Here is a 54,428-nt window from a genome sequence, read left to right on the forward strand (position 1 = left end):
TCTTACGCTTGCGACAGTTCCGAATCGCCTCCCGCCTTCTCACGCTCAGGAGACTTCCGCATGTCGTCATCGTCGCTGTTTCGCGCCGCCTTGCTCGCGCTGGCTGTCTGCTTCGGCCTATCCTCTTCTGCCAGCGCTGACAGCGGCACCGTGACGCTGACCATCTACAAGGGTGGCTGGATCATCGGCGCGTCCGCTGGCGGCGGTACGCTCACCTTCCACGGACGGCGATATCCGCTTTCGGTTGGCGGATTGGATTATGGCTTGGTGTTCGGCGGATCGAAGACCGTGCTGCGCGGCCAGGTCAGCCGCATCAGCCGGCCGTCCGATGTCGCCGGCGTTTACGGCGCGGCGGGCGCGGGGTTGGCGATCGGCGGCGGCGCCCGCGCCATCGTGTTGAGCAACCAGAAGGGCGCGGTGCTGGAGCTTTCCGGCCGTCAGGTTGGCCTGATGGCCAACGCCGATCTCTCCGGCCTTGCCATTACGATGAAGTAGCGGTCGCAGAGCGGCGAACCCGCTCTTCACCGTTTCCGAGAAGCGGTGAGAGACTGTTAGATGTGAGCGCCGCGGTTATAACCCTCGATCAACTGGTTGTAATCGCGGAGCACCCGCGGCGGCGAGCCCTCGACCATCCAGCCGCCACCACCGCCGAGCATCATGCGGTCGCCCTGACTGTAGGGTATCTTGTCACGGATGCGGCGCATCAGTTGCTTCGCCGAGGTCAGATATGATTTGGCGCTGCTGACGAAGAACGAGCCGAGTTTCGCATCGCCGTCCTTGCCCGATGCCTCTTCGGCTGCTTTCACCGTGGTCTCATACTCGGTCAGCGCCTGCGTGATCGCCGCGATGTCGGGCTTGTCGGTGTTTTCCGCGCGTAACAGGCGCTTGGCCTGAATCATCAGCGCCTCGACGTAATAGTGCACCTTGCGGCCTTCCTTCGCCTCGATCGCGGCGAGTTGTTCCGCCGCCTGCTTGTCCTTGATGGCCTCGACACCGGCGCGGAGTTTCTTGTCGGCATTTGCGAAGGCGTCCCACGCCGCGACGAGGCGCGGATGCATCTCCTTGCCCTTGGCCATCTTGTCGTCCTTGTAGTTCTCCTGCTCGTAATACTCGTCGGCCTCCTTCAGGAGCGGCTCGAGCTTGCCGACGGCGTCGGCGTAAGCGGAAGCAGCAGATTCGAGTTCGGCGTCGTGCGGCTCCGCCGCGTTGGCCTTCTCGACGTTCTTCTTGCAGTCGGTCGTGTCGTAGATGGTGTAGGTGCCGTAGATGATGCGCTCCTTGCCAGTCGGGCCGGTCTTCTTCGCCCATGAGAAGTAACGGTTGCGCGACTCATACGACCGCTCCGAGAGGCGGTTGATGCAGCCGACATAGGCGTTGAGCTTTTCGATGAGCTGCGAAGGCGGCGGGGAGGGGGACGTCTTGTCTTGAGCGGCAGCGGACGCAAGGGACATGCCGAAGGCTGCGGCAGACAACAGGGCAATCGCCCGAAACGGCGTCATGGGTTCTGTTCCTCGAAGATGCTGACAGTCCCGGTATTTGTCGTACGAATCGTGACGAGGTTCATGTGGTGCTTGCTCATGCGATCGGAAAACCGGCGGATTACGCTTCGCGGATCCGTCGTACTGGCTGCGTCTATCAGGCCATGATAATCCAGAGGATAGCGTGATCTATCTGGGGATAAACGTTGGTGACGCAGCGGCAGCAGGTCCTCGAGTTCATTAGCAAGTTTCCGGATCGGGACGACGATGAAATTGCCGCAGCTTTGAAGCTTCCACAGCGACAGGTAGTCAACCTCATATGCCGTAAGCTGGTGGTCGAAGGGCTTTTTGATCGTGTGGTAGGCATTCGAGGAAAGCTTGTAAACAGGTTGAGAGCAGAGATATCCGTACCATCTAGTACGACGGTGGATACGGAAACTGAAATTTCTCTCAAGCCGAAGCGGCCACCGCTGAGTGTCGAGGCATTATTGAAGGCAGGCTTCCAGCAGAGTGGGACATGGGTGCTGGGTAGTGATGGTCGCCCATGCGTTGAGGGGGAGATTCCGAGCGGTAAGGGTGTGTATGCTTTTGCCTCGAGGGAGACGGTGTTCTACGTCGGCGTAGCCGGTATGGGCTTGAGGAAGCGTCTGTACTTTTATGGAAAACCGGGTTCTCAACAGGCGACCAACATCCGCGTCAATGAGCTAATCCGACTCTCGCTCGTGGAGGATGGGACGGTGACAATCTTGACCGCAACTCCTCCAGACTTCGAATGGGGTGGATTGGTTGTAAATGGTCGAGCTGGCTTGGAAGTTGGCCTAATCGAATCGTTCTACCTGCCTTGGAATGTACGCGGAGCAAGGTGAATTGACCCGCAGGGCGCAATAACGCAGGCGTATTGTGCCAATGGTTGCTGAAAGGAATTGACGGATTACGGATTCGTTAATCCGTCCTACATATTCACAACACCTTGTTACTCTCCTTCACCTTCTCCGCGTCGAGATACACGTTTCCGCCCATCTCCTTGAACTTCGCGCTCATCTCCTTCATGCCCGCCTGTGCTGCGTCCGGATAGAGCGCGGCCTTTTCGTTATCTCCGAGCGTCGCGGCGTAGTCGCGCACGTCCTGCGTGATCTTCATCGAGCAGAACTTCGGTCCGCACATCGAGCAGAAATGCGCGACCTTGTGCGCGTCCTTCGGTAGCGTCTCGTCGTGGAACGCCACTGCCGTCTCGGGATCGAGACCGAGGTTGAACTGATCCTGCCAGCGGAAGTCGAACCGCGCGCGGCTCAATGCGTCATCGCGCAGTTGTGCGGCCGGGTGGCCTTTGGCGAGGTCGGCGGCGTGCGCCGCGATCTTGTATGTAATCACGCCGACCTTCACGTCGTCGCGGTTCGGCAGCCCCAAGTGCTCCTTCGGCGTGACGTAGCACAGCATCGCGCAGCCGAACCAGCCGATCATGGCGGCGCCGATGCCCGAGGTGATGTGGTCGTAGCCCGGCGCGATGTCGGTGGTCAAAGGCCCGAGCGTGTAGAACGGCGCTTCGCCGCATTCTTTCAGCTGCTTGTCCATGTTGATCTTGATCTTGTGCATCGGCACGTGGCCGGGGCCTTCGATCATCACCTGGCAGCCTTTCTTCCATGCGATCTGCGTGAGTTCGCCTAGGGTTTCCAGTTCGGCGAACTGCGCGCGATCGTTGGCGTCGGCGATCGAGCCGGGGCGCAGGCCGTCGCCCAGCGAGAACGAGACATCATACTTGCGCATGAGGTCGCAGATTTCCTCGAAATGCGTGTAAAGGAAGCTCTCCTTGTGGTGGGCGAGGCACCACTTCGCCATGATCGAGCCGCCTCGCGAGACGATGCCGGTGACTCGGTTGGCGGTGAGGTGGATGTAGGGCAGGCGCACGCCAGCGTGGATGGTGAAATAATCGACGCCCTGTTCGCACTGCTCCACCAGCGTGTCGCGATAAAGCTCCCATGTCAGCTTGACCGGATCGCCGTCGCATTTCTCCAGCGCCTGATAGATCGGCACCGTTCCGATGGGGACGGGCGAGTTGCGCAAGATCCATTCGCGCGTGGTGTGGATGTTTCGGCCCGTCGAGAGATCCATCACGGTATCGGCGCCCCAGCGGATCGCCCACACCATCTTGTCGACTTCCTCTTCAACCGAGGAGGTCACCGCGCTGTTGCCGATGTTGGCGTTGATCTTCACCAGAAAGTTGCGGCCGATGATCATCGGCTCGAGTTCGGCGTGGTTGATGTTCGACGGAATGATGGCGCGGCCGCGCGCGATCTCCTCGCGCACGAATTCCGGCGTAATGAAAGCGGGAACGGAGGCGCCGAAGGACTCGCCGTCGGCCAGCGCGGTTTCGGCGCGTTCGAGTTGTTGTTTGCGCCCGAGGTTCTCGCGCTCGGCGACGTAAATCATCTCCTTGGTGATGATGCCTGCGCGGGCGAATTCGAACTGGGTGATCGGCGCATCGCCAACACCCCGCAGCGGCTTGTGGTGTGCTGTGAACGCGGCTGCGGCGTGCTTTGCTCCGACATTGCCGTTGTCTTCGGGCTTGATGACGCGGCCGTCATATTCCTCGACGCCGCCGCGTTCCTTCACCCAAGTAAGGCGCGTGCGCGGCAGGCCGGCGTTGACGTCGATAACGACGCTCGGATCGGTATAGGGACCGGAGGTGTCGTAGACCGGCAGGTTCGGCTCGCCTGCGCCTTCAGAGAGAATGATCTCGCGCAGCGGCACCCGCAGGTCCGGCGCAGCATCGGGCGCGGAGAAAATCTTGCGGGACGAGGGCAGGGCGCCGGTCGTGACGGCGGGGCGAGTGGTGTCCGGATTGGGGCGAATGTTCATGGCGTTTCTCCGGTTCGAGACGGGTCGTTAGGGTTCAATGCGAATAGCCGAGAAGGCAGAAGATGGCGCCTCATGCGGTTTCAATCACCTGTTCGAGCCAGGCTTTCACCCGCGCATCGGGATCTGGGTTCTGCGTGATGTCGCTGACCACCGCGATCGAGTCCGCGCCGGCGGCATAAATCTCTGGCGCCTGCTCCAGCTTGATACCGCCGATCGCCACCAGCGGGACGTCGCCGACGCGCTTCTTCCATTCGGCGATTTTCGGAATTCCTTGCGGCGCAAAGCGCATCGCCTTCAACGTGGTCGGAAAGATCGGACCAAGCGCGATGTAATCCGGCTCGGCTGCGAGCGCGGTTTCGAGCTCAGCCTCGTCGTGGGTGGAGAGGCCGAGCGTAAGCCCGGCTTTGCGGATCTCGTGAACGTCGGCCTCCGCCAGATCCTCCTGGCCGAGATGAAGGTGCTTCGCTCCGGCGACGATGGCGGCGCGCCAGTAGTCGTTGACCACGAGTCGCATCGGCGTGCCCTTGACGATCTCCAGCGCATCGCTGACGAGCTGCAGTGCTTCGCCATCGTTGAGGTCTTTTGCGCGCAACTGCACCGTGCCGACGCCGAGCCCGATCAGGCGGCGCAGCCAGTCCAGCGTGTCGACGACAGGATAAAAGCGATCAGGATACGCGCGGCGATCAGGATACGGCATGCCAGAACGGTGTCCCTACGACGGGGGTTGATGGCGAGGCGAAGTCGCGGGCCTCCATCAGGCCCGCCTCATAAGCGCTGCGGCCGGCTTCCGCCGCCAGCTTGAAAGCGCCAGCCATGACAACTGGATCGGCGGCCTTGGCGATGGCTGTGTTGAGGAGCACGGCGTCGTAGCCCAGTTCGAGGGCTTGCGCCGCGTGCGAAGGCGCGCCGAGTCCGGCATCGACGACGAGCGTGATATCGGGCAAGCGTTCGCGCAAAAGCTTCAAGGCGTTGGTGTTGATGATGCCTTTCGCGCTGCCGATCGGTGCGGCCCACGGCATCACCACCTTGCAGCCCGCCTCAACAAGCCGCATCGCGACGCCGAGATCTTCGGTGCAATAGGGAAACACGTCAAAACCATCCTTGATGAGGACGGCGGCAGCTTCGACGAGTCCAACCACATCAGGCTGCAGCGTGTCGTCGTCGGCGATGACTTCAAGCTTGATCCAGGACGTATCGAATAGTTCGCGAGCAAGTTTCGCCGTCGTGACGGCTTCGCGCACACTTTTGCACCCGGCGGTGTTCGGTAGCACCGTGACATCGAGTTCGCGGATCAGCGACCAGAAGGCGTCGCCGGTTTTGCCGCCTGCGGTCTCCCGCCGCAGCGACACAGTGACGATCTGGCTGCCCGCGGCGCGGATGGCGCTCTGCATAATCCTGGGCGATGGATACAGCGCCGTTCCGATCAGCAGCCGGGAGGAGAATTCGCGATCGTAAAATTTCAGCATGGCTCGGCTCGTACCGGTAAAGGTAGGGCAGTAAAATTCGCGTTGTTCATTGCGATCTCACCCTCCTTGCCGCGGCGTGATGATCTCGATCTCATCGCCGCTCTTTAGCGTCGTATCCGCCCATCGGCTTTTCGGCAGCACGTCAAGATTCAGAGCGATTGCGACGTGCGTGCCTTCATAGTCGAGCTCGCGCAGCAGGGCGTCCACGGTCTGCGCTGCGATCTCGCGCCGTTCGCCGTTGACGGTCACTTGCATTGCATCACCTCGTTGTCGATCTCCCCGCGCGCGACATAGCCGAGCGTCAGTTCCGCGAGCGCCGGAGCCAGCAGGAAGCCGTGACGGTAAAGCCCGTTGACCGCGATCCGATTCTTGTCGATCGCGATGCGCGGCAGGTTGTCGGGAAAGGCGGGCCGCAGGCCTGCACCGATCTCCACGATCCGCGCCTCGCCGAACGCCGGATGCACCGCGTAAGCGGCGCTCAGAAGTTCCAGCGCGGAACGGACGCTGACGCCGTCGTCCTCGCATTCGATCGAGGTGGCGCCGATCATGAAGCGGTGGTGTTCACGTGGAATGATGTAGAGCGGCCATCGCGGATGCAGGAGGCGTACCGGGCGCGACAGCACGATCTCGTCAGTTTCGACGATAATCTCCTCGCCCTTGACGCCCCGCAGGTCCGGAAACGTGTCGCGCGCGGCGAGGCCGCGGCAATCGATCGCCAGACCCTCAATGTCGGTTGGCTTTGGCGCGCTGCCAAATTCGATTTGGCCGCCGGCTGCGCGGATGTGCGCATGCAGTTCAGGTAACACGCGGCGCGGTTCGACATGGCCTTCGTCCGGAAAGAACAATGCTTCACGAAATTGTCCATCGAGCGATGGTTCGAGTTTGCTCACGTCGTCGCGCTGAAGGTGCCGGTGTCCCGATGTCATTCGCGCGAAACGCTCGAAATCGGAGCGGTCGCGTGGATGCGCCACCACAAGAGAGCCGTTGAAAGACGTATCGGGAGCATGTTCGCGCCATAGCGCGAGCGAGCGAAGGCCGAGACGCGAGACGAGAGGTTCGGACACCTCGGATTCGCACCATGGCGCGAGCATGCCGCCGGCCCAGTGGCTGGTCGCATGCGCCATCGCGTTGTCGCCGCGTTCGTGGAGCGTGACCGCGTGTCCAGCCTTCGCGAACAGCAACGCCTGCCACGCGCCGGCAATACCTGCACCCCTCACCGCGATCGGGGGCGCCCCCCGCTTCTCCCGCGTCTTCTGAAGCATCCCTGTCCCTTCGCCGGCATGACCCGGATCAGGTTCAAAGGGTCACCGCGGTCCCTGCAATCCATCTTCGGATTACGAGCTTGCGGTATCTCAGCTCCCTGACGGAGCACCCCTCGGAACATCCCTAATCTAGACCGAAAGGCAGGAGTGTCAACGCGCGGCAGACGCAAATAATGGAAGCGGTTCCATGATTGGCGTTTTGCGGGACGTTTTCGCGGTCGCCGCGCTCGGCGCGGTTCGCAGCGCTCCGCAACGGAGCAATCGCGCATCTGCCTCAGCCAACCGAGGGCAAGTTTCCATCGCTGCTCGACAGCTACCGTATCGACGCGACGCTACTCTATCCCGCAGCGCTGGCAGTTCAGTGCGGCACGATCGATAGCGGCGCGCCGGGGATTCGCGCATCGGCGCTCATGGTCTCGTGCGTGGCGCGCTGGAGCCGTTGCCGCTTCGCCGCGTAGTAGTAACCGCCTGCGTAATAAGCCACCGCGCGGTCATGGTTGCCGTGAGCTGCCTGGTATGCGCCCGCGAGATATTTGACAGCATAGGTGAGGTTGGTTTCAGGATCGAGCAGGCCTTCAGCGGTGCCGGTGTAGCCGAGGCCGCGAGCGGTTTCGAGCTTGATCTGCATCATGCCATAGTTCCCGCGATGAACCACGCGTGGATTGTAGCGACTTTCACGCATGATGACGCGGTGAACCAGCTCGACAGGAACGCCGTTGGCTTGCGCATGTGCCGTCACCATCGGTGCGTAGTCCGCGTGTTGCGCGGTCGATGGCTGCGGCCATGCCATCGCGACAAAAACAAGAAGCGGACCGAATTTGCGTAAATTTGTCACGGGCACCCCTTCATGATCCGCTTTTTTACCGCCTCAATCTTGCCTTTCCTATGGCAAAATGGACGAAATAGGAAGCTCATGAATTCAGCCTGCCGAGGGCGTATTGCCAAAGGAATTCTTTGAGATCGTGTGGCGTCGTGTTGCGGCGTTTAGCTACACGAGGGGCGTTTGCGGAATGTCGCAAATTTGTCGCGAGAGGGAGTCAGGATCGAGCAATGCGAACTCTCGGCGAGTTGTGCTCGCTACAATTCGCAGACAAAAAAAGCAGATGGGAGAAGCGTCATGGTCGCTGCCGTATCTGATGATTTACCCCACCAAAATCCTTGTGCGCAGTGCGGTCGTCTGATTGCCGCGCCAGTATGGTTTGAAAACGGACCGCGCCGAACAGCGTATCTCTGGCAATGCGTTCACTGTGGCTATCAGTTCGAAACCGTCGCGTTCTTTCGCGAGGCGAACGACGAGCCGCATGCACACGCTGCTTAGCGGCGTCGTTTCGACCGGCTGCGCTGTAAATCTTGAGAAACGCAGATCTTGAGAAACGACGGTGTCGCTGTTTGCGATGGCACATCGCTCTCGGTCATTGGTCGCGCTGCGCGGCGGCGTAGCTTGCGTGCGTCGTTCGAAATCCACGCACATCTTTGTGTTGTTTTGTCCGATTGGAACGGGATTTATCGAAGGTGTTCCGTGGAACCACTCTTGGCATCATGGGTTCTCGCTACTCCATTTAAACTGAAGGAGAGCACACTGATGATCTCGAAACATATGACGGTCGCGTTGATTGGCTCCGCGCTGTTGGCGACGACGGCGGTTGCTCAGACGCCAAACACCATGACGATGAATGCTCCAGCCGCTACCACATCAGTGTCAGGCTATCATGGCACTTGGCGTTCGTCGAAGTTGGTCGGTCTTAACGTTTATAACGATACCAACGACAAGCTCGGCTCGATCAGCGATCTTCTGTTGGACAAGAATGGAACGATCAAAGCTGCGGTGATCGGCGTGGGCGGCTTCCTAGGCGTTGGTGAGCGCCTGGTTGCGATACCGTTCGACAAGCTAAAGTTTGTCGATACACCTGCGCAGGCATCGGCCTCGGGAAGCGGCGCAGGTACGGGGACGACCACGGGCTCCGCGACATCCGCGCCGGCTACGGTCAATACGACGAAAGCGGACAAGAGTTCATGGTACCCGGATCACGCAGTCTTCAGCGCGACCAAGCAACAGCTGGAGGCGATGCCTGAATTCAAGTACTCGACCTGAGCCGCCAGATAGACGGCAGAATAATCAACGCGCCCGGTTTTTACCGGGCGTGTTTATTCGTGCCTAGCTTCGTTTGGATGGAGGAGGGACGCGATGAATGCCGGGGAGCATCAGGAACTTGTCCCTCACAACGCCGGCAATGTCTTGAGCTCGACGTTCACGGTGCCTACCGCTTCGGCGATCACGCGCAGCGTCTTTGAATCGAAGGCGATGCCCGCAAGCTTCAGGCTGCTGATCTCTGCCGTGACCTTGGCGCCGTTCTCGCTTCTCTGAAGATCCGCGATCATCGCGGCGATCTTCTCTCGCGCATTCGATGCGAACGGTTTGAGGTCGAGCACTGTCTTCTCGGCCAAGGCATGTTGCAGATAGGGCAATGCCGTTTGCGCGGCGGCGCCGAGCAGGCCGAACGCGGCTTCGGACTCAACCGCAAGCTGGATGTCTGTCAGACGTACGATCTGCTGGGCCTGGTCGAGAACGGGTCTACCCCTGATGTGGATTGTGGCCTCGCCGCCGAAACCGAACCAGCTCTTCTTCTCTTTCGCATGAACAAGAAGCGAGATCAGAAGGCGGTCGCCCGCGGCCGCGACGCTGACTTGTTTGACAGTGACCTCAGCCGCGCCGCTATCATCTTCGGGGAATGTCTTGCCGGCGAGTTGTGCTCTGAGGATCTTGGTAATGTCGGTGAAGGACATGTCGATCGGAACGCCGATATTCAGTTTTCCCGTCGTGGCCGGAACGATGGCGAGCGTCTGGGGAAACGGACAGTCGGGTTTGGTCGCCGCGGTCGTGATCCGCGTCTCGGCTTCGACGCCAAGTGTCAACGTGACGTTGCTGGTGTCAATGCGCGGTTGAGCCGCGATGGCGCGCACCGGCTTCAGCTCGAGGTAAAGATCCTGAAACCCGGCTGCCCCCTGTAATGGGATCGAGCGGCACATCTGCGTCCACTGCCGCCGCGCGTTGCGTTCCAGAGCGGGATCGTTGCGGATGCGCTGCTGCAGGCTTGCGATCTGTTCGTTGACTGCCCTGTCGATGACGGGCTTGACCTGTGACGGCACATTGAGGCGCGCGCCCGCGACCGAGAGGTTGGTGTCCCCAAGATTGACCTGCGCGGTTATACCGGGATCGATACGCCAGTTTTCGGCCAGCGCCGGCCGTGCCGTCATCACGACGTTGCCCTTGATCTCGGCATTGGCGTTCAGATTCTTGATGTTCACGCGGCCGACACGTTTGGCGATGTCGCCGCCGAGTACGCCCGCGAGCGCGTTACCGACCGCATCCTGAGCGTTGGCGGATAGCGATCCAGTAACCTTGACAGCGCCGGTCAACGGCGTCGACAGCGACAGCACGCCGTTGACGCCCGTGGCGCTGATCGCGCCGCGGGATGCGGTCCAACCGATGTCCGCGTTCTGGAGAATCTGCGCCGCCGGATTGTCGGCCTTGCCAGCGAAGTTATGCGGAGCCGCGCGCTCGGCGGCGTCGCGAATGAGCGTCAGGGGTATCTTGATCGGCGCGACGATGCTCGAATTGCGGTTGACGGGGGGGAGCGGCGGCAATGTCGCTAGGGCAGGCTTGTCAATGGCGCGCGGCGACAACCAGTCCACGGCCTTGAGACCGACAAGAAACGAGACCGCAAGGATCACGATGCCGAGCAGGATGGTCTTGAGGTTAAACCCAGGCCGCATTGGCTCCCCGACTTAATCACCCACCGATGCGGGGACCAGATGCGGGAAATTTGGCTAAAAAACGCCCAGCACGATCGCGCCCACGAAGGCGAGTGCGATGTAGGCGGTCAGGATGCTCATGTGGCCCGCGAAAGTCATGCGACCTCACGCCATTTGTTCGTCGTCGTAACGCAGCGTCCTGCAATCGGTTCCGGTCTCGCCACCCATCTTCTATTGCGCACCGCAACGGCGTGGTTAAAAATGACTGAAAACAACACATTGAAGAAGCTTTAAATAAATTCGTTGAACGTGCGCGGATGACGCGCAGAGTTGCCTTGTATTTTGTCGGCTCCCTCGTCCTCGTATCGTTGGCCGGTTGCGGGCGCGGTTTTTTTCAGACTGCGGAGCGCGAACCGTGGCGGGCCGAGGCTGAAGCTGCATGTCTGAAATCCGGCGAAGTCAGGGAGAGTGCCGATCTCGTTCGCATCCGTCCGATCAATGGCCCCGGCATTTGCGGCGCGGAATTTCCCCTGAAGGTCTCGGCGCTCGGTGAAAACCCGGCGTACGGCTTTGCCGACGAGGATCTTAGGCCCCCCGCGTCAATCGGCCGCCAGCCGCGCTGGCCGATCGCGCAGCCCGCCCACCGGACGCCGCCGCCATCCTACCCCGAAACACCAACTCCTCAGCCCGCCTCCGGCGACGGATCGAACGGGCCGGTCTCGCTGACCGCGCCCGGCGTCTATCCTGCTGAGGGTCGGATCGAGTTGCCGCCGGACGGACCGCAGGATAATCACGCATCGCCGAACGACCATTACGGACAGTCGTATCCGCAGCCTCAGTCCTCTAGCGGCACACGGTCCTCCGCGTATCCGGCAACGCCTGCGCTGGATTCGTCACAGAACTCGCTGCGTCTCGGACCTGCGCGCGGGACCGTCACCAGCGCGGTCGGCCCCGTCGTGGTGAAGCCCTCCGCGACGCTTGCATGCCCGATCGTTTCGGCGCTCGATCGCTGGCTAGCGGATGCGATACAGCCGGCGTCGATGCGTTGGTTCGGCGCGCGCGTGGTCGAGATCAAGCAGATCTCGGCCTATTCCTGCCGTGGCATGAACGGCAATCCGCGCGCGCATATTTCCGAGCACGCCTTCGGGAATGCGTTGGATATCGCTGGTTTCACGCTGGCGGATGGACGATACGTTTCAGTGCAGCACGGCTGGAAGGGTCTGCCGGAAGAGCAGGGGTTCCTCCGCGATGTGGAAGCGTCGGCCTGTCAGCGCTTCGCCACTGTGCTGGCGCCTGGCTCCAACGTCCATCACTACAATCATATCCATGTCGATCTGATGCGCCGCGCAAGTCGCCGAATGGTCTGCAACCCTGCTGCGGTATCGGGCGAGGACATTGCCGCACGCGCCGCGGCGCGCGGTTCGTATGCCAGCCGCGAGCCGGCTGTCACGGGATCGTTTGGCGGTCGCAAGAACCATTCGCACAGTTACGCCAGCGAGGCGGATTACGACGAATAGTGGCGTCGAGCGTCGGCTGTCTTATTCGCTGCTGTTTGATTTTCGGCGGAGTCAGTCATGATCGTCTTCCTCCTGCCGCCTCCTGCCGCGGAGTTTCGTTGGCGAGGGGTCCGGCGCGCCGAACCCCTCATTCACAGTGAAACACGCTTTCCTCAAGTGAACCGCAAGTTCACTTCGATTCAAAACGCTTTGCGGATATCAGCCAGCCTGTAAGCCGGGTTCTGTAGGGCACCGCACACTTACGTATACGATACGTGACGGCCATTCCTCTGGGACAACGTTTGCACGTTGCCTCATGCAACCTACCCGGACAGCGAGCCCGACATAGCCCTGCGATGTTATCGCCCAAGGCGAACCTCTCGCGACGCCGTCCCTATTCGGTTTTGCTCCCGGTGGGGTTTGCCATGCCGTCTCCGTTGCCGGAAACGCGGTGCGCTCTTACCGCACCTTTTCACCCTTACCGCTCTCGCCCCCACCTTCCGGCAAGCGGAGGAAGAGGATGGAAGCGGCGGTTCGTTCTCTGTGGCACTGTCCCTAGGGTCACCCCCGCCGGATGTTATCCGGCACCGTATGTCGATGGAGCCCGGACTTTCCTCCCCCGCAAGCCTTTCGGCCCGTGCGGGAGCGGCCGTCCAGCTGACTGACGCGGTACGCATGACCGCTGTGCATCGCGCCGTCAAGTCGAGCTGTAATAATTCGGATACTTGCAAGGGAACTTGTATTGCCCTCCCGCCATTGGAGTATTGCGGCAATGTCTGCATGGGAGGTTGTAATGACCGATTTGCACCTTTGGCGTCCTACCCACGGAGGGGTCGAGGACATGCGCGGGATCGTGCCGGAGGAAAAAAACTACGCCATCGGCTGGACGCTCAGCGCTTTCCTGACGCTGACGGTGGTAAGCGTCGTTTGGACGTTCGGATTCTGAGTTTGATGAAGAGATCCGGGGGCATTTTTTTGCGAGACGTCTGCGCGACATCCCGCCCCCTTGTGGTGCCATGACAAATCAACATCTTTTTGTCATGGAGCGAGACGTGAGCAGTGATCACCGTGCGGAACTGGATCGGCATCTTGCCTGGTTGGAAGGTAAAATGCCGCCACGACTTGCGAAATTTATGGGTTGGGTGCGTAAGCCCTCCTCGCGGCTGGTCCGCGTTCCGTTGGCGATGGCGTTGATCATCGGCGGCATTTTCAGTTTTCTACCGGTTCTCGGGCTGTGGATGTTGCCTCTCGGTCTTATTTTGATCGCGCAAGATCTGCCGTTCTTGCAGGGACCGATGGCCCGGATGCTGGGGTGGATCGAGCGCAAATGGTTGGAGCGAAAAGCCGCGAAACGCATGTCGTAAGGCTTCGCACGACTATTCCATTTCGGGCTCTCTGGAGCCAAGACCGTCTCGATATCGGACAGGGACGCGGCTCAAATGCCCAAAAAAGCATGAAAAACAGGCCCGTGCCGGTGAAAGACGGTAAAAATTGTCTTTAACGAATCAGTATGCTGATTCATTTTATTCTCCTGGGTCAATCGGGAGACCAAGGTATGAACGTTATTGTTTTCGCATCGCGTAAAGGCGGCTCGGGCAAAAGCACCCTGGCCGCCCATCTTGCCGCACAAGTTCATAAGGCTTCGAGGCCCTGCCTGCTGGTCGATGCCGATCCGCAGGGATCACTGACGCTTTGGCACAAGTTGCGCGGCACCAACGAGCCTCCGATCCGGACAGCCAATCGCTCCGTCACCGAAATCATCAACGCCGCGAAGCGTGACGGCTTCGAGTGGGTCTTTATCGACACGCCTCCGAATCTGACGGCCGTCGTCGATGACGCCATCCGGAATGCGACCATGGTTGTGATTCCCGCGCGACCCGGCGTGTTCGACGTCAACGCCGTTCAGGGCACCATCCAGAGCTGCCGGTCTGCACGGAAGCCTTACGCGGTGGTCATCAATGGTGCGCCGGCGATGCGCGATGGCTCCGAAAGTCCGATCGTTACCATTGCGCGCGAGGCTCTGGCGAAATTCCGCGCTCCGGTTTGGAGTGGCCAGATTACAAATCGCGCCGACCTGCTGCTGGCGCTTGCACACGGCGAAGGGGCACGCGAATACGATTCCCAGGGCCGCGCTGCCTCGGAGATCGGACGATTGTGGGCAGCGATTGAACGGTCCGTCAAGGCGATCCGCGGGTCTGTGTCCTCGGGCGGAGCCATGCACAAGCAGGCTGCCTGACCGTCGCTCGGTGTTGGTGACAAAGCGCGCGGGTTTCGCGCGTTTTGTCTTTTTGCGCCAGAGCGTTTCGAGCGAAGTATGTCCTCGGCCCTGACCCGAGGATGGATACGGTTCGCGTGAAGAAAACGCGTCAGAGCAAATCAGACAGAGTTCGATCCGATCACGACGGCCAGCGTTGCGCTTTGCTGACGACGAAATCTCGGAAAGCCTGAACCCGCGCCACGGATTTCAGCTCTTCCGGATACACGAAATAAGTATCGAGCTGAATCGAATCGGATTCGCGAAACAACTGAACCAGCAGGTTGTTCCCCCCGACCAGATAATCCGGCAGCGCCGCTATGCCGAGACCTTGCTGACAGGCGCTGAACAGGCCCAGTATGCTGTTGACGGTGAAGTAGGGTTCGTGCGGTCCTGAGCCGTTGCGAGCGGCATCGATCAGCCAATTGCGGTTCTGGAGATGGGGCGATGCCTGCGTCTCGTTGAGCAGGATGATACGGTGCCCACTGAGTTCCTCAAGCGTTCGCGGGGTGCCGAAACGCTTGACGTATTCGGTCGAACAATAGGCATGGAAACATATCGCAAACAGCTTGCGCTGAATCAGGTCGGGCTGGGTCGGCTTGTATGTGCGGATCGCGATATCGGCTTCCCGCATCGACAGATCGAGCTCTTCGTCCGTCAAAAGCAGTGAGATCCTGATCTCCGGATACAGCGAGGTGAATTCGCCAAGGCGCGGTATCAGCCAGTTGATGCCGACTCCCGGCGTGGTCGTCACCTTGAGGTCGCCGCTTGGTCTTTCCCGGCTGTCGGCGAGCTGGGCGCGCGCCGCCTGTAATTGCATGAAGACATCATGCGCGGTGCGGAACAGCAGGTCACCCTGTTCGGTCAGGATCAGCCCCCGCGCATGACGATGAAACAGCGGGACCGAGAGTTCCTGCTCCAGCGCGCCGACCTGTCGCGATACGGCAGATTGTGACAGCCCGAGCTGTTCACCGGCGTGCGTGAAGCTCCCAGCCTCTGCCGCGGCGTGAAAGACTTTTAGCTTGTCCCAATCCATGTCGGCACACTGCGCGGTTATTCTGCCGCAGCGCGGTCGCCCGCGTGCGCAGCGAGAAACCGCTCGGCTTCCAGCGCGGCCATGCAGCCCAGGCCGGCGGCCGTCACGGCTTGGCGATAAACTTCATCCGCGACGTCGCCGGCGGCGAACAGCCCTGGCACGGATGTTGCTGTCGAGTTCGGCGCAACTTCGACGTAGCCCGACGGCTTCAGCTTGACCTTGCCGGTAACCAGTTCGGTCGCAGGTGCGTGGCCGATCGCGATGAACACGCCATCGGCTGCGACTTCGGTGAGTGCGCCGGTCTTGACGTCCCTCAGCCGCACATGGGTAACCTTGGGAGGATCCTCGCCGCCACAGATCTCGTCGATGGCGCTGTCCCAGACGACCTTGATCTTGGGATGCTTGAACGCGCGATCCTGCAGGATGCGTTCGGCGCGGAAGTGATCGCGGCGATGCACAAGGGTGACCTGTGAGGCGAAATTGGTAAGGAAGAGCGCTTCCTCGACCGCTGTGTTGCCGCCGCCGACTACGATCACGTTTTTACCACGATAGAAAAAGCCATCGCAGGTAGCGCATGCGGATACACCGAATCCCTTGAACTTGTCCTCGGATGGCAGCCCGAGCCAGCGCGCCTGCGCACCTGTTGCGAGGATCACGGTTTCGGCGAGATAGACCTCGCCGCTGTCGCAGGTTAGCCGGAACGGCCGCTGTGACACATCGAGGAAATTCACCGTATCGGTTACGATCCGGGTACCGACATGCGTCGCCTGCTTCTCCATCTGCTCCATCAGCCAAGGCCCCTGGATCACGTCGGCGAAGCCGGGGTAATTTTCAACATCGGTCGTAATGGTGAGCTGGCCGCCCGGCTGGATGCCCTGGATTAGCACCGGCTCCAGCATGGCGCGTGCCGCATAGATCGCCGCCGTATAGCCCGCCGGCCCGGACCCGATGATGACGACCTTGGCTTGGTTAGGGGCGGACATGGAATTGGAATCCCTATCGTAAGAAAATGGCTTTGCGCGCAAGGCACAAAATGGCCCGCGAAGGCTCGTAGAGGCGTGAGAAGCGTCGGGATCGACGCCTTCGATATCTGGCTAGCTATGCGAAAAATGCAACCCGCCGCTGCAACAATTCCTCTAAGCACCAAAGTGAACCTGGCGCAATAAAATTACGCAAGCGTCCCCATTTGCGTTAAGTAAGACCTACCGGGGATTCGACCTTTGCCCCGGTTTTCGGGATTGGATGCGTGTGTCGAAAAGTCTGGACCAGATCGATCTTAAGATTTTGAACGAAATTCAGGCCGACGGCCGGATCACCAACGTCGAACTGGCGAAACGGGTCGGCATTTCGCCGCCGCCGTGCTTGCGCCGGGTTCGGACGCTGGAGGAAGATGGTTATATTCAGGGGTATCGCGGACTGCTCGATCCCCAGCGGCTCGGTTTCGAGGTTACGGTGTTTGCGTCGGTGCATCTGTCGAGTCAGGCGGACGCCGACCTTCGCGCGTTTGAGGAGTTCGTGCGTCGCGAGCCGCTTGTGCGCGAATGCTGGATGCTGTCAGGCGAGGTCGACTTCATCCTGAAATGCGTTGCGCCTGACATGGCCACATTTCAGGATTTCGTCGCGCATCTCACCGCTGCGCCGCATGTGCGCAACGTGCGGACCTCACTGGTGCTTCACAATTCCAAATACTCCCCGGCGGTGCCGTTGGAGCTGAAGGTGCCAGGCTAATTTTATCGCTGAGGTCAGACCTTTTTGCGCAGTATCGCATCGAGGCTGATCGGGCCGCCGCCAGCGAACACCAGGTAGAAGAAAACAAAACAGTAAAGCGCGGCCAGTTCGCCGTGATTGACGATCGGCATGAAGTTCTGCGGCGCATGCACCATGAAGTAGGCGACCGCCGTCATGCCCGACGTGATGAAGGCCGCGGCCCGCGTGAACAACCCGACGACCAGAAGCCCGCCGCCAACCAGTTCGATGACCCCGGCAGCCCCGACCATCGACGCGATTTGCAGGTCGGCGAACATCGGCAGGGACGGGAAGCCCAGGAGCTTGGCGGTCCCGTGTTGCATGAGCAGGAGCCCGCTCATGAAGCGAAGCAAACTGAGAACAGTCGGCTGCCATTTGGCGAACATCTGGTCCATGTGTCAGGTTTCCCCCGGTTACGACGTTCGAACATACCCGCTCGTCACCCTGTCGTCACAGGCCGACGCAGAACTCTAACACCCCAGACCCTCGCTCGGTTCCAGAACTGGAACACGTTGATTTCCGTAACTTTGGTCTTGGCGTCCTGGCCGCGACCGGACAGGAAAAACGTCAAGGCCGCAGGCATCGCACGGGTTTGGGTTGGCAGGAAAAACCGGCGTTCGAGCAAATTGGCGGCGAGCCATCGGAGCCGCGTGCGCAATTCACGCAGTCGTCGGTCCATTGGCTGCAATTCGGCGGCCCTTTCTGCACCGGGATATCCGTCGTCGGCGGAGGTCGCGGGATATCCATATCGGCGGCGAGAGCGGCTCCGGCGAGGATCGCCAAAGCCATCGCGGGAGCGAGACATAAACGGAAAAGCCGCATACCGCGTCCTGCTCTGCGAAAATAAATCAAGAAAACGAAATCCGGCGGGGATTAATCGGACAGCATAAAGACGGCTTAGACTATCGCCACTCGACCTTTGCAATCTCGTAGGCCTTGGCGCCGCCTGGCGCGACGACTTCAACGGAAGAGCCTTTCTTCTTGCCGATCAGGGCGCGCGCGAGCGGCGAGGTGATTGAAATGCGGCCTTGCTTGGCGTCAGCTTCGGCTTCGCCGACGATCTGCCACACCGCCTTCTTGTCGGTGTCCTCGTCGATCAGCGTCACGGTAGCGCCGAACTTGATGGTATCGCCGGACAGCTTGCTAACGTCGATGATGTCGGCGCGTGCCAGCTTGTCTTCGAGCTCGGCGATACGGCCCTCGTTGTGCGACTGCTCTTCTTTTGCGGCGTGATACTCCGCATTCTCCGATAGGTCGCCATGCGACCGCGCCTCGGCGATTTGCTCGATGATCCGCGGCCGGTCCACCGACTGGCGCTTTTTCAGTTCGACTTCGAGGGCGGCATGTCCCCCTCGGGTCATCGGAACCTTATCGATCATCTCACTTCGTCCTTCGCTTCATCGGCGGCGTTGCCGCGTTGTGCGAAGCGGCTTTCCGTCCGGGCCCCCGGCCGTAAAATCCGCATTCGCCTATTGTTTCGGCTCCGACGCTCGCATGCCTTTGCGGCCCCTTTAGTGCAAACTCTTAAGGGAATTCGAAACTCTATGAATCCAATGCAATTGGGTTCAGAAGTCGCTTTGGACCCGTCGAAGCAATGGAGCACCGTCTTGATCGCGACAGTAGCCAACTGGCTGCTGCCGCGACAAAAACCTCCCCGCAGTCTGCAGGTTCCACTTCTTTAGGGCTCCTGCAGACCGATTATCGGGCCGATCAAGTCCGATTGGGGCCTAAGTCTTGGGAAAATAGCTCTGCAACGTGCGAACCTCAAGATCTCCGCCCAGATAGGCGCGGATACCCTGCGCGGCCGCCACGGCTCCCGAAAGAGTGGTGTAATATGGCACTTTATGCAAGAGGGCGGCGCGCCGCAACGAGCGGCTGTCAGCCAGTGCCTGCGGCCCGTCAGTGGTGTTGAACACCAGTTGCACCTCGCCGTTGGTGATGGCGTCCACGATATGCGGCCGTCCCTCCAGAACTTTGTTAATCTTTTCAGCCGGAACGCCGCTATCGGTCAGGTAGCGCTGCGTTCCCGACGTGGCCATCACCCTGAAGCCGAGAGATGCCAACAGCTTCACGGCCGCCAGGATACGCATTTTGTCGCTCTCGCGGACCGAGACGAACACCGTGCCCTTGCGCGGCAGATGCGTGCCGCTGCCGAGTTGGCTCTTGGCGAAGGCGATCTCGAACGAGCGGTCGATGCCCATTACCTCGCCGGTCGATTTCATTTCCGGACCGAGCACGGTGTCGACACCGGGGAAGCGCGCGAACGGGAAGACCGATTCCTTGACGCCGACATGGCCGAGCTTTTGTGCCCCGAGTTTAAAGTCGGCGAGTTTCTCGCCGGCCATGATCCGCGCCGCAATCTTGGCGACCGGAAGGCCGACTACCTTGGCGACGAACGGCACCGTGCGTGAGGCGCGGGGGTTCACTTCCAGCACGTAGATCTCGCCGTCCTTGATGGCGTATTGCACGTTCATCAGACCGATGACATCGAGACCGAGCGCGAGTTCGCGGGTCTGCCGCTCCAGCTCGGCGATCGTGGCTGCATCAAGCGAACGCGGAGGCAACGAGCAGGCCGAGTCGCCGGAATGGATGCCGGCCTCCTCGATATGCTCCATGATGCCGACGACATAAGTGTCCTTGCCGTCGCCGAGACAATCGACGTCGATTTCCGTGGCATCGGAGAGATAACGATCGAACAGCAGCGGGTTGGTGCCGAGCACGGTGTTGATCTGGCCGGTCTTGTCGTTCGGATAACGGGCCTTGACGTCGACCGGCACGAGTTCGGGCAGGGTTCCGAGCAGATAGTCGCCGAGCTGGCTTTCCTCGCGGATGATCTGCATGGCACGGCCGCCCAACACATAGGAGGGGCGCACCACCAGCGGCAGGCCGAGATCGGCGGCCACCAGCCGCGCCTGCTCCACCGAATAGGCGATGCCGTTTTTCGGTTGCTTCAGTTTCAGCCGGTCGAGGATCCGCTTGAATCGGTCGCGGTCTTCGGCAAGATCGATGGCTTCGGGCGAGGTGCCGAGGATCGGCACATCGGCCGCCTCCAGTGCGCGTGCAAGTTTCAGCGGCGTCTGGCCACCGAACTGCACGATCACCCCATGCAGCGTTCCGTTCTGCCGTTCGGTGTCGATGATCTCCAGCACGTCCTCGGCCGTCAGCGGCTCGAAGTAAAGCCGGTCAGCGGTATCGTAGTCGGTTGAGACCGTTTCCGGGTTGCAGTTGACCATGATGGTCTCATAGCCGGCATCCGACAGCGCGAAGCAGGCATGGCAGCAACAATAGTCGAACTCGATTCCCTGGCCGATGCGGTTGGGGCCGCCACCGAGGATAACGACCTTGGTCTTGTCCGACGGCGCGCTTTCGTCGGCGACCGCGCCTGCGAACGGCGACTCATAGGTCGAGTACATGTAAGCGGTCGGTGAGGCGAATTCCGCAGCGCAGGTGTCGATGCGTTTGTAGACGGGGCGCACGCCGAGGGTGCGCCTCAGCGCTTTGACCTCAGCTTCCGTTCTGCCTGAGAGCACCGCGAGTCTCGCATCCGAGAAACCCATCGCCTTGACTGTGCGCATCCCGAAGGCGTTGCCCGGCAGGCCGTGGGCACGGACCCTGTTCTCTATCTCGACGATGCCGCGCAACTCAGCGAGAAACCAGGAGTCGATCTTGCAGGAATTGAAGATTTCCTCGTCAGTCCAGCCGAGCCGCATCGCCTGCGCGACTTGCAACAGGCGATCAGGAGTCGGTGTGCCGAGCGCCGCGCGAATTGCGTTCTTGTCGTCGCCCCTGCCCATGCCCTCGATATCGATTTCGTCGAGGCCGGTAAGGCCGGTCTCCAGGCCACGCAGCGCCTTCTGAAGGCTTTCCTGAAAGGTGCGGCCGATCGCCATCACTTCGCCGACCGATTTCATCGAGGTCGTCAACGTGGTTGAAGCGCCCGGAAATTTCTCGAACGCGAAGCGCGGAATTTTTGTGACGACGTAGTCGATGCTGGGCTCGAATGATGCCGGTGTCGCGCCGCCGGTGATGTCGTTGGCGATTTCGTCGAGCGTGTAGCCGATCGCCAGTTTCGCCGCGACCTTGGCGATGGGGAAGCCGGTTGCTTTTGATGCCAGCGCCGAGGAGCGCGACACCCGCGGATTCATCTCGATGACGACCATGCGTCCGTCGGCAGGATCGACGCCGAACTGCACGTTGGAGCCGCCGGTTTCGACGCCGATCTCTCGCAACACCGCCAGCGAGGCGTCGCGCATGATCTGGTATTCCTTGTCGGTCAGCGTCAGTGCTGGCGCCACTGTGATGGAGTCGCCGGTGTGAACGCCCATCGGATCGAGGTTCTCGATCGAGCAGATGATGATGCAGTTGTCCTTCTTGTCGCGAACGACCTCCATCTCGTACTCTTTCCAGCCGAGTACGCTTTCTTCGATCAGCACTTCGTTGGTCGGCGAGGCATCAAGGCCGCGTTCGATGATGTCGAGGAATTCGTCGCGCGTGTAGGCAATGCCGCCGCCCTTGCCCCCCATGGTGAAGGAGGGGCGGACGATCGCCGGCAGGCCGATCTCGGACAGCGCCATCAGCGCTTCCGCCATCGCATGTTGTTGATAGCGCTTGCGTCGCTCGTTCTCGCCGAGCGTCCATTGCCGCTCATGTTCCGCCAGTGCATCGCCGGAGAGGGTTTCCTTTCTGGCCAGATATTCGTCTCGGTATTGCTTCTTCAGCGCCGAGGCATTGGCGAGGCGGGATTTCGGCGTCTCCAGACCAATCTTGGTCATGGCCTCGCGGAACAGTTGCCGGTCCTCGGCCTTGTCGATGGCATCCGCTGTCGCGCCAATCATCTCGACGTCGAAATCATCCAGCGTGCCCTGCCGTCGCAGCGACAATGCGCAGTTCAGCGCAGTCTGACCGCCCATGGTCGGCAGCAGCGCGAAGCCGCCGGGAATGACGTGGCGTTCCTTTTCGATGATCTTGCCGACGATTTCGGGAGTGATCGGTTCGATGTAGGTCGCGTCCGCCAGTTCTGGATCGGTCATGATCGTCGCCGGGTTGGAGTTGACCAGGACGACCCGGTAACCCTCCTCCTTCAGCGCCTTCACCGCCTGGGTGCCGGAATAGTCGAATTCACAGGCCTGTCCGATGACGATCGGACCGGCGCCGATGATGAGAATGGTCGAGATGTCGGTGCGTTTAGGCATCAAGTCCCAGGATGAAATCGGGCACAAAAAAAGGGCGCGCGAGCCGCGCGTCCCTTAAGCAAGAGCGCGATCTTCGCGCGCGAGCTGTTTTTAGACCAGATTTCCCGGGTGGGGAAGGATTATAAGGGCTTCATCAACCGGCAATTCCCGGTTTGGGGACGCAAAAATCCTTTGCGCCTATTCCCAGGTCGGGCAGGGTACGAAAATTCAGCTGCCGCCGACGAATATCCGCGGTGTTACGCCCCGTGCGAGCGACCGCGTAGCCGAGTTTCGGAGTCTTTTTATGGCAGGTTTTGCACAAGCTGCGACCGATCTGGTGACAATGCAAAGCTCGCACGATTTCGAGATTACGCTGGATCAGCTCGAAACGGCGGTGAAGGATAACGGTCTGAAGGTCTTTACGCGCCTCGATCACGCCGCCGCGGCCAAGGCTGTCGGTCTTGAGATGCCTCCGGCGACGGTTCTGGTGGTGGGCAGCCCACAAGGCGGAACGCCGCTGTTTCTTCAACATCCCATGTTGGCCATCGATTTACCGCTAAAAATGCCGGTCTGGCAGGACCAGGCCGGCAAGGTCTACGTCAGCTATAACAACGCGACTTACATTTCGGCTGTTTTCGCCCGCCACGGTTTCGATGCGAATAGCGACAAGCTCTATGCGGCCGCGAAGGGGCTTGAGAGCAAACTGGCCGCGGCAACCGCTGCCGCGATCGGTAGTCTCAAAAATGAGGCCCCGCTGGACTGAACCAGAACAACAAGCGTCGCTCCGGCGTCGAACTTCTGCCGCCTGCGGGTGGAGCGGTTTGCAATGTAACGTTAATTCTAGCTTCCGGCGCAAGAGTATCGGCGATATGCTATGTTCGTAGTTGCGCGGATTTAGCTTAGTGGCAAAGCAGCGGCTTCCAGGTCGCAGACCGATGTTCGATTCATCGAATCCGCTCCGTCACCATCAGGGTTCGTCCTCGCGTGTTATGACGCGCGAATTGCCTTTCGATCTCGCTTAGCGCGGGAGCGGACTCCGACATGAATGTGACGGCTGTCAGGGTAGTCCCGGCCCGGAAAGCTCAAACTCAGGCTTCGGAAATGTAAGCGGCAGCGGTTGCGCCGACGAAAATTCGACGAAGTCCTTCATCCTGTATTTTGCGGAATTACCCTTGAGATTCAGCTTTCCGATAGATGGGGAAAGCAAGGCGCTTCTATCGCTTCCGCCGTTGGTCGTGGCGTCAAGCGATGCAGGTCGCAGCGCGGCACGACATTTCACCGTCACCGGCATCATCGCGGTTTAGACAACCGGGAAGCCCGCGCTCGCGAACTCTTTCTTGGTGAGGATGGGTATGCACTTTCCGGAAGCTGCGCTGCAGCGTCACGTCGGAGACTTATGCACGTCTTATGTTATGCACGTAAAGAAGTTTGGAGGCCCAGCCTGGACTTGAACCAGGATAAAAAGCTTTGCACAGCTCCCGCGTTGAACTTCCGCCACCGGGCCGACCACAATATTCCGCAACAATCGTCGGGTGGCGAGTCTTACCGCCGCTTAACGTTAATACCGACCTAGCATCTGTCTATCCGCGGCCAGCCTCTGGAACACTCCACCGGCTCGCGAGTTAGCGCACTTGTCGCGGAATAGCGCGTTAGTCTGCAGCGACTGTCCGGCCTCGCCGAATTCTCGAATCTCGTAACAGGAGGGTGCATCGTGTCCCAAGCCAAAAGCTCCGCTTTGCGGAAAGTAAACCCTGTACTCGACACACCGACCGATCTCTCACAGGAGGGCGTCAACAAGATATCTGACGCCCTTAATACTATCCTCGCCGATACCTTTGCGCTCTATCTCAAGACCAAGAACTTCCATTGGCACGTCAGCGGCCGGCATTTCCGCGACTACCATCTGCTGCTCGACGAGCAGTCGGAGCAGATATTCGGCACGACCGACGAAATAGCAGAGCGGGTTCGCAAGATCGGCGGCACCACGCTGCGCTCGATCGGGCAAGTCGCCAAACTGCAGACGCTCGAAGATAACGACGAGAGTTATGTCCCGCCGCGGGAGATGTTGCGCGAGCTGATGAACGACAACAAGAAAGTCTCCGCGGCCATGCGCAAGGCCCATGATATTTGCGACAAGTACGAGGACGTTGCGACCGCAAGCCTGCTCGAAAACTTCATTGACGCAGCCGAACGAAGAACCTGGTTCCTGTTCGAGGCGAGCCGCCAGGAGGGCAGCAACGAAGCCTGATCGAGCAGGGTATTCGCTGCTGGGCTGCGCAATGTCGGCGTAAATCTACGCCGACTTGTTCTCGCGCATCAGACTGGCAAAGCGCTTGAATAAATAGTGCGAGTCCCGCGGTCCCGGCGAAGCCTCCGGGTGATACTGGACCGAGAATACCGGCTTGCCTTCGAGTTCGATGCCGCAGTTGGAGCCGTCGAAAAGCGAGACGTGAGTCTGCTTCGCGCCTTTGGGCAGCGTCGCCTCGTCGACGGTAAAACCGTGGTTCATGGAAGTGATCTCCACCCTGCCGGTTGTCTCCTCCCTGACCGGATGGTTGGCGCCGTGATGACCCTGATGCATCTTCTTGGTTTTCGCGCCCACCGCGAGGCCGAGCATCTGGTGACCGAGGCAGATACCGAAGGTCGGCGTGCCCGACTCGATCACTTTTCGAATCATTGGCACGGCATACTTGCCGGTCGCTGCCGGGTCGCCGGGGCCGTTCGACAGGAAGACCCCATCCGGCTTCATCGCCAGGATGTCTTCCGCCGAGGTGGTTGCCGGCACCACCGTAACCTTGCAGCCTTCACCGGCGAGCAGGCGCAGGATGTTTCTCTTGATGCCGTAGTCGACGGCGACGACGTTGAATTCTGGGCTATCCTGCCGGCCGAAGCCCTTACCCCACTCCCACGGCGTTTCGTCCCAGGTGTAGCGCTGGCTCGATGTCACCATCGGCACGAGGTCCATGCCCTCGAGGCCGGGCCACTCGCGCGCCTCCTTTTTCAATCCATGCAGATCGAACCGTCCGTTCTTCGCATGGGCGACCACCGCGTTTGGCATGCCGCGGGTGCGGATCAAAGCGGTCAGCGCGCGGGTGTCGATGCCCGAGATGCCGATGATGCCGCGCGCCCTTAGCCAGGCGTCGAGGTGTTTGGCGGCGCGGTAGTTCGACGGCGAGGTGATGGCGCTGCGCAGGATGACGCCGCGCGCGCCGGGCGTCGCCGCCATGTTCACGGTTTCGATGTCCTCGTCGTTGGTGCCGACGTTGCCGATATGCGGAAAAGTGAAGGTGATGAGTTGCCCGGCGTAGGAGGGATCGGTGAGAATTTCCTCGTAACCGGTCATCGCGGTGTTGAAGCAGACTTCTCCGACCGCCTGGCCTTCCGCGCCGAGGCCGAAGCCTTTGAGCACGGTCCCGTCGGCCAGCACGAGAAGCGCGGTCGGCTCAAGGTCCGGCCAAGCTGAAGCATTTTCCGATGGGGTCATGAGCGCATGACATAGCCCGGCTACTGCATCGCGTCAAACCCCGGTTCCAGGCACGCGAATGTCCAATTCAAAACTCCACTGGAAAGCTAATAGCTGCTAGTGGTCCTTTGATTCTAACATTTGCGAGAACCCGGCCGTAACGGGATGCAAATGTTAGCATTGGACCACTAGGGGAGACTTCGATGCTGCGCGATGACATCAACAATGCCGTCAAGGAGGCGATGAAGGCCAAGGACGAGCGCAAGCTCTCCACGCTGCGCATGGTCAACTCCACCATCAAGAACGCCGATATCGAGGCGCGCGGGCAGGGCAAGCCGCCACTGGCGGACGGCGATTTGCTCGGCGTGTTGCAGAAGATGATCAAGCAGCGCCAGGAGTCGGTCGAACTCTACGAAAAGGGCAACCGCGAGGAACTGGCAGCGCAGGAGCGCGCCGAGATCGCTGTCATCTCGGCCTACCTGCCGAAGCAGATGTCCGACGACGATGTAAAAGCAGCCGTCGCCGCGGTGATCGCGGAGACCGGCGCGAGCGGCATCAAGGACATGGGCAAGGTGATCGGCGCACTGAAGGCCAAATACGCCGGTCAGATGGATTTCGGCAAGGCCAGCGGTGTCGTGAAGGCCGCATTGACCTAAATAACGACATTCATTTCTTTTCGACCGGACGACTCAAAGCCGATCTTTCACTCCCAACCGATCTTTCGCTCCAAGGACGATTGCTCGCCTCGAAGCTTCGAGGCGCGCGCCCTTGCTGAATTGGTTCCACTTCAGCGGCAATATTAGTTCGGTTCCTGCTTGGGAACGACCTTCCGCTCGCCGCGTTGTCGCCTCACTAAAACGGAGGCGAACATGGGAATCGGACGCGGACTTCTTCTCTGGCTAATTGGGATTCCGATCCCGCTGATCATCCTCATCGCGTTTCTTATGCATAACTGAGCTTGAGCGAGGGACGACATGAGCATTGGCACAATCATTCTGATCATTCTTATTATTGCGCTGCTAGGTGGCTTCAGCGGTGTCGGCGGCGGTCCGTTTTACGGCACCGGCTATTACGGCGGCGGTGGCCTCGGCCTGGTGATCGTCATCCTGCTGATTCTGATTCTGATGGGACGCATCTAGTTAATGCGTCAACAGACTGAATCCGTCATGCGAAGGAAGCAATCCGTCCGGTGCGCCGAAATCGGATCGCTTCGTTGCGGACGCTGGTGGCAGCGTCGAAGAGGATGAGCCCAAGAAATCTACGCTTAGGACGATAGCGCTGTAATCGGCGCCGTTTCGACATCGCGGAGCAGCCCCGTCAAGCGCCTGGCCCATTGTCCGCGCCTCAAGTGCTGTCATATTGCGCGCGCTAATCGAATATCCACCTCGCGCTCCACATAAGTCCATTCGTCGGTCGCGCGCAGGACCCCGACGAGGTCTTCGAACATCGTTGCATGCTCAGGCGCGTATTCGAACCAGGTCAGGAAATCGAACGGCTCGCCCAAATCGCGGCAGTGATAGAGCTGTCGCGCGATGGCGGGCAGGTATTTGAGGCTGGCGGCGATATGGTGCGACTTATCCTCGAAGATTTTCCGCCGTTCTTCCTGCGTCAGATCCCACCACGCGGCCGACTTTCTGATGGGAATGAGTGCCGCTTGGGTTGCCTCGGCGCGTCCCAGTCCAGCCTGTACCGAGGTCAGCGCAATTTTCTCGGCGCGTTCGACGTAGCGCACGTGGCTGGTGAAGCCGCGGAACTGCCACGGCGCCGCGGAGGTGCCGCCCAGCAAGGCGCTCGGCGCGATCTCCAGATGAGACGCTGGTCCGAGGCTTTCGCCGGTGACGGGAGCAATGGACAGGATATTCCAGGCGCCGGTGTTGCCGGCGGTGAAGACTGTGAACATGATTTCACTTCTGGTCTTGGTGGACATTCTGGGGAAAGAGGGGATATCTCGAGAACGAATAGTGTACAATACTGGCAAAGATTGCGCTGATTCGCGAGGCTCGCCGGCCGTCCGACGGCTTCGCATCTGAAATGTAAAATGCTTTGAGTGAGACGGCGTATGCGTTTCCCGCCCAGCTTTATTGATGAGGTCAAGGCGCGCCTTCCGGTTTCGGAAGTCGTGGGCCGGCGCGTAAAGCTGAAGCGAGCGGGCCGCGAATTCAAGGGGCTGTCGCCGTTCCAGCAGGAAAAGACGCCGTCGTTCACGGTGAACGACCAGAAGCAGTTCTACCACGACTTCTCCACCGGCAAGCACGGCAACATCTTCGACTTCGTGATGGAGACCGAAGGCGTTTCCTTTCCTGAGGCGGTCGAGCGGCTGGCGTCAATGGCGGGGCTTCCGCTTCCGCGCAACTCAAGGGAAGACGAGCAGCGGGAGCAGCGGCAGAAATCCCTGTTCGAGGTGATGGAGCTTGCGACCAAGTTTTTTGAGCAAAATCTCGCGTCGCGTGTCGGCGCGCAGGCGCGCGGCTACCTGTCGGACCGTGCCATCATCTCCTCAAGCATTATCGAGTTCCGGATCGGTTACGCGACCGCCGATCGCTTCGCATTGAAGGAATATCTGGGATCGCAAGGCGTCCCGGTCGCGGACATGATCGAAGCCGGTTTGTTGGTCGCCGGAGACGATATCCCCGTTCCTTACGATCGCTTTCGTGACCGGATCATCATTCCGATTCACGACCAGCGGGGTCGCGTCGTGGGATTCGGCGGCCGCGCTCTCAAGAAGGACGTACAGCCCAAATATCTGAACTCGCCGGAAACATCGATCTTTCACAAAGGCTCGATCGTTTTTAACTTTCATCGCGCGCGCCAGCCGGCTCACGAGGCCAATTCGGTTGTTGCCGTGGAAGGCTATATGGATGCCATTGCGGTCTATCAGGCGGGGATCAAGGCCGTGGTCGCCACCATGGGGACCGCGTTTACGGAAGAGCAGATCGCTACGCTGTGGAGACTGTCTCCCGAGCCTATCGTTTGCTTCGATTCCGATCGCGCGGGTGTCGCCGCGGCTAATCGATCCGTCGACCGCATCCTGCCCTTGCTTCGTGTCGGCAAGACCTTCCGCTTCGTGTTCATGGACGAGCAGAAAGACCCCGACGACCTGATCCGGGAAAAGGGCGTCGAGGCATTCAGAAGCGTTTTGTCAGGCTCCTTGCCGCTGTGGGACGTGCTCTGGCAGCGCGAGACGGACGGTCAGGACGTTCGAACGCCCGACAAACAGGCTGCGCTGGAACAGAAGCTCTATACGCTGGTCCGGACGATCCAGGACCCGGCCGTCAACACGGCGTTCTTCAGAACGTCACGGATGCAGCTCGCCAACCTGTTCTGGCAAGTCAATCGGGGGCCGACCCGCAATCACAAGGAAGCAAGCTCCAAATTCGTTCGGAGCGAACTCAAGTTTCGTGGCGAGGATCAGCGTTCGGGGCTGCAAAAGGTCATTTTGGGGATGCTCGTCGAGTATCCCAACCTGCTCGAGGATAAGCGGGATGCCGTTTTGAACCTGTATTTCCCCGAGAAGTTCGATCGTTTTTTGACGCGCCTATTTCAGTTGCTTTTTACCGAGGCAAAGCTGTCGGTCTCGGTGATTTGGGACAAGCTTGGTGGCGAATTTTATGACACGTTGCAATTCGTCCATGGAGGAGCGGGCAATGGGAAGCGGCTAGGGCACCGGTTGTTCGAGCGTTTTCCGATCCTGAAGAATGATCCGCCATCTAATTTCATTTCGGCATGTCTAGATCACTTCATCAAAATCCTTCACTGGCATCAGCTGGAGGACGACATTCAGCGGGCTAGGCTCGATGCCGGAGAAGGAGACGAATCGGCCGTCGCGCGCCTGCTGAATCTGGTTCGGGAAGGTCACGTCGAACAGGAAAGCATTAGCGCCGAGGGAGTGGCGTTGTCGGAGTGGGCGGAAGACATCATCCGCATTTGGGCGCCCCAGGGCGGGACGATGCATCTTGCCGCATGAGCTATCCGGCGCCAATCGGCGAATCCTGCACGAAAAGAGACGCCGAAAAGGACAGGGATAATGAGGGAATAAAGCAGGTTGCCGCGGGTTTGCGGCCCGTCGGGAACAAAACGCGGTCACCTCCGCCCATTTTGGTCGCAGATACCAAGCGGACCGGCTTGTATCATCAGCAGCGCTTCTTACTTAGGGAATACTCTATAATAGCGTTTTCGAGCGAAGTGGAATTCGGTTCGCGTGAAGAAAGCGTGTCAAATCAAAAAGTTAGGGTCTCTTCACCGATTTACGTGAAGCGGTGAAAGACCCTATGGCGCTGGAACGCCGCTGAACCTGCGGGAGGGGAATGCGCTTGTGCGCGGATGGGATCCGTCGCCGGGCTTGAATCGTCTGAAACAAATGATGTTGGGACGATGGCACTCGGAACCATGATAAAGACTCGCCAAATCCGAGGTTTGGCGGCAAACAGGGTTAATTAAAAGTCAAGGGCTGGCAGGCTAAGTCATCCGACACGTAGTCCAACGCGGGTACGATCATTCGAGAGAGGGTTGACGGGGTGGCGAGAGGTTGCGCCGCCCTTTGTGCGTCATGAGCGGCGCAGATCAGGAGCGCCGGGCGCGGCGCGGATTTCACGGGGAAACGGGCGCGTTTCCGCATGAGTGCGTTTCAGGAGCTGTGAATGGCGAGCAAGGCAAAGACGCTGCAGGTCAGGGAAAAGGAAAAGGACGACAAGGCCGCCGACGCTCCCGAAAAGGATGTCGCGGATGCGCCGTCGCCGTTGCTCGACCTCAGTGACGCCGCCGTCAAGAAGATGATCAAGCAGGCGAAAAAGCGCGGCTTCGTCACCTTCGATCAGCTCAATGAAGTGCTGCCGTCCGACACCACCTCGCCGGAGCAGATCGAGGATATCATGTCGATGCTTTCCGACATGGGCATCAACGTGTCAGAATCCGAGGATGCCGACAGCGAGGAGGAAAACAAGGAAGAGGCTGACGAGGAGACCGACAACGAGTTGGTCGAGGTCACTCAGAAGGCCGTCACCGAGGTCAAGAAGTCGGAACCCGGCGAACGCACCGACGATCCCGTGCGGATGTATCTGCGGGAGATGGGCACCGTCGAACTGTTGTCACGCGAGGGCGAGATCGCCATCGCCAAGCGCATCGAGGCCGGCCGCGAGGCGATGATCGCCGGGCTGTGCGAAAGCCCGCTGACCTTTCAGGCTATCATCATCTGGCGTGACGAACTCAACGAAGGAAAGATTTTCCTGCGCGACATCATTGACCTCGAGGCGACCTATGCCGGACCCGAGGCCAAGAGCGGCATGAACCCGGCGTTGCTTGGGCCTCCGACCGGTCCCGACGGTCAGCCGTTGTCGGCTGACGCCTCCGATGCCGCCTCGGGTGAGGACGGCGTTGGATCCACGGTGACCGCGCCCCCTTCGGCACCGCCGTCACCGACCCCATTCCGTGCCGCCCGCGCGCCCGCCGGGGGCTCTGACCTGGACGAGAAGGATCCGGGTGCGGCCGCGGCGGAAGGCGATATGGAGGAGGACGACTTCGACAATCAGATGTCGCTTGCAGCCATTGAAGCCGAGTTGAAGCCGAAGGTGGTCGAAACATTCGACAAGATCGCCGACAACTACAAGAAACTGCGCCGCCTGCAGGAAGCCGACATCTCCAACCAGCTTCAGAACGAGTCGCTCTCGCCGAACCAGGAGCGCCGCTACAAGAAGCTGAAGGATGAAATCATCGTCGAGGTGAAGTCGCTGCGCCTGAACCAGGCGCGTATCGATTCTCTGGTCGAGCAGCTTTACGACATCAACAAAAGACTGGTCTCGTTCGAAGGGCGCCTGTTGCGGCTCGGAGACAGCCATGGCGTGGCGCGCGAGGATTTCTTACGGAACTACCAGGGCTCCGAGCTCGATCCCCGCTGGCTGAACCGGGTGTCGAAACTCTCCGCGAAAGGCTGGAAGAATTTCGTCCACCACGAAAAGGACCGCATCAAGGAATTGCGCGGCGAAATCCAGCAACTCGCGGCGCTGACCGGGCTTGAGATCGGCGAGTTTCGCAAGATCGTGCAGGGCGTGCAGAAGGGCGAGCGCGAGGCGCGTCAGGCCAAGAAGGAAATGGTGGAGGCGAACCTGCGCCTCGTCATCTCCATCGCCAAGAAATACACCAACCGCGGCTTGCAGTTCCTTGATCTCATCCAGGAAGGCAACATCGGCCTGATGAAGGCGGTGGACAAGTTCGAGTATCGCCGCGGTTATAAATTCTCGACCTATGCGACCTGGTGGATTCGGCAGGCGATCACACGATCGATCGCTGACCAGGCGCGCACCATCCGCATCCCCGTGCACATGATCGAGACCATCAACAAGATCGTGCGGACCTCGCGTCAGATGCTGAACGAGATCGGCCGCGAGCCGACTCCGGAGGAGCTGGCCGAAAAGCTCGGCATGCCGCTGGAGAAGGTACGAAAAGTTCTCAAGATCGCGAAAGAGCCGCTGTCACTGGAAACACCGGTCGGTGATGAGGAAGACTCACACCTCGGCGATTTCATCGAGGACAAGAACGCGGTGCTTCCCATTGATGCTGCGATCCAGAGCAATCTTCGCGAAACGACGACGCGCGTTCTGGCGTCGTTGACGCCGCGCGAAGAGCGGGTGCTGCGTATGCGCTTCGGTATCGGCATGAACACCGACCACACGCTGGAAGAAGTCGGCCAGCAGTTCTCGGTGACGCGCGAACGCATCCGCCAGATCGAGGCGAAGGCGCTGCGCAAGCTCAAGCACCCGTCGCGCTCGCGCAAGCTGCGGAGCTTCCTCGACAACTAACTTTCGCTTGTCCCGGGCGCGTGCAACACGAAGTGTTGCGCTCGCGCGACGCCTTAGTCCGGCTCGCCCGGTGGATGGTGCGGGTCGTAGTCGTGCGGCCGGTTGGTGCCGATCTTCTTCCAGAACGGCCAGATGAACGTGGCCCCGGCGGTCAGCGGGCCGAGCGCGCGCCATTCGTGAAAGTCCACCACCAGCACCGCGGGTGTCACCACGAACAGCAGCAGCGCGAGGACGCCGAGCGCCAGCATCGCGTTGCGATATCTCTGCGAGACGCCGGCGGTGAAACGGATGCTGCCTTCCGGCGCGTCCTCCAGGCGCTCGTGCAGCGCGCGAATGAAATCGTGATAGACCGGCGTGCGGAAGCGGTCGGCCTTGCCGTTAAGGCCCGCGTCGGTGACGACGAGAAAACGGCCGCCGCGAAAATCGATGCGGCATTTGTCGACGGCATCCTTGCTGTCGGTGTCGGGGATATTCACGGCGACGATGTTGGTCCAGAGCTGACGGCCTGCCTCGCCGTCTTTGTCGCGCCAGGCGATGGCGGAGTCGCGCCCCGCGTCGATCAGCGACACGCCATGGCCCGCGCTGCGCCAGAACAAGCGCTCGCCGTTCACCAGATAATATAGGTCATAGGCCATCGAGGCCATGACGGGTGCTGGCTCGATCATGTGCGGAGCATAGCGGATTCTCCCGCGACGTCGAGGCTGGTTTTCACGCTGCAATGCAACGCGCGACAGGCGCGAGCGCAGCAGCGTCGGGTTCCCGAATCGAAACCCAAGCCTGCTTCAATAGCGTTTTCGAGCGAACCGGATTCCACTTTGCTCGAAAACGCTATCAGTCCATCAATTCGCCCGGCGGCTGGCGCGGGTCGTAGCTGCGCGGGCGATTGGCCTCGATCACTTTCCAGAACGGCCAGATGAAGGCCGCGCCGGCCGCGAGCGTGAGTAGCACGCGCCAATCCCGCACGATGAACACCAGCACCAGCGGCGTGCCGACGAAGAACAGCGCGGCAATGACGCCCGTCACCACCATGACGGTGTGGCGTCCTGCGGATGCGCCGACATTGAATGCGATGGTGCCCGCGGGCGCCTGCGCCAGCCGCAGGTGCAATGCCTGTACGAAGTCGCGGTACACCGGCGTGCGGTCGTGATCGACCTCGCCGGAGGGGCTGCCGTCGGTGACGATGAGAAAGCGGCCATCGCGGAAATTGATGCGGCAATTGTTGACGATGTCCTTGCCGCTGGTCATGGAGGTCATGTTCACCGAGACGATGTCGGTCCAGAGCTGCCGGCCCGCTTCGCCTTTTTCAGGTTGCCAGAGAATAGCGGAGTCGCGCCGATCGTCGATCAGCGTCACGCCATGGTTCGGATTGCGCCAGAAGAAGTGTTTGCCATTCTGCAGGTAGTAGAGGTCGTAGGCGGTTGAGGCGGGGGTAGGGGAGGGTTCGAGCATGGTCATGCGGGAGAAGAAAACTCACCTTTGCTATGGTTATACACTATCGCGTCGAGTTTATTGTCAGAGGACGAATGACATTCCAGATCGCCTTCAGATCTGATTTGCTTGGATGAAAACTCGGATTGTGAACATATTGATGCATCGAATGGGCGGAAACCAACGGCTTATCACTTTCGAACTTGCGAATGATACTGCGAGCCTTGGGATCGATCAAATCTCTGTTCAGCATGGAATCTGCTACTGATGCGACCTGCTTGGCAAAGGTATCGTTACGTTGAAACACAGTTCCTTGCTCTCGCGAGTAATGCGTTATTGCTACATCAAGTAGTACTCGCATGAGAACCGCGATCGCGTTGTCGTGCATTTCGAATTCAAGATGAAATTGAAGTTCGCGCCAAATCTGCTCTGCGCGCTCACAGTCAGCATTTCCCATAAATGGATTTTGGTCCGCCCGCGAAATTAGATTCTTTTCTTTGGGAGCGCGTCCGCGCCTGCCCTGGAGTGGACGTGTCGGCTTTATCTGAGCTGAATCATCTTCCGATTTTCGACGCGACGGACTCTTGTCAATGGCAAACCCTGCGTTCTTCAATTTATCTAAATATCGGCCTTTGGCAGTATTATTCCAGATGTCGCCGAGAACAAGTTCTTTACGGGACAGATCGGTAGCAATCCTTTGAAGGGTGCGTACGTTTTCAGATTTGTCGCCCAAGTATGTAAGAGAGCCCGCTGAAAAAGAAACTCCAATACGCTTACGTATGGGTTCTGAACTCAAAAGTCGTTCTAGATTGGACCAAGGTAGATCAGCATCAGAGGGGATTAGACTCTCTTTCTTTAGAATTCTTTCGATTGTTTGGCCGAGTCCAACGCTGTCCTTCCCGGTGCGTTGTAGAAAGTTAGACTTTCCTTCTGGATCCCATTGGCTTTGTCCGACTCCGTCTTGGCTACTGGTCTGCCCCCTGAAAAGTGGTCCTCCCTGAATTAGGCTATTAGCCGTTAGAGAGGACATTGGAATGCCCCAGAAGAAGCACAAGGCGGAAGAGATCGTCGCGAAGCTGCGCCAGGTCGATGTTTTGCTTTCACAAGGCAGATCGGTTGGCGAAGCGGTTCGTTCGATCGGCGTGACGCAGTTCACGTATTACCGGTGGCGCAAGGAGTTTGGTGGCCTGAAGGGCGATCAGGTAAAGCGCTTGAAAGAGCTTGAGAAAGAGAACGACCGGCTGCGCAAGGCAGTGTCGGACCTGACGCTCGAGAAGCTGATCCTGAAAGAGGCTGCCTCGGGAAACTTCTGAGCCCTTCCCGCCGTCGCCGCTGCGTCGACCATGTCATGGTGAAGTTCTCCGTCTCGGAGCGCTTTGCCTGCAAGGTTCTGGGCCAGCATCGCTCGACCCAGCGCAAGAAGCCGCAAAGCCGACCGGATGAAGAGGCATTGACGACCGACATCATCAGTCTGGCCTTACGCTACGGCCGCTATGGCTATCGCAGGATCACGGCGATGCTGCGGTCCGAGGGTTGGACGGTGAATGCCAAGCGTGTCGAGCGTATCTGGCGGCGGGAGGGGCTGAAGGTTCCTCAGAAACAACCGAAGAGAGGCAGACTCTGGCTGAATGACGGATCGTGCGTCCGGCTTCGGCCCGAGCATCCAAACCATGTTTGGTCCTATGACTTCGTCGAGGGCCGGACCCACAATGGCAGGAAGTTCCGCATGCTCAACATCATCGACGAGTTCACCAGAGAATGTCTGGCGATCCGGATTGATCGCAAGCTCAACTCGACCGACGTCATCGACGTCTTGTCGGACCTGTTCATCCTACGCGGCGTGCCCGGCCACGTTCGTTCTGATAACGGGCCGGAGTTCATCGCCAAGGCAGTGCGAGAGTGGATTGCAGCTGTCGGCGCCAAGACCGCGTTCATCGAGCCCGGAAGCCCTTGGGAGAACGGCTACTGCGAGAGCTTCAACTCGAAGCTTCGCGACGAACTGCTCAACGGTGAGATCTTCTACAGCCTCGCCGAGGCCAAGGTCATCATCGAGGCATGGCGGCGCTACTACAACACCGAGCGACCACACTCATCGCTCGGATATAAACCGCCGGCGCCAGAGGCCATCGCCTGGCCTTCAAAGCCAGCCGGATCGCTTCCGCCAGCAGCGCAAGCAATGGCCGAAAAGCCGATTATGCATTAAGACTGAAACCGGACCACCTCATAGGGGCAGGCCACGCTTCGCTGGGTGCAAGTTCTGGATTGAGGAGCAGCTTTATGCAGCAGGTCCTACGATTGCCGTCAAAGACCACGAAGCTGTCTTGTTCATGACGCACTAATGGAAGTGCAAATAGCCTCTTTGATTGCGCCAAATCGGCTGCAAGGGCTCGCATGTGATTTGTTCGATTTTCGAGGAGCCAATGGATAGCTGCCGTCTCGTCCCGTAAAGGGCCATGCCGGTCATTGTGTGGGTTCAGTCTCAACTTGCCGGCTGGCAACTGGAGCAATTCCATCGTTATTCCAAAAGCTGCATGCAGGGGAGCGAGCAACTTTGCTTGGGCAATTTATTGCGTCAAGAACGTTTCCTTGACAAAACTGATATGGGATTATATTCCCAATTATATACTTTACACCACAAGGTACAAAATGTACGGTGATGACGCGGAAGGCGTAGCGCCTGAAGCTGGCGCGCCCGAAATTGAGGTTACCCCAGAGATGGTTGCGGCTGGGGTTAGCGTTCTGGCTGGCTATGACGGTTTGATGGACGGTGACTGGGTAGGAAAAATCTACGCTGCCATGGAGCGCGCACGATCTACAGGACGCGTGGATGATCGGGATACTTCGCAATAGCACTCAGGTGTCCGGCCATCATGTCGGCTGTCGAAATGAAGACAAATCTTGCGATGCCGTTCTTGAATGGCTTTGTTGAGTAATCGCCTGGCCCAAATAGTCGCGTTTGGAAGCCTAGAGCTTCAGCCTTGATCCTGATTTCCTTATGGTCAAACGTTGCTGGTTCGGCCCAATGAGCGAAATCATTCCTAACTTTTGCTAGGATCTCTAAATCATCGCGGAATTCCTTACTATATAGGGACAATAGATAGCCAAGCTGAAGTTTGGCGCCCATTGGCCCAAGTGGGCCGGTTGGCTTGAATAGACGCTGGAAGGCGTCCTTGTCTGACTTGAGGCAGGTTCGGATGGCGCTCGTTAGCTTGTCTTCCACGTATGCTACTGCAACAATAGCTGCCGCCCGATCAGACGCGCCCACAAGCATTTCACGGGCTAGGATTTCGTCTTTTTCGCCTCGGATCTCCATGCGAGCCCTAATTGTGAATAAGAAAACGGAAGATCAATTTAGTGAGAAGGAAACTCAGAAGCGTTTCGAAGTCGCGCTAAAGGGCGCGCTTAAAACGCCGCACAAGCCACTGAAGAAAAAGATTACAAATAAAAAGCTCGCAGCAAAGGCGAATAAGCCTCACCCCTCTCGGTAAGGTGTAGGGCGAAGTCCTTTATGCGAGGGATCGGCGGAGCCGTGAACATAAGCAAACCAACCACAACCATTACATACAAGCATGTTGCAGCGCCCCGGATTCCAAGTTTCTCTTTTGAGTCGCGACTTGAAACCGAACTCATAGCAGGCGTCACACAGGTTATGCTTGGGCTCTCCGTTCTCCATGCCCTCTTTTAAGGTGCGGGCAAAAATATTAGGTTCGATTTCGGTAAGTTGGTAGCGTTGTTTTTCTGCGTCCCATGATTCAAGGCGAGTAACTTCTTTTTCAAGCTTGCCTACACGCTCCAGCAACGCAAATTGCGCCGCTTGTGCCGCGAGAATTTCCTTTTGGAGGTCTATAATAGCCCTGTCTCTAGCGACGGTTTCGTGGATACTCTCTAGAGCCTTCGCCATATCAAACGCGGTTTTGACAGCGCCAAGCCCCGCAATCGTTTCTGCGAACATAAGTTTCCGCCTCCCGTTGAGCGCGTACCTTAGCGAGTCCGCCAGTATTTGACGAATCGAGGCTTTGGCTTCGGGAGTTTGGAGCGCCAACGCAGGAAGCGTCCTGCGGCTTTGCTGTAGTCAGGCTTAATGAGATTGCCGGTACGTCAGACGCTTGCCAGTCGCACCTTTGATTGCAAGGTCTGCACGTTCCCCATCGTTGTAGCCGAGCTTAACCCGGTAATTGTAGCGGAAGTCGTATTCTGAGAGGTAGCGGTGCAGGTGCTTCTCAGCGCAATGCTGATAGACGCCCTTCATGCCCCGCTTAAAGATTGAGAAATAACCTTCGACTGAATTGGTTGTCACGTCGCCGCGAGCGTATTCCTTGTGGCTGTGATTGACGGTTTCGTGCGTTGCGAAGTTCGCGCCTACTTTTGTGTAGAGGCGGCTTTCATCGGTGTGCAGGCGAATCTCGTGATGAATGTTCGCGGTAACGATACCGGCAACGGTCGAAGCGTCTGCCACGGCGACATGGAAGGAACGAACGTTACCGCCTCGCTCAACAAGCGAAACGATGGCGCGCTTATTTGACGGGCCTGTGCGGCCCGATTTTGTAAAAGGGCGGCCACTCGTAGTCTTAGTACGGCGCTTGGACTCAGGGACGTTGCCAAAATAGGTTTCGTCCGCTTCAACTATCGAACCTTCGCCTCCCATGGGAGCGACAAGGCCACCAGCGCGCATTGCTTCGCGGATACGATGCGACAGGAACCAAGCGGTTTTATAGGTCACACCAAGGGCGCGGTGCAGTTGATGGGAGCTAACACCCTTCTTTGAAGAAGCCATCAGGTAGAAAGCCTGAAGCCAGATGTGCAGCTTGATATGGCTGCTTTCCATCACGCTTTTGGTTGTGACGCTGAAATCCTTCCGGCATTCCTTTTCGCGGCAGCGATAGACGCCGGGCTTTTTGGTTGCGAAGGATGCAAGTGAACCACAATGCGGGCAGACGCGCTCACCACTCCAGCGCAAAGCCTCTAGGTATTCGCGAGCCGCTTCGACGGTCTGGAAATGGGCTGCGTTGAACTGGCTCATGGCAGGGCGTCCGGTTTGTGTAGCCGGACCATATACCTAGTGAGTGTGGTGTCAAGTATATAATTGTGATTATATTCCTATTCATCCCGTCCCACTGAGAGGGGCGGCTCGCGATCGTCACGGTCTGCGGGGCGGGATGCGGTGGGCGCGCGCGGCGTTCGATGTCTCGGATCGCGCGGGGGTAACCTCGCGAGTGAGAAGAGACTGACGACCACGCCGGGCGCGAACGGCCCAGCGCGCGATATCCCGGCGCATCGCCTTGCGCCATGGGGCAGCCTTGCGGGCCGTCTCCCTCAACGGGAGCGGCGGCGAGGTGCAAGACCCCTGGAGTGATCGTCACCTCAGGGCCGGCGGTCGGGGGTTTTCGCGCAGCAAGCCGTTAACACCATCGCGCGCGGAACGCCGGATGATTCCGGTGTGACCGTGGCGACGACACTCGTGTGCTTTTACTTTTGCACACGGGGCCATGGGTGCATCGAGCACCCGGCGTTCCGCGCGCCCTCTCTCGAGAGCGCAGAACGGGATCACGACGACGGCGTCCCCGCGCCGCTAAACAATAGGGGTATTTTGGCACGCCCGAAGGCCGGCGCGAATTGTTTCTGGCGCGAACGGCGCAGGCGCCGCGCGCTGTCGTTAATCATCGCGTTGCCATAGTCATGCTATAACGCGCGACGATTCAGCAAAAGGGATTGCAATGAAAACCCGTTTCGCCATCGCCTTCGCCGCCGCTCTTCTCGCCGCTCCCCTCGCATCGACCGCCGTTTCCGCCGCGCAATGCGGCGGCGACTTCAATACGTTCGTGGCGTCGATGTCGCGGGAAGCCGCGGCGGATGGCATCTCGCAGAACGTGATCTCGCAGGCGCTCGGCGGCGTGCAGCAGGATCAGGCGGTCCTGAATTTCGATCGCCGCCAGCGCGGCACCTTCCGCAAGAGTTTTGAGCAATATGCCGCGACCCGCGTCACCGGCGGCCGCATCAAGGGCGGCAAGGCGATGCTGGCGCGTAATGGCTCGCTGCTGTCGCGGATCGAGAAGCAATATGGCGTGCCGCCGGAAATCGTCGTCGCGATCTGGGGACTGGAAACCGATTTCGGCCGCGGCGACATGGGCAAGCTGCCGGTGTTCCGGGTGCTCGCGACCATGGCGCATGATTGCCGCCGCACCGAACTATTTCAGCACGAGCTGCTGGCGGCGCTCAAGATCCTGCAGCGCGGCGATCTGCGTCTCGGCGACATGGTCGGCGCCTATGCGGGCGAGATCGGGCAGACCCAGTTTCTGCCCTCGTCCTATATCAAGTACGGCGTCGATTTCGACGGCAACGGCCATGTCGATCTCCGGCATTCGGTGCCGGACGTGCTGGCTTCGACGGCGAACCTGTTGAGGGTCAACGGCTGGAAGGCCGGCGGCGACTATCACGAGGGCTCAGCCAATTTCGAGGCGATGCGCGAATGGAATCGCTCCGAGGTCTATCGCAAGACCATCGGCCTTTTCGCCGACAAGCTGGCCGGGCAGTAGGGATAGCGTTTTCGAGCGAGTGGACACCGGTTCGCGTCACCGGCTTTGATTTCATCAAAGCCGGGATTGGCTCTACGGCTGCACCAGTTCGACCCGGCGGTTGAGCGCGCGGCCGCTGTCGGTGCCGTTGGAGCCGACCGGGGCGAGGAAGCCGACGCCGGCGGTGTTGAGCCGAGGCTTGGCGATCTTGTAAGTGCGCACGAGGTCTTCGGCGACGGCTTCGGCGCGGCGGCGCGACAGGTCGAGGTTGTGGGCCGGGGCGCCCTGGCTGTCGGTATGGCCGACGATATAGACGTTGAGCTCCGGCTGGCCGTTCAGGAGCTTCGCGATCTGGTCGAGGGTCGGCCGGCTCTCCGGTTTGAGCGTGGCCTTGTCGGTGTCGAAGTAGATGCCGTAGAGCGCGATGTGTCCGCTCTCGCCGAGCCCCTTGGCCATCGCAGCCGCATCGACCATCTTGTTCTGCATCGCGTCGCGTTCGGCGACGGTGAGCTGCGCGAAGATGTCGTCGTTGTTCTTGCTGACCAGCACGCTGACATAGGTCTCGCGCCCATTCTCGACCTTCCGGCCGGCATAGTAGCGGTAGTCGAAGCCGTCGACCCACATCTGCGGTATCGGCAGCGCGCCGATTGTCTCGCTGAATGGAATTCCGCCGCAGGCGTCGACATCGCAAGCGAGCAGCGTCTCGAACCCGGCGTTCGCCAGTTGGCTCTCGAAATTGCGGGATACTTCAAGAATCGAGGGACCGGGCCCTGTGCGGTAGGCGATACGGGAGATACGGCCTTCCACTCTGCGCGGGTCGGTGGCCTTGCCGTCCTTGAACGGGGCGGCCTGCAGGATTGCGCCGTCGAAATCCTTCACGTCATAGCCGGTGATGACGCTGCCTTTGAAGCGGCCGATACCGGGATAATCGTGCGACTTGGCAACATCGCCCACCGCGGCTGCGGCCGGTGCGGTCAGGCTCGGCATCAAGTGAATGACGATGGCAGCGGCAACAGCGAGGGCCAGACGCGGCATGAATCAAACCTTTTGATAGCGTCACATGAAAACGTCACATGAAATAGCAGGCAAGGGATCCGCTTCGATCGCTTGCTGCTCCGGCTCGAGAGAAAAAATATTCGTCCGCAATCGTAGCGGATCATGCCCCGTCATCGAAGGCTCGGGCGAGCAAGTCCGCCCGAGCCTCTGAGACTACTTCTTCTTTTTCTTTGCGGTTTTCTTTGCGGTTTTCTTCGCCGCTTTTTTCGCTTTCTTGGCCATAATGTCCTCTAAGGGTTAAATGGTTGAACGCGACTTCGAGGCGTGTTCAAGGGGACAACCGCACAACAGCCTCGAGCATCGATCCGAGCAGATTCGGATGCGCCGCGTCGCGTCACCAAGGCGTCGTCATCCTGTTATCCACAAGGTTGCTTGGCAATCTTCTCAGAAGCGGGTGGAGACGCCGATGTAGCTAACAACGTCGGGCGTATTGCGATTGAGGCCGATATTGGCTCCGATATCGAACTGCAGCGTTGAGTGCGGCTGCCAAGCCAAGGATAGGCGATGTTTCACTTGACATACCCAACCACGAAACCTAGAATCTTGGCCATTGGAGATGTCCATGGCCAAATCTGTTCTGTCCGATGCTAGGTTTCACAATGAGGTAGCGGCCTTCGCTTACGTGGAAGCGGAGCTTTGGCCGGACGGTCCCGTTTGCCCGCATTGTGAGAATGCAGATCAAACCAAAATTGGCCGCCTTCAGGGCAAGACGACCCGCGTCGGCCTTCGCAAGTGCTACGCCTGCCGTAAGCCCTTCACGGTTCGTATCGGCACGATCTTTGAGGATAGCCACCTGCCGCTGCGCCTTTGGCTTCAGGCCATCCATCTGCTTTGCAGCAGCAAGAAAGGCATCTCCACGCGCCAGCTACAGCGCCTCCTTGGCTGCGGCATGAAAACCGCTTGGCATCTTGGGCACCGTATTCGTCACGCCATGACCCCGGATAACCCGGATCAGCTTGGCGGGCTCGGCAAGACCGTGGAAGCTGACGAAACGGAGCTCGCCAAGTCTCGCAAGACTAAGCGTCCGGCAGACTTCCGCCGTAAGATTCACAATCCAGTCGTGGTGAGCCTTGTTGAGCGCGGCGGTGATATTCGTTCCACCTTCCTTGACCACCGTAGCGTCGTTCGCGTGGTCCGGGAGAGCGTGCATCCTGATAGCCGCCTCGTTACCGATCAAGCTCAGCATTACAAGCACGCTCCGGTAGCGGATCATGAAGCCGTGGACCATTCCAAGTTCGAATGGACCCAGGGTGACGTTTATACCAACACGCTAGAAGGGTTCTTTTCGGTTCTGAAGCGCGGCCTTGTTGGCATCTATCAACACGTCGATAAAAAGCATCTTGATCGCTACTTGGCCGAATTTGACTTTCGCCAAAACACCCGCGCCAAACTCGGTATAGATGATGTGCAACGCAGCGCCATCGCTGTGCGGGGGATGGCTGGCAAAAGGCTTATGTACCGGGACTCATTCGTAGGGTAGAATCCCTCATCCCCACTCGCATTGTGGTGCGGTTTATGGCCGATGATGACCGGATCACGCTGATAATTGAGGGCTTGCCCGAAGATAAAGGGCAGGTGCGCCTTGGCGCGTTCATGAACCAGCTTCAAAATCTCAATGCGACCATCACGAAATTAGATCGAGAGGCCAACCAAGGTAAGCAAGCGACCGTATACAAAATAGCTGAGCTTTCCTACGCGAGTCCGGTCCGAGTTGTTTTGGAGCCGTTTGCGTTACCAAAGCACCCGTATGTCGGGCATGCGATCATCCAGAGTCTAGGACGGGTAGCGGAAGCTCTCGAAGACGACTCCGATTTGTCCGGCCTTGATGCTGATCTGCTGGAGGATATTCGCGGGCTTGCGAAACCCGTTGGAAAGTCTGTGGCTAACGTAACTCTGCTATTCAACGACCACAGGTTTGATTTGACGCCAAAGGTTGCGGCCCGAGTCGATACCGCTTTGGCGGTTGAAGAAGAATGTACTGGCTCTATCGAAGGGATGCTTGAGCAAATCAATTTGCATGACGGCGCGAACGTCTTCCACATCTATCCTGAAATAGGGCCTCGCAAAGTAACCTGTCATTTCCCAGCGAAAATGCTTGATGACGCAGTATCTGCCGTTGGCCGCAAGGTAGAAGTGTACGGCATGCTTCTTTATCGAAGCGGGGCTACCTTCCCGCATTTAGTTCAAGTCACCGAAATTGAAGCGTTCCCGCCTGATAGTGAGTTGCCCGATTGGGACGACGTGCGAGGCATGGCTCCCGACGCGACGGGAGATTTGAGTAGCGAAGCATTCATTAGGAGGCTTCGTGATGGCTGGTACTGAACCGGTCTATTACTGGGACGCGTGTCTTTTTATCGCTTGGATCAAGGACGAACAGCGCCCGACAGGCGAAATGGATGGCGTGCGTGAGATTGTCCAGCGCGCGAGGCGACGCGAGGCCAAAATCATCACGTCTGTGCTTACTGTAACAGAAGTCTTGGAAAGTCAGCTGCCTGCCGGAATGAAAACGTTGCTAGACGGCTTGATGAGGCGGGTTAGTCGCGTCGGAATGGAAATTAGAGTTGCAAAGATGGCGCACGACTTGCGCGACTTTTATACGTCGCGATCTCAGGAGTTTGGAGGAAAGACGCTTGGTGTTCCTGACGCGATCCATTTAGCTACTGGTATTCTCCATCGCGTTACCGAATTTCACACGTTTGACAACGGCGGCACCGGCAAGGCTTTAGGGCTCTTGCAGTTGTCCGGCAACGTTGGCGGTCATAGGCTCACAGTATGCAAACCAGAAGCAAGAAACCCGGGCCTCGATCTGAGAAGGTCGCCAATAAGCAGGACGACCCCGAGCAATCCAAACGATTCTTAGAGGCCGCGAAGTCCGCTGGCGCGGATGAGACCGCCAAGGGCGCCGAGCGCGCCTTTAAGTCGGTGGTAAAGCCGCGGAAGGCGAAATGAGCGGCTGGCAATACTTCGTTGAGCGGCTGTCTCATCCGCTTACCAAGGTCGACGCGCGGATGGAGCGCTCAATAGAGCAATTGCGGATGGCGGTGCTGGCCTGCCCCTATGAGGTGGTCCGGTTTCAGTCTTAATGCATAATCGGCTTTTCGGCCATTGCTTGCGCTGCTGGCGGAAGCGATCCGGCTGGCTTTGAAGGCCAGGCGATGGCCTCTGGCGCCGGCGGTTTATATCCGAGCGATGAGTGTGGTCGCTCGGTGTTGTAGTAGCGCCGCCATGCCTCGATGATGACCTTGGCCTCGGCGAGGCTGTAGAAGATCTCACTGTTGAGCAGTTCGTCGCGAAGCTTCGAGTTGAAGCTCTCGCAGTAGCCGTTCTCCCAAGGGCTTCCGGGCTCGATGAACGCGGTCTTGGCGCCGACAGCTGCAATCCACTCTCGCACTGCCTTGGCGATGAACTCCGGCCCGTTATCAGAACGAACGTGGCCGGGCACGCCGCGTAGGATGAACAGGTCCGACAAGACGTCGATGACGTCGGTCGAGTTGAGCTTGCGATCAATCCGGATCGCCAGACATTCTCTGGTGAACTCGTCGATGATGTTGAGCATGCGGAACTTCCTGCCATTGTGGGTCCGGCCCTCGACGAAGTCATAGGACCAAACATGGTTTGGATGCTCGGGCCGAAGCCGGACGCACGATCCGTCATTCAGCCAGAGTCTGCCTCTCTTCGGTTGTTTCTGAGGAACCTTCAGCCCCTCCCGCCGCCAGATACGCGCGACACGCTTGGCATTCACCGTCCAACCCTCGGACCGCAGCATCGCCGTGATCCTGCGATAGCCATAGCGGCCGTAGCGTAAGGCCAGACTGATGATGTCGGTCGTCAATGCCTCTTCATCCGGTCGGCTTTGCGGCTTCTTGCGCTGGGTCGAGCGATGCTGGCCCAGAACCTTGCAGGCAAAGCGCTCCGAGACGGAGAACTTCACCATGACATGGTCGACGCAGCGGCGACGGCGGGAAGGGCTCAGAAGTTTCCCGAGGCAGCCTCTTTCAGGATCAGCTTCTCGAGCGTCAGGTCCGACACTGCCTTGCGCAGCCGGTCGTTCTCTTTCTCAAGCTCTTTCAAGCGCTTTACCTGATCGCCCTTCAGGCCACCAAACTCCTTGCGCCACCGGTAATACGTGAACTGCGTCACGCCGATCGAACGAACCGCTTCGCCAACCGATCTGCCTTGTGAAAGCAAAACATCGACCTGGCGCAGCTTCGCGACGATCTCTTCCGCCTTGTGCTTCTTCTGGGGCATTCCAATGTCCTCTCTAACGGCTAATAGCCTAATTCAGGGAGGACCACTTTTCAGGGGGCAGACCAGTTTCCCCCGTACCCCGTCCGCGAGGCCACCCCTTGCGGCAATGGGAGGAGGGGTTCAATCTATGGCCTTCTCTGATACGGACCAAGCCTCATGATTTCGATCCCATTGGTACTCGTATTCGTTGGTGCCATGCTGTACTTCGGAGCGAAGACCGTCCTGGGCTGGATGCGGCCAAAGCGCCGTGAGTGAGGCTGCTCCTAGGTGCCACCACCCTCAAGCGCCCGGTACACTGATGCGCGGGCGATCTTGAGAGCCTTTGCGATAGCTGCCGGTCCGACCCCTTGCGCCTTCATGGCTCGCACCTGGGCAACATCAATGCTCGGCTTGCGGCCTTTATAGACCCCGCTGGCCTTGGCCTTGGCGATCCCTTCAAGCTGGCGTTCTTTCCTCAGGTTGGTCTCAAACTCTGCGAACACGCCAAGCATATCGAGGAACGCTTTACCCGCTGCCGTGCTCGTGTCTATCGGCTGCTCAGTGGCCTTGAGGCTCGCACCCTTGGCCCGCACCGCGCGGACGATGTCTTGAAGATCACCGATGCTGCGGGCGAGGCGGTCAATGCGGGTGACCATGAGTGCGTCACCGCTCCGTAGAAACTCAAGGATGGTCTGAAGCTCGGTACGGCCGGTGGTGGTGGTGCCACTCCGCTTCTCCGACCGGATCACCTCGCAGCCAGCCGCGCGGAGTGCCGCCTCCTGTATCTCTAAGTTTTGGTCCGTGGCGCTGACACGGGCATAGCCGAACACCGTCATCGTCAAATCCTCCTCAATTGTCTCATATGGCTCTAGACCCTGAGAGGATGATGTCTCACAAAGAGAATGTCAACCCTATTGAGACACGAATTGCGTCTCAAGCTGATGCCTCGTTTGCGTATACCCTAGTGAGACATGAGGGTGCGAGATTGTCATACGGCATGTCAGCCATATTGACGTGCCATCGTGAGGAGGGGGCGGCCTAACTAATGTCCCGCTGGGATGAAAAATCTCTTCGGTAGATCAATTGCTTATAATTTGTAGCCTCGAAGAGAGAAGCAGATTCCAAGACTCGGCCTCTTATGTCCCAGCGATACGCCGAATTCACCAGTGGAAACAAGGCACTCTGGTTCGCTTCTACTAGGAAGAAAAGGCGCACGGGTCCGACCTTACCGCTTATGTCCCAGTATGACGCTAAATTCTCTTGTAAAAACAACGTGCTATAATTCCCTTGTACTAAGGTAAGCTCCGTTTCACGCTCCACTAAGGCGCGGACTTTAGTTCCCACATACTAAGAGAAGCCGCACCGCGCCGCTTCACCCGCTACCGCCACCTCCAGCCGCTTCACACCAGCCGCTCTACAACCACCACCGGCCACTCGAAAGAAGGAAGCCACACACCATGGCAGCCAACGATGACGCACGTCCGCAGGCCACTGACATCCACCCATCATCTCAGGCCACACCGCAGGCCGAAGGCCAAGGGCTCCCGCCTGAGGCATTCGACGCCATCGTGCAGCATGCGGACACGTTGCCTGATGCGCCGCAAGCGGCCCCAGCCCAGCCTCCTCAGGAACCGGACATGGACGCCCTTATTGACGGGTTCTCCATGGATGACCTCATAGACAACTACCAGCCGCCTTCAGACGAGTATGCGGCGATCAACAAGAACATACACCAAGTCAGTGGCGTGCTCGGCTCGGCAGCCCTAGGCGCGGCCAGCAGTACCCGGCCTTGCGCAATCCGCTTAGCTCTTACCTTGCGGCCAAGCCTGATGACAGTGAAGCCGAGGGGCGCTTGAAGAATGCGCTTGAGGGCATCGTGCTTGATGCGGGTCTATCTGGTGCGTTGGTCCTTGCAGCGAAGGGCATCAGGGAGTTTCGCGCGGGAAACCTTGAGGCCGCGAACAAGGCGGCGAGTGAGGCCGATGAGGCATTCAACGGTGGTCAACAGGCGAGAGGAGACGAAGCGCACCCCTTGCAGGACGAATCCCGCAACGATACGGTTTCGGCCGAGCATATCACTGAAAGAGGAGGCATCGATGCTGGAGAAGATCAAGGTGCCTTCACTCCCGACGGCAGTGGCCGTCTCAATCCTCGCAGCGATAGTGATGTACGCGCTGGGATACCCGGCGATGATGATCTCGGAAATACTCCTCATCCTGGAGACACTGCAGTACGTGGTGATAGCCGGTTATTCGGCGCTGAAAACGATCTTGCTCGGGATCGTGGTCTTCGGACTTCTTCTCGGTCTTCTTCTACCGGTGTTGGCGGTGTTGCGGCGACGAGTCCAGAAGGAACAGAACGGGCCGCCCTCTACCGTCTCAAGTCCGACATCTCAGCCCTCATCCAGCACGGTGGACGCGACGGAGCAATAGACGCGGGGTACACCTTCAGCCCTCGACCGTCTAGCGGCCTCATCCCGTGGCAGAAGCTGCACACCACCGAGGATACGCAGACGTGGATGGCCTACATCATCCACAACCAGGCGGACTACATCAACGCGCGGCGCGGTGGTGACGCTTCTGGCGTGATGTCTGATGCCGACATGGCGTCCATGCTCAAGGACCGCGCCAAGGTGTGGAACGAAGACCCGGCCGACCTCGCGGGCATCCTCAAGGCTGCTGGCGATGATGCTCCGAACCTTGCCACCAACATGGAGACCTCTTTCCTCATCGCCAACAAGGCGTATCAGGATGCCTATGAGCTAGCCTCACGCATCAGCGCCGAGAACTACGCGGGGTACGGATCACGGGCAGAAGCGATAGCCGCCATGCAGCACATGACCGCTCAGGCCACCGTCATGTACGCCAACGGCAAGGCCATCCTCACCAACGCCGCGCGGTCCATGCGGAGGATGAGGAGCGAGTTCAAGTTCACCCCGGAGCAGCTTGAGAACATTCGCACGGCGGACCCCGAGCAACTGCTCAAGCTCATCAACGAGACCAAGGGCGACCCGAAGCTTTTGGCGAAGGCTTCACAGATCACCGCCTTGAACCGCGTCATCGACTGGGCAACCGGGCTCCATGCCGCCAACCTCTTGTGGTCGTGGAAGACGCAGGTGGTCAACGGCTTCACCTCCGCAGCCATGCTCGTGTGGCGTCCGCTTGAGACGGGCATCGGGTCATACGGGCTCAAGGCTATCGGCAAAGTCCGTGGCGATGAGGCGATGATGGCCAACGCGGACAGCATCAGGCGGCAGAGTGTCCGCGAAGTGACATACCTTGGCTCCATGCTCAGCGATGGATGGAACGCATCCCTTCGCACGTTCATGGAGGGAGACAGTATCCTTGCCCCGCGTACACAGGAACACCTCTCCACCTCATCGCTCACGGGAGACAACCTCAAGGACCTTGCGTCGTCGTTCCGCCCGATGAGCACCATTGACGATGTGGTGCACAATGCCACGGCCGCAGGCATCGCGCTTCGAGCCTCGCTCACGGGCGACCTGAGGCTGATGGGCGGTGTGGATGAGATGGTCAAGCAACTCCGCTACCGTGCGGTGGTCGCATCGAAAGCTAGCCTTGAGGCCGATGATGTTGGCCTTATTGCAGGATCGCAAGCCCATAAGGACTACGTGACACGCAAGCTTGAAGCATCCTTTGATGTTGCGGGCAGGGGCATAGACAAGGCCCAGCTCAATGGCAGCCTTTATAGGTCTCCGCGTGTTGATAGGGAGGGTTAGCTCCCCCACCATCCTGGACCCGACACAAGGCACCAGCCTAATGGCACCACCTCAAGGTAATCCCCCGAGAGGAGGTCGAAGTGCAGTGGCCTTGGGCCTACAGTGCCATGAGCTTGGGGGACCTTTAAGGCCGACGTCATGCACTCATGAAGGAGACCCGCCATGGGGAGGGGACACCGCATGCATCCCGAGGAGGACTCCACCGAGCCACCACGATGGGGGCCATGATCTCGAAGAGGTTCAATGCGAGATTGAGCATCGCGCCTACCAGCGACAGGACCGCGTTGCCCCGGCCATGGACGGTGCGCCTTGAAGAGATAAGCTACGAAAGGCAGGAGATTATGGGGAAGCAAGCACGAAAACATCATTACGTGCCGCAAATGTATTTGTCCGCCTTCGAAAATACGAATGGACAAATCTGGGTCACCGATGCCTCAACATGCAAAGCATTCAGCAGGGCCTCCGAAAACATTGCCGCAGAGCGGGACTGGAATAGGGTCGACTTTCCAGGCGTGCCCATCGACGCGCTCGAAAAGGAGCTGGGCAAATTTGAAGGCCTGATCGCGCCCGGCATCAAAAGAGTCCGCGACACCGCTTCATTTGGCGAACACGGAAAAGATCGGGAGGACATCATCAACCTAGTCACACTCTTAGCTGTGCGTAACCCACGCACTCGTGACTTCATGCACGGGTTCTACGCCGACGTCCTGCGAACGATGGTCGCGATGCCGTTTAATGACCCAAAACGTTGGGATGCAGTCGTAGAGCAAATGAAGGGTCAAAACATATGGCCGAAGGGAGCCCCTACGGACTTCGAAGGGCACAAAAAGTATGTCTGCGAAAACCTAGACAAGCTCTACGCTCACAAGAATATGACGCTAGAATTGGAGCTCGAGGCCCTGACTTCGACGTATTGGTTTTACGATTCCAGACGCTGGCGAATTCTGAAAGCTAACGCCGACACCGGCGGATTTGTCACCACAGATCATCCGGTTTGCATTCACAAGCCGGCAGCTTCTGCAAACTATGGCCAGATATATGCTCCGGGTTTCGGCATGGCGGATCGGGACGTTATTTTTACCCTTTCTTCCAGTGTCTGCTTAATTGGTCGTGCGGAAGGCGAGGAGGATTTGGTCGAAGTAGGCTTGCACAATGTCGCCAGTGTGAACGCGACGTTGATAGGCTTCGCCTTAAAGCAAATTTATTCGATGGACGACCAATTTTACTATACGCGCTCGCCACACGAAGCGATTGGTCGTGGCTTCACACTCCTGGAGGACTCGCACTTCAAAACGCGGGACGGATAAAAGCAATTTCAATAGTTACACCGAAACTAATTGCCCGGTGGAGATCCGCTGCATAGCGCGCACTTGTGGTGAGCCTAGGCCATGGTGAGCCCTATGCAATGATCGGAAACTTCGCGATGGCATTGGCCTTCGCCTTGATGGTCACCTCGCCGTAGCCCTCCGAGATATTGCGCGGGGCGTGGCCTTGGATCGCATCTGTTTTGGGTCAGCGTGCTTTCTTGGCCTCATCGAATAGCGAACGAATGGGCGTCTCTAGCGCTCTGGCGACATGCCAAAGGCTAACGACGGTCGGATTCCGATTCCCTTGCTCAAGACCGCTAATATAAGACCGGTCTACTCCCACGAGGTCGGCAAGCTCTGCCTGTGTAATTCCAGCCGCCAGCCGGAGCCTCTTAACGTTGTTTCCCACCAATTGCCGCACGTCTTCAGACATGGGGCTAAGGCGACAACTTGTTGCAATCTAATGCGACGCATTATAATGCACATTGATTGCAACTGATAGCCGGGAGCAAGCAGTGACGAAAATTACTCTGGACTGCCGAACCATCAGCCTTCCATACGATCAAATGATTAGCCTTCGAAAATCGGGGCATCTCAATCTCGGAATAGATAATACCTTGGCGGCTCAAATCTCGGCTGCGCGGGCGGGCTCGAAGATGGCAACCGCGTCAACGGCGCATACGTTCTGGAGCCTCGCAGCCCTTGGTGTTGCGATCTTCGGTATTTACCTTTCGATCACTTCGCAATGGTGGTGGTTCATCGTAGGCATTGTCGGTGCCATCGTCATCAGCAAGTCGAACCAACAGGGAAACGCTGAGAACGTGCTGGACGCAGCAATGATTGATCGCGACTTCTACGAAAGGGTCAGGAAATTCAATGGCTGGCAGTATCAGATCGATGAGGCAGAAGCGCAGAAATATCGGGCGGCCTAACCTTGGAGGGTATGGCCTGCCCCTATGAGGTGGTCCGGTTTCAGTCTTAATGCATAATCGGCTTTTCGGCCATTGCTTGCGCTGCTGGCGGAAGCGATCCGGCTGGCTTTGAAGGCCAGGCGATGGCCTCTGGCGCCGGCGGTTTATATCCGAGCGATGAGTGTGGTCGCTCGGTGTTGTAGTAGCGCCGCCATGCCTCGATGATGACCTTGGCCTCGGCGAGGCTGTAGAAGATCTCACTGTTGAGCAGTTCGTCGCGAAGCTTCGAGTTGAAGCTCTCGCAGTAGCCGTTCTCCCAAGGGCTTCCGGGCTCGATGAACGCGGTCTTGGCGCCGACAGCTGCAATCCACTCTCGCACTGCCTTGGCGATGAACTCCGGCCCGTTATCAGAACGAACGTGGCCGGGCACGCCGCGTAGGATGAACAGGTCCGACAAGACGTCGATGACGTCGGTCGAGTTGAGCTTGCGATCAATCCGGATCGCCAGACATTCTCTGGTGAACTCGTCGATGATGTTGAGCATGCGGAACTTCCTGCCATTGTGGGTCCGGCCCTCGACGAAGTCATAGGACCAAACATGGTTTGGATGCTCGGGCCGAAGCCGGACGCACGATCCGTCATTCAGCCAGAGTCTGCCTCTCTTCGGTTGTTTCTGAGGAACCTTCAGCCCCTCCCGCCGCCAGATACGCTCGACACGCTTGGCATTCACCGTCCAACCCTCGGACCGCAGCATCGCCGTGATCCTGCGATAGCCATAGCGGCCGTAGCGTAAGGCCAGACTGATGATGTCGGTCGTCAATGCCTCTTCATCCGGTCGGCTTTGCGGCTTCTTGCGCTGGGTCGAGCGATGCTGGCCCAGAACCTTGCAGGCAAAGCGCTCCGAGACGGAGAACTTCACCATGACATGGTCGACGCAGCGGCGACGGCGGGAAGGGCTCAGAAGTTTCCCGAGGCAGCCTCTTTCAGGATCAGCTTCTCGAGCGTCAGGTCCGACACTGCCTTGCGCAGCCGGTCGTTCTCTTTCTCAAGCTCTTTCAAGCGCTTTACCTGATCGCCCTTCAGGCCACCAAACTCCTTGCGCCACCGGTAATACGTGAACTGCGTCACGCCGATCGAACGAACCGCTTCGCCAACCGATCTGCCTTGTGAAAGCAAAACATCGACCTGGCGCAGCTTCGCGACGATCTCTTCCGCCTTGTGCTTCTTCTGGGGCATTCCAATGTCCTCTCTAACGGCTAATAGCCTAATTCAGGGAGGACCACTTTTCAGGGGGCAGACCAGCTGTCCTTGCCGATTTGCCATCCTTCGTGGATCTGGAAAATCTGGATGCTCGGGGTGTTGATGCCAATTTCTGGCGTGTCGATGAATCGCACGACTACGATGCAGACATTATGCGTGGCGAGATTCTGGCGGATCAAGCACTGGCCTATTGCCGGCAGCATTCAAACCCAATGCTGATCGGCTTCACGCTGCGCAGCATCGTTTTCAACGGCCGCATGGGGCCGCTTGAATGCGGATTTATCGGCCGTATCGCTACGGCGGCGGCCGTTGGCTCACACAATTAGAGGCGCGTAATGGCCCTGCAAGACACAAGCAATTTTTCTGATAGTGGACGGATGACACCGGAGACCATTGCGCGCCGGACTAAAGTTGCCGAGGCGCTTTATGGGGACGCGGTGAGGCCGAAACCTATCCAACATTGGACGCAGGGCCTCGCTCAGATGGGTCAGGCTGCTTTTGGGGGCTGGCAGCTGAACAAGCTGGAACAGGCCGAAAAGGCCAACGCGACGGACAGTGCAAGGTCGATTGCAGAAGCGCTTAGCGTCGCTCTCGGCTCTGCTCCGGGTGCAACTAGCTTGCCCGGTGGAAACGCGCGTCCTTCGTTCGGCTCTCCGCCTATGGCTCCCTCAACGACGGGCAAGATTTATAACAACGATGAGCCTTCTCCGCTTGATCCGCCATCCGGCCAGGATCGGGACCTTGCTGTGCGGACCATGATTGCGGAGGCGGGGGACCAGGGGCCGGTAGGGCTGAACGCGGTTGGGAGTGTAATTCGCAATCGAGCTGTGAATGCCGGATTTGGCGGGGATACGCCGCAAGGCGTTGTGACTGCCAAAAACCAGTTTGAGCCGTGGAATACGCAGGGAGGTCGCGACCGCATGGCAGCGATTGACCCCAATGGTTCTCAGTATGCGGCGGCCGGTCACGCGCTTGACCTAGCCTATGCCGGCAACGATCCGACCAATGGCGCGACGATGTTTTACGGGCCTAAGGCGCAAGCCGCCCTTGGCCGCCGTCCACCTTCATGGGACGACGGAACGGGAGTTGATATTGGCGGGCATAGGTTCTTTGGTGGAGCATCCTCGGTCGCTCAGCCTTACGACGTAGCGGGTCCTGCCGTTGCAGCTCCGAGTGGGAGCAACTCTGTAGCTGCTGCTTTGTCAGGTCCTGCCTC

Annotated in this window: 55 protein-coding genes, 2 tRNA genes, 1 other RNA gene and 1 riboswitch (1 of these 59 cut by a window edge); of the genes, 30 read left to right on the forward strand and 28 right to left on the reverse strand. The window is 59.0% G+C overall.

Annotated elements, in window-relative coordinates:
- Positions 1-60 precede the first annotated feature (60 nt).
- Positions 61-495 carry a hypothetical protein gene (locus ACZ5IL_RS06845; RefSeq protein WP_464595943.1) on the forward strand — a complete coding sequence of 145 codons (435 nt, stop codon included), beginning with the start codon at positions 61-63 and terminating at the stop codon, positions 493-495.
- Positions 496-551: 56 nt separating this feature from the next.
- Here the strand turns inward: ACZ5IL_RS06845 and ACZ5IL_RS06850 are convergent, their stop codons facing one another.
- The gene (locus ACZ5IL_RS06850; protein ID WP_464595944.1) at positions 552-1,499 is read right to left on the reverse strand and encodes a YiiG family protein; all 948 of its coding nucleotides are present in this window, start codon (positions 1,497-1,499) and stop codon (positions 552-554) included.
- 188 nt (positions 1,500-1,687) lie between these two features.
- Between ACZ5IL_RS06850 and ACZ5IL_RS06855 the strand changes: the two genes are divergently transcribed.
- On the forward strand, positions 1,688-2,344 hold the full coding sequence (locus ACZ5IL_RS06855) for a GIY-YIG nuclease family protein (protein WP_464595945.1): 657 nt from the start codon (positions 1,688-1,690) through the stop codon (positions 2,342-2,344).
- Positions 2,345-2,438: 94 nt separating this feature from the next.
- Here the strand turns inward: ACZ5IL_RS06855 and thiC are convergent, their stop codons facing one another.
- The 6 genes from thiC to ACZ5IL_RS06885 form a co-directional block, all read right to left on the reverse strand.
- Complete coding sequence (gene thiC / locus ACZ5IL_RS06860; protein ID WP_464595946.1) at positions 2,439-4,334, reverse strand: phosphomethylpyrimidine synthase ThiC; 1,896 nt, start codon at positions 4,332-4,334, stop codon at positions 2,439-2,441.
- A 70-nt stretch (positions 4,335-4,404) separates the two neighbouring features.
- Complete coding sequence (locus ACZ5IL_RS06865; RefSeq protein ID WP_464595947.1) at positions 4,405-5,031, reverse strand: thiamine phosphate synthase; 627 nt, start codon at positions 5,029-5,031, stop codon at positions 4,405-4,407.
- Positions 5,018-5,800 carry a thiazole synthase gene (locus tag ACZ5IL_RS06870; protein ID WP_464595948.1) on the reverse strand — a complete coding sequence of 261 codons (783 nt, stop codon included), beginning with the start codon at positions 5,798-5,800 and terminating at the stop codon, positions 5,018-5,020. Before ACZ5IL_RS06870 ends, ACZ5IL_RS06865 begins: the two co-directional genes overlap by 14 nt.
- A gap of 57 nt (positions 5,801-5,857) precedes the next feature.
- Positions 5,858-6,055 carry a sulfur carrier protein ThiS gene (gene thiS / locus ACZ5IL_RS06875; RefSeq protein WP_464595949.1) on the reverse strand — a complete coding sequence of 66 codons (198 nt, stop codon included), beginning with the start codon at positions 6,053-6,055 and terminating at the stop codon, positions 5,858-5,860.
- Positions 6,046-7,062 (reverse strand): FAD-dependent oxidoreductase, encoded by a 1,017-nt coding sequence (locus ACZ5IL_RS06880; protein ID WP_464595951.1) that lies wholly within the window; start codon positions 7,060-7,062, stop codon positions 6,046-6,048. Before ACZ5IL_RS06880 ends, thiS begins: the two co-directional genes overlap by 10 nt.
- Positions 7,051-7,186, reverse strand: a riboswitch (TPP riboswitch). (Overlaps the previous gene by 12 nt.)
- 234 nt (positions 7,187-7,420) lie before the next feature.
- Positions 7,421-7,852: a transglycosylase SLT domain-containing protein gene (locus ACZ5IL_RS06885; protein WP_464596858.1), complete on the reverse strand. Its 432-nt coding sequence runs from the start codon at positions 7,850-7,852 to the stop codon at positions 7,421-7,423.
- A 327-nt stretch (positions 7,853-8,179) separates the two neighbouring features.
- Between ACZ5IL_RS06885 and ACZ5IL_RS06890 the strand changes: the two genes are divergently transcribed.
- Together ACZ5IL_RS06890 and ACZ5IL_RS06895 are read left to right on the forward strand one after the other, a co-directional pair.
- The gene (locus tag ACZ5IL_RS06890; RefSeq protein ID WP_464595953.1) at positions 8,180-8,380 is read left to right on the forward strand and encodes a hypothetical protein; all 201 of its coding nucleotides are present in this window, start codon (positions 8,180-8,182) and stop codon (positions 8,378-8,380) included.
- A 264-nt stretch (positions 8,381-8,644) separates the two neighbouring features.
- Entirely contained in the window at positions 8,645-9,154 is a 510-nt protein-coding gene (locus tag ACZ5IL_RS06895) for a PRC-barrel domain-containing protein (RefSeq protein WP_464595955.1), read from the forward strand.
- A 125-nt stretch (positions 9,155-9,279) separates the two neighbouring features.
- On the opposite strand, the gene ACZ5IL_RS06900 is transcribed toward ACZ5IL_RS06895, so the two are convergent.
- Entirely contained in the window at positions 9,280-10,836 is a 1,557-nt protein-coding gene (locus ACZ5IL_RS06900; protein ID WP_464595957.1) for a DUF4403 family protein, read from the reverse strand.
- Positions 10,837-10,875: 39 nt separating this feature from the next.
- On the opposite strand from ACZ5IL_RS06900, the gene ACZ5IL_RS06905 reads away from it, so the two are divergent.
- Complete coding sequence (locus ACZ5IL_RS06905) at positions 10,876-11,109, forward strand: hypothetical protein (RefSeq protein ID WP_464595958.1); 234 nt, start codon at positions 10,876-10,878, stop codon at positions 11,107-11,109.
- A 23-nt stretch (positions 11,110-11,132) separates the two neighbouring features.
- Positions 11,133-12,332, forward strand: a complete 1,200-nt coding sequence (locus ACZ5IL_RS06910; RefSeq protein WP_464595959.1) for an extensin-like domain-containing protein — start codon at positions 11,133-11,135, stop codon at positions 12,330-12,332.
- 194 nt (positions 12,333-12,526) lie between these two features.
- Here the strand turns inward: ACZ5IL_RS06910 and rnpB are convergent.
- Positions 12,527-12,976, reverse strand: an RNA gene (gene rnpB, locus ACZ5IL_RS06915) — RNase P RNA component class A.
- Between the two features lie 128 nt (positions 12,977-13,104).
- On the opposite strand from rnpB, the gene ACZ5IL_RS06920 reads away from it, so the two are divergent.
- The 3 genes from ACZ5IL_RS06920 (at position 13,105) to ACZ5IL_RS06930 (ending at position 14,547) form a co-directional block, all read left to right on the forward strand.
- A complete protein-coding gene (locus tag ACZ5IL_RS06920; RefSeq protein ID WP_173816001.1) occupies positions 13,105-13,257 on the forward strand; it encodes a hypothetical protein in 153 nt (50 codons plus the stop codon).
- A 106-nt stretch (positions 13,258-13,363) separates the two neighbouring features.
- Positions 13,364-13,675, forward strand: a complete 312-nt coding sequence (locus ACZ5IL_RS06925; protein WP_464595961.1) for a hypothetical protein — start codon at positions 13,364-13,366, stop codon at positions 13,673-13,675.
- 191 nt (positions 13,676-13,866) lie between these two features.
- On the forward strand, positions 13,867-14,547 hold the full coding sequence (locus ACZ5IL_RS06930) for a ParA family protein (protein WP_079447676.1): 681 nt from the start codon (positions 13,867-13,869) through the stop codon (positions 14,545-14,547).
- A gap of 160 nt (positions 14,548-14,707) precedes the next feature.
- Here ACZ5IL_RS06930 and ACZ5IL_RS06935 read toward each other — a convergent pair whose 3' ends face one another.
- Entirely contained in the window at positions 14,708-15,601 is an 894-nt protein-coding gene (locus ACZ5IL_RS06935; RefSeq protein WP_079447500.1) for a LysR family transcriptional regulator, read from the reverse strand.
- A gap of 17 nt (positions 15,602-15,618) precedes the next feature.
- Positions 15,619-16,584, reverse strand: a complete 966-nt coding sequence (gene trxB, locus ACZ5IL_RS06940; protein ID WP_464595963.1) for a thioredoxin-disulfide reductase — start codon at positions 16,582-16,584, stop codon at positions 15,619-15,621.
- Positions 16,585-16,849: 265 nt separating this feature from the next.
- On the opposite strand from trxB, the gene ACZ5IL_RS06945 reads away from it, so the two are divergent.
- Positions 16,850-17,329, forward strand: coding sequence for an Lrp/AsnC family transcriptional regulator (locus tag ACZ5IL_RS06945; RefSeq protein WP_173816000.1), 480 nt, complete (start codon positions 16,850-16,852; stop codon positions 17,327-17,329).
- Positions 17,330-17,343: 14 nt separating this feature from the next.
- On the opposite strand, the gene ACZ5IL_RS06950 is transcribed toward ACZ5IL_RS06945, so the two are convergent.
- The 3 genes from ACZ5IL_RS06950 to carB all read right to left on the reverse strand — a co-directional run bounded on the left by ACZ5IL_RS06950 (position 17,344) and on the right by carB (position 22,539).
- Entirely contained in the window at positions 17,344-17,742 is a 399-nt protein-coding gene (locus tag ACZ5IL_RS06950) for a DoxX family protein (RefSeq protein ID WP_464595965.1), read from the reverse strand.
- Between the two features lie 507 nt (positions 17,743-18,249).
- Entirely contained in the window at positions 18,250-18,726 is a 477-nt protein-coding gene (greA, locus tag ACZ5IL_RS06955) for a transcription elongation factor GreA (RefSeq protein WP_425905938.1), read from the reverse strand.
- Between the two features lie 348 nt (positions 18,727-19,074).
- A complete protein-coding gene (gene carB, locus ACZ5IL_RS06960; RefSeq protein WP_464595966.1) occupies positions 19,075-22,539 on the reverse strand; it encodes a carbamoyl-phosphate synthase large subunit in 3,465 nt (1,154 codons plus the stop codon).
- A 283-nt stretch (positions 22,540-22,822) separates the two neighbouring features.
- Here carB and ACZ5IL_RS06965 point away from each other — a divergent pair, with 283 nt between their 5' ends.
- A complete protein-coding gene (locus tag ACZ5IL_RS06965; protein WP_464595967.1) occupies positions 22,823-23,281 on the forward strand; it encodes a DUF302 domain-containing protein in 459 nt (152 codons plus the stop codon).
- 125 nt (positions 23,282-23,406) lie between these two features.
- A tRNA-OTHER gene (locus tag ACZ5IL_RS06970) sits at positions 23,407-23,476 on the forward strand.
- Between the two features lie 471 nt (positions 23,477-23,947).
- Here the strand turns inward: ACZ5IL_RS06970 and ACZ5IL_RS06975 are convergent.
- A tRNA-OTHER gene (locus ACZ5IL_RS06975) sits at positions 23,948-24,022 on the reverse strand.
- Positions 24,023-24,229: 207 nt separating this feature from the next.
- On the opposite strand from ACZ5IL_RS06975, the gene ACZ5IL_RS06980 reads away from it, so the two are divergent.
- Positions 24,230-24,766, forward strand: coding sequence for a Dps family protein (locus ACZ5IL_RS06980; protein WP_464595969.1), 537 nt, complete (start codon positions 24,230-24,232; stop codon positions 24,764-24,766).
- Between the two features lie 45 nt (positions 24,767-24,811).
- Here ACZ5IL_RS06980 and carA read toward each other — a convergent pair whose 3' ends face one another.
- Positions 24,812-26,002, reverse strand: a complete 1,191-nt coding sequence (carA, locus tag ACZ5IL_RS06985; protein WP_464595970.1) for a glutamine-hydrolyzing carbamoyl-phosphate synthase small subunit — start codon at positions 26,000-26,002, stop codon at positions 24,812-24,814.
- A 182-nt stretch (positions 26,003-26,184) separates the two neighbouring features.
- Between carA and ACZ5IL_RS06990 the strand changes: the two genes are divergently transcribed.
- Both ACZ5IL_RS06990 and ACZ5IL_RS06995 read left to right on the forward strand, forming a co-directional pair.
- A complete protein-coding gene (locus ACZ5IL_RS06990; protein WP_464595972.1) occupies positions 26,185-26,637 on the forward strand; it encodes a GatB/YqeY domain-containing protein in 453 nt (150 codons plus the stop codon).
- Between the two features lie 318 nt (positions 26,638-26,955).
- Positions 26,956-27,120, forward strand: a complete 165-nt coding sequence (locus ACZ5IL_RS06995) for a DUF3309 family protein (RefSeq protein WP_011315652.1) — start codon at positions 26,956-26,958, stop codon at positions 27,118-27,120.
- Between the two features lie 215 nt (positions 27,121-27,335).
- Here the strand turns inward: ACZ5IL_RS06995 and ACZ5IL_RS07000 are convergent, their stop codons facing one another.
- Positions 27,336-27,881, reverse strand: coding sequence for a chlorite dismutase family protein (locus ACZ5IL_RS07000; RefSeq protein ID WP_464596859.1), 546 nt, complete (start codon positions 27,879-27,881; stop codon positions 27,336-27,338).
- Positions 27,882-28,040: 159 nt separating this feature from the next.
- Here ACZ5IL_RS07000 and dnaG point away from each other — a divergent pair, with 159 nt between their 5' ends.
- Both dnaG and rpoD read left to right on the forward strand, forming a co-directional pair.
- The gene (gene dnaG, locus ACZ5IL_RS07005) at positions 28,041-29,945 is read left to right on the forward strand and encodes a DNA primase (protein WP_464595974.1); all 1,905 of its coding nucleotides are present in this window, start codon (positions 28,041-28,043) and stop codon (positions 29,943-29,945) included.
- Positions 29,946-30,618: 673 nt separating this feature from the next.
- Entirely contained in the window at positions 30,619-32,772 is a 2,154-nt protein-coding gene (gene rpoD / locus ACZ5IL_RS07010) for an RNA polymerase sigma factor RpoD (protein WP_464595976.1), read from the forward strand.
- Positions 32,773-32,825: 53 nt separating this feature from the next.
- On the opposite strand, the gene ACZ5IL_RS07015 is transcribed toward rpoD, so the two are convergent.
- From ACZ5IL_RS07015 to ACZ5IL_RS07025, 3 genes are all read right to left on the reverse strand, one after another.
- Positions 32,826-33,437: a hypothetical protein gene (locus ACZ5IL_RS07015; RefSeq protein WP_464595977.1), complete on the reverse strand. Its 612-nt coding sequence runs from the start codon at positions 33,435-33,437 to the stop codon at positions 32,826-32,828.
- A 166-nt stretch (positions 33,438-33,603) separates the two neighbouring features.
- Positions 33,604-34,227, reverse strand: a complete 624-nt coding sequence (locus tag ACZ5IL_RS07020; protein WP_464595979.1) for a hypothetical protein — start codon at positions 34,225-34,227, stop codon at positions 33,604-33,606.
- A gap of 37 nt (positions 34,228-34,264) precedes the next feature.
- The gene (locus ACZ5IL_RS07025; RefSeq protein ID WP_464595980.1) at positions 34,265-35,230 is read right to left on the reverse strand and encodes a hypothetical protein; all 966 of its coding nucleotides are present in this window, start codon (positions 35,228-35,230) and stop codon (positions 34,265-34,267) included.
- 4 nt (positions 35,231-35,234) lie between these two features.
- Here ACZ5IL_RS07025 and ACZ5IL_RS07030 point away from each other — a divergent pair.
- A protein-coding gene (locus ACZ5IL_RS07030) for an IS3 family transposase (RefSeq protein ID WP_464593814.1) occupies positions 35,235-36,403 on the forward strand; the annotation gives its coding sequence in 2 pieces (ribosomal slippage) (positions 35,235-35,499 and positions 35,499-36,403; 1,170 coding nt in all).
- Between the two features lie 609 nt (positions 36,404-37,012).
- Here ACZ5IL_RS07030 and ACZ5IL_RS07035 read toward each other — a convergent pair.
- The 3 genes from ACZ5IL_RS07035 to ACZ5IL_RS07045 form a co-directional block, all read right to left on the reverse strand.
- Positions 37,013-37,513, reverse strand: a complete 501-nt coding sequence (locus tag ACZ5IL_RS07035) for a hypothetical protein (protein WP_464595981.1) — start codon at positions 37,511-37,513, stop codon at positions 37,013-37,015.
- 159 nt (positions 37,514-37,672) lie between these two features.
- Entirely contained in the window at positions 37,673-38,152 is a 480-nt protein-coding gene (locus ACZ5IL_RS07040; protein WP_464595982.1) for a hypothetical protein, read from the reverse strand.
- 126 nt (positions 38,153-38,278) lie between these two features.
- Positions 38,279-39,220 carry an IS1595 family transposase gene (locus ACZ5IL_RS07045; RefSeq protein ID WP_464595983.1) on the reverse strand — a complete coding sequence of 314 codons (942 nt, stop codon included), beginning with the start codon at positions 39,218-39,220 and terminating at the stop codon, positions 38,279-38,281.
- Positions 39,221-39,914: 694 nt separating this feature from the next.
- Here ACZ5IL_RS07045 and ACZ5IL_RS07050 point away from each other — a divergent pair.
- Entirely contained in the window at positions 39,915-40,733 is an 819-nt protein-coding gene (locus tag ACZ5IL_RS07050) for a lytic murein transglycosylase (protein WP_425905914.1), read from the forward strand.
- A 72-nt stretch (positions 40,734-40,805) separates the two neighbouring features.
- On the opposite strand, the gene ACZ5IL_RS07055 is transcribed toward ACZ5IL_RS07050, so the two are convergent.
- Complete coding sequence (locus ACZ5IL_RS07055; protein WP_464595985.1) at positions 40,806-41,699, reverse strand: OmpA family protein; 894 nt, start codon at positions 41,697-41,699, stop codon at positions 40,806-40,808.
- 631 nt (positions 41,700-42,330) lie between these two features.
- On the opposite strand from ACZ5IL_RS07055, the gene ACZ5IL_RS07060 reads away from it, so the two are divergent.
- From ACZ5IL_RS07060 to ACZ5IL_RS07075, 4 genes are all read left to right on the forward strand, one after another.
- Positions 42,331-43,248 (forward strand): IS1595 family transposase, encoded by a 918-nt coding sequence (locus tag ACZ5IL_RS07060; protein ID WP_464595986.1) that lies wholly within the window; start codon positions 42,331-42,333, stop codon positions 43,246-43,248.
- 35 nt (positions 43,249-43,283) lie between these two features.
- Positions 43,284-44,090, forward strand: a complete 807-nt coding sequence (locus ACZ5IL_RS07065) for a hypothetical protein (RefSeq protein WP_464595987.1) — start codon at positions 43,284-43,286, stop codon at positions 44,088-44,090.
- Positions 44,077-44,628 (forward strand): type II toxin-antitoxin system VapC family toxin, encoded by a 552-nt coding sequence (locus ACZ5IL_RS07070; protein WP_464595989.1) that lies wholly within the window; start codon positions 44,077-44,079, stop codon positions 44,626-44,628. Before ACZ5IL_RS07065 ends, ACZ5IL_RS07070 begins: the two co-directional genes overlap by 14 nt.
- 85 nt (positions 44,629-44,713) lie before the next feature.
- Positions 44,714-44,851 carry a hypothetical protein gene (locus ACZ5IL_RS07075; protein ID WP_464595990.1) on the forward strand — a complete coding sequence of 46 codons (138 nt, stop codon included), beginning with the start codon at positions 44,714-44,716 and terminating at the stop codon, positions 44,849-44,851.
- Here the strand turns inward: ACZ5IL_RS07075 and ACZ5IL_RS07080 are convergent.
- Both ACZ5IL_RS07080 and ACZ5IL_RS07085 read right to left on the reverse strand, forming a co-directional pair.
- Positions 44,848-46,016, reverse strand: a protein-coding gene (locus ACZ5IL_RS07080; RefSeq protein ID WP_464593319.1) for an IS3 family transposase whose coding sequence is annotated in 2 segments (ribosomal slippage) — positions 44,848-45,752 and positions 45,752-46,016 — 1,170 coding nt in all. Because the reading frame shifts where the segments join, the coding sequence is not laid out codon by codon here. The genes ACZ5IL_RS07075 and ACZ5IL_RS07080 overlap by 4 nt on opposite strands.
- A gap of 263 nt (positions 46,017-46,279) precedes the next feature.
- Positions 46,280-46,831 carry a recombinase family protein gene (locus tag ACZ5IL_RS07085; RefSeq protein WP_464595991.1) on the reverse strand — a complete coding sequence of 184 codons (552 nt, stop codon included), beginning with the start codon at positions 46,829-46,831 and terminating at the stop codon, positions 46,280-46,282.
- A gap of 621 nt (positions 46,832-47,452) precedes the next feature.
- On the opposite strand from ACZ5IL_RS07085, the gene ACZ5IL_RS07090 reads away from it, so the two are divergent.
- From ACZ5IL_RS07090 to ACZ5IL_RS07105, 4 genes are all read left to right on the forward strand, one after another.
- Entirely contained in the window at positions 47,453-47,851 is a 399-nt protein-coding gene (locus tag ACZ5IL_RS07090) for a hypothetical protein (protein ID WP_464595992.1), read from the forward strand.
- A gap of 240 nt (positions 47,852-48,091) precedes the next feature.
- Positions 48,092-48,427, forward strand: coding sequence for a hypothetical protein (locus ACZ5IL_RS07095; RefSeq protein WP_464595993.1), 336 nt, complete (start codon positions 48,092-48,094; stop codon positions 48,425-48,427).
- Between the two features lie 86 nt (positions 48,428-48,513).
- Entirely contained in the window at positions 48,514-49,734 is a 1,221-nt protein-coding gene (locus ACZ5IL_RS07100) for a hypothetical protein (RefSeq protein WP_464595994.1), read from the forward strand.
- 224 nt (positions 49,735-49,958) lie between these two features.
- Entirely contained in the window at positions 49,959-51,041 is a 1,083-nt protein-coding gene (locus ACZ5IL_RS07105) for a DUF4238 domain-containing protein (RefSeq protein WP_464595996.1), read from the forward strand.
- A 205-nt stretch (positions 51,042-51,246) separates the two neighbouring features.
- On the opposite strand, the gene ACZ5IL_RS07110 is transcribed toward ACZ5IL_RS07105, so the two are convergent.
- Entirely contained in the window at positions 51,247-51,474 is a 228-nt protein-coding gene (locus tag ACZ5IL_RS07110; RefSeq protein ID WP_464595997.1) for a helix-turn-helix domain-containing protein, read from the reverse strand.
- A gap of 82 nt (positions 51,475-51,556) precedes the next feature.
- On the opposite strand from ACZ5IL_RS07110, the gene ACZ5IL_RS07115 reads away from it, so the two are divergent.
- Entirely contained in the window at positions 51,557-51,973 is a 417-nt protein-coding gene (locus tag ACZ5IL_RS07115) for a hypothetical protein (protein ID WP_464595998.1), read from the forward strand.
- A 46-nt stretch (positions 51,974-52,019) separates the two neighbouring features.
- On the opposite strand, the gene ACZ5IL_RS07120 is transcribed toward ACZ5IL_RS07115, so the two are convergent.
- A protein-coding gene (locus tag ACZ5IL_RS07120; protein WP_464592339.1) for an IS3 family transposase occupies positions 52,020-53,188 on the reverse strand; the annotation gives its coding sequence in 2 pieces (ribosomal slippage) (positions 52,020-52,924 and positions 52,924-53,188; 1,170 coding nt in all).
- Positions 53,189-53,280: 92 nt separating this feature from the next.
- Here ACZ5IL_RS07120 and ACZ5IL_RS07125 point away from each other — a divergent pair.
- Both ACZ5IL_RS07125 and ACZ5IL_RS07130 read left to right on the forward strand, forming a co-directional pair.
- Positions 53,281-53,538 (forward strand): hypothetical protein, encoded by a 258-nt coding sequence (locus tag ACZ5IL_RS07125; RefSeq protein ID WP_464595999.1) that lies wholly within the window; start codon positions 53,281-53,283, stop codon positions 53,536-53,538.
- A 9-nt stretch (positions 53,539-53,547) separates the two neighbouring features.
- Positions 53,548-54,428, forward strand: the 5' portion of a protein-coding gene (locus ACZ5IL_RS07130; protein ID WP_464596000.1) for a cell wall hydrolase. It continues 949 nt past the right edge of the window; the window shows 881 of its 1,830 coding nt (coding positions 1-881); its start codon is at positions 53,548-53,550; its stop codon lies off the right edge, out of view.

It is taken from the genome of Nitrobacter sp. CN101, assembly GCF_055390255.1.

Bases quoted from the DNA above. Each gene is read 5' to 3' on its own strand.
- ACZ5IL_RS07025 (WP_464595980.1), bottom strand. From the start codon at position 35,230: ATGTCCTCTCTAACGGCTAATAGCCTAATTCAGGGAGGACCACTTTTC.
- ACZ5IL_RS06990 (WP_464595972.1), top strand. From the start codon at position 26,185: ATGCTGCGCGATGACATCAACAATGCCGTCAAGGAGGCGATGAAGGCC.
- ACZ5IL_RS06870 (WP_464595948.1), bottom strand. From the start codon at position 5,800: ATGCTGAAATTTTACGATCGCGAATTCTCCTCCCGGCTGCTGATCGGA.
- ACZ5IL_RS07090 (WP_464595992.1), top strand. From the start codon at position 47,453: ATGGCAGCCAACGATGACGCACGTCCGCAGGCCACTGACATCCACCCA.
- ACZ5IL_RS06850 (WP_464595944.1), bottom strand. From the start codon at position 1,499: ATGACGCCGTTTCGGGCGATTGCCCTGTTGTCTGCCGCAGCCTTCGGC.
- ACZ5IL_RS07100 (WP_464595994.1), top strand. From the start codon at position 48,514: ATGGCCTACATCATCCACAACCAGGCGGACTACATCAACGCGCGGCGC.
- ACZ5IL_RS06910 (WP_464595959.1), top strand. From the start codon at position 11,133: ATGACGCGCAGAGTTGCCTTGTATTTTGTCGGCTCCCTCGTCCTCGTA.
- ACZ5IL_RS07015 (WP_464595977.1), bottom strand. From the start codon at position 33,437: ATGATCGAGCCAGCACCCGTCATGGCCTCGATGGCCTATGACCTATAT.
- ACZ5IL_RS07065 (WP_464595987.1), top strand. From the start codon at position 43,284: ATGGCCGATGATGACCGGATCACGCTGATAATTGAGGGCTTGCCCGAA.
- ACZ5IL_RS06930 (WP_079447676.1), top strand. From the start codon at position 13,867: ATGAACGTTATTGTTTTCGCATCGCGTAAAGGCGGCTCGGGCAAAAGC.
- ACZ5IL_RS07075 (WP_464595990.1), top strand. From the start codon at position 44,714: ATGAGCGGCTGGCAATACTTCGTTGAGCGGCTGTCTCATCCGCTTACC.
- ACZ5IL_RS06865 (WP_464595947.1), bottom strand. From the start codon at position 5,031: ATGCCGTATCCTGATCGCCGCGCGTATCCTGATCGCTTTTATCCTGTC.
- ACZ5IL_RS07050 (WP_425905914.1), top strand. From the start codon at position 39,915: ATGAAAACCCGTTTCGCCATCGCCTTCGCCGCCGCTCTTCTCGCCGCT.
- trxB (WP_464595963.1), bottom strand. From the start codon at position 16,584: ATGTCCGCCCCTAACCAAGCCAAGGTCGTCATCATCGGGTCCGGGCCG.
- ACZ5IL_RS06995 (WP_011315652.1), top strand. From the start codon at position 26,956: ATGAGCATTGGCACAATCATTCTGATCATTCTTATTATTGCGCTGCTA.
- ACZ5IL_RS07060 (WP_464595986.1), top strand. From the start codon at position 42,331: ATGGCCAAATCTGTTCTGTCCGATGCTAGGTTTCACAATGAGGTAGCG.
- ACZ5IL_RS06845 (WP_464595943.1), top strand. From the start codon at position 61: ATGTCGTCATCGTCGCTGTTTCGCGCCGCCTTGCTCGCGCTGGCTGTC.
- ACZ5IL_RS06890 (WP_464595953.1), top strand. From the start codon at position 8,180: ATGGTCGCTGCCGTATCTGATGATTTACCCCACCAAAATCCTTGTGCG.
- ACZ5IL_RS07055 (WP_464595985.1), bottom strand. From the start codon at position 41,699: ATGCCGAGCCTGACCGCACCGGCCGCAGCCGCGGTGGGCGATGTTGCC.
- thiC (WP_464595946.1), bottom strand. From the start codon at position 4,334: ATGAACATTCGCCCCAATCCGGACACCACTCGCCCCGCCGTCACGACC.
- ACZ5IL_RS07070 (WP_464595989.1), top strand. From the start codon at position 44,077: ATGGCTGGTACTGAACCGGTCTATTACTGGGACGCGTGTCTTTTTATC.
- carA (WP_464595970.1), bottom strand. From the start codon at position 26,002: ATGACCCCATCGGAAAATGCTTCAGCTTGGCCGGACCTTGAGCCGACC.
- ACZ5IL_RS06950 (WP_464595965.1), bottom strand. From the start codon at position 17,742: ATGGACCAGATGTTCGCCAAATGGCAGCCGACTGTTCTCAGTTTGCTT.
- ACZ5IL_RS06905 (WP_464595958.1), top strand. From the start codon at position 10,876: ATGCGGGAAATTTGGCTAAAAAACGCCCAGCACGATCGCGCCCACGAA.
- ACZ5IL_RS07045 (WP_464595983.1), bottom strand. From the start codon at position 39,220: ATGAGCCAGTTCAACGCAGCCCATTTCCAGACCGTCGAAGCGGCTCGC.
- ACZ5IL_RS06920 (WP_173816001.1), top strand. From the start codon at position 13,105: ATGACCGATTTGCACCTTTGGCGTCCTACCCACGGAGGGGTCGAGGAC.
- ACZ5IL_RS06935 (WP_079447500.1), bottom strand. From the start codon at position 15,601: ATGGATTGGGACAAGCTAAAAGTCTTTCACGCCGCGGCAGAGGCTGGG.
- dnaG (WP_464595974.1), top strand. From the start codon at position 28,041: ATGCGTTTCCCGCCCAGCTTTATTGATGAGGTCAAGGCGCGCCTTCCG.
- ACZ5IL_RS06965 (WP_464595967.1), top strand. From the start codon at position 22,823: ATGGCAGGTTTTGCACAAGCTGCGACCGATCTGGTGACAATGCAAAGC.
- rpoD (WP_464595976.1), top strand. From the start codon at position 30,619: ATGGCGAGCAAGGCAAAGACGCTGCAGGTCAGGGAAAAGGAAAAGGAC.
- thiS (WP_464595949.1), bottom strand. From the start codon at position 6,055: ATGCAAGTGACCGTCAACGGCGAACGGCGCGAGATCGCAGCGCAGACC.
- ACZ5IL_RS07040 (WP_464595982.1), bottom strand. From the start codon at position 38,152: ATGTTCGCAGAAACGATTGCGGGGCTTGGCGCTGTCAAAACCGCGTTT.
- ACZ5IL_RS07095 (WP_464595993.1), top strand. From the start codon at position 48,092: ATGCTGGAGAAGATCAAGGTGCCTTCACTCCCGACGGCAGTGGCCGTC.
- ACZ5IL_RS07105 (WP_464595996.1), top strand. From the start codon at position 49,959: ATGATCTCGAAGAGGTTCAATGCGAGATTGAGCATCGCGCCTACCAGC.
- ACZ5IL_RS06900 (WP_464595957.1), bottom strand. From the start codon at position 10,836: ATGCGGCCTGGGTTTAACCTCAAGACCATCCTGCTCGGCATCGTGATC.
- ACZ5IL_RS06895 (WP_464595955.1), top strand. From the start codon at position 8,645: ATGATCTCGAAACATATGACGGTCGCGTTGATTGGCTCCGCGCTGTTG.
- ACZ5IL_RS07000 (WP_464596859.1), bottom strand. From the start codon at position 27,881: ATGTTCACAGTCTTCACCGCCGGCAACACCGGCGCCTGGAATATCCTG.
- ACZ5IL_RS07035 (WP_464595981.1), bottom strand. From the start codon at position 37,513: ATGGAGATCCGAGGCGAAAAAGACGAAATCCTAGCCCGTGAAATGCTT.
- ACZ5IL_RS07020 (WP_464595979.1), bottom strand. From the start codon at position 34,227: ATGACCATGCTCGAACCCTCCCCTACCCCCGCCTCAACCGCCTACGAC.
- ACZ5IL_RS07110 (WP_464595997.1), bottom strand. From the start codon at position 51,474: ATGTCTGAAGACGTGCGGCAATTGGTGGGAAACAACGTTAAGAGGCTC.
- carB (WP_464595966.1), bottom strand. From the start codon at position 22,539: ATGCCTAAACGCACCGACATCTCGACCATTCTCATCATCGGCGCCGGT.
- ACZ5IL_RS06880 (WP_464595951.1), bottom strand. From the start codon at position 7,062: ATGCTTCAGAAGACGCGGGAGAAGCGGGGGGCGCCCCCGATCGCGGTG.
- greA (WP_425905938.1), bottom strand. From the start codon at position 18,726: ATGATCGATAAGGTTCCGATGACCCGAGGGGGACATGCCGCCCTCGAA.
- ACZ5IL_RS07085 (WP_464595991.1), bottom strand. From the start codon at position 46,831: ATGACGGTGTTCGGCTATGCCCGTGTCAGCGCCACGGACCAAAACTTA.
- ACZ5IL_RS06885 (WP_464596858.1), bottom strand. From the start codon at position 7,852: ATGGCATGGCCGCAGCCATCGACCGCGCAACACGCGGACTACGCACCG.